This is a genomic window from Curtobacterium sp. PhB191, from assembly GCF_004346515.1.
In the GTDB taxonomy this organism is placed as follows: domain Bacteria; phylum Actinomycetota; class Actinomycetes; order Actinomycetales; family Microbacteriaceae; genus Curtobacterium.
In genome coordinates this window covers 169,941-226,442 of sequence record NZ_SMBV01000002.1, presented here as the reverse complement: position 1 = coordinate 226,442, position 56,502 = coordinate 169,941, and the positions used below count along the sequence as shown (strand labels likewise).

56 protein-coding genes and 1 riboswitch (2 of these 57 running past the window's edge) are annotated in these 56,502 nt (G+C 69.9%); of the genes, 24 read left to right on the top strand and 32 right to left on the bottom strand.

The genetic code is table 11. From position 1 onward, the window contains the following. A protein-coding gene (locus EDF48_RS04290) for a PHP domain-containing protein (RefSeq protein ID WP_131878361.1) crosses the window boundary here: on the bottom strand, window positions 1-821 show its 5' portion. Its footprint begins 52 nt before the window's first position; the window shows 821 of its 873 coding nt (coding positions 1-821); it begins with the start codon at window positions 819-821; its stop codon lies off the left edge, out of view. 69 nt (window positions 822-890) lie between these two features. On the opposite strand from EDF48_RS04290, the gene EDF48_RS04285 reads away from it, so the two are divergent. Next, complete coding sequence (locus EDF48_RS04285; RefSeq protein WP_131878359.1) at window positions 891-2,375, top strand: aminopeptidase P family protein; 1,485 nt, start codon at window positions 891-893, stop codon at window positions 2,373-2,375. 9 nt (window positions 2,376-2,384) lie between these two features. Next, complete coding sequence (locus EDF48_RS04280; protein ID WP_123294095.1) at window positions 2,385-2,873, top strand: GNAT family N-acetyltransferase; 489 nt, start codon at window positions 2,385-2,387, stop codon at window positions 2,871-2,873. A 31-nt stretch (window positions 2,874-2,904) separates the two neighbouring features. Here EDF48_RS04280 and EDF48_RS04275 read toward each other — a convergent pair whose 3' ends face one another. Further along, window positions 2,905-3,822, bottom strand: a complete 918-nt coding sequence (locus EDF48_RS04275; protein ID WP_123938950.1) for a general stress protein — start codon at window positions 3,820-3,822, stop codon at window positions 2,905-2,907. An 83-nt stretch (window positions 3,823-3,905) separates the two neighbouring features. Here EDF48_RS04275 and EDF48_RS04270 point away from each other — a divergent pair, with 83 nt between their 5' ends. From EDF48_RS04270 to EDF48_RS04250, 5 genes are all read left to right on the top strand, one after another. Next, window positions 3,906-5,225 (top strand): CBS domain-containing protein, encoded by a 1,320-nt coding sequence (locus EDF48_RS04270; RefSeq protein ID WP_111084991.1) that lies wholly within the window; start codon window positions 3,906-3,908, stop codon window positions 5,223-5,225. Window positions 5,226-5,277: 52 nt separating this feature from the next. Then, entirely contained in the window at window positions 5,278-5,778 is a 501-nt protein-coding gene (locus tag EDF48_RS04265) for a DUF1003 domain-containing protein (RefSeq protein ID WP_111085044.1), read from the top strand. Then, complete coding sequence (locus EDF48_RS04260; protein ID WP_123294097.1) at window positions 5,771-6,931, top strand: Mrp/NBP35 family ATP-binding protein; 1,161 nt, start codon at window positions 5,771-5,773, stop codon at window positions 6,929-6,931. Before EDF48_RS04265 ends, EDF48_RS04260 begins: the two co-directional genes overlap by 8 nt. 10 nt (window positions 6,932-6,941) lie before the next feature. After that, window positions 6,942-7,790 (top strand): methyltransferase, encoded by an 849-nt coding sequence (locus tag EDF48_RS04255; protein ID WP_131878357.1) that lies wholly within the window; start codon window positions 6,942-6,944, stop codon window positions 7,788-7,790. Window positions 7,791-7,957: 167 nt separating this feature from the next. Next, entirely contained in the window at window positions 7,958-9,244 is a 1,287-nt protein-coding gene (locus EDF48_RS04250) for a carbohydrate-binding protein (RefSeq protein ID WP_165932310.1), read from the top strand. 94 nt (window positions 9,245-9,338) lie between these two features. Here EDF48_RS04250 and EDF48_RS04245 read toward each other — a convergent pair whose 3' ends face one another. Further along, window positions 9,339-9,713: a twin-arginine translocase TatA/TatE family subunit gene (locus tag EDF48_RS04245; protein WP_123340711.1), complete on the bottom strand. Its 375-nt coding sequence runs from the start codon at window positions 9,711-9,713 to the stop codon at window positions 9,339-9,341. A gap of 64 nt (window positions 9,714-9,777) precedes the next feature. Between EDF48_RS04245 and EDF48_RS04240 the strand changes: the two genes are divergently transcribed. After that, complete coding sequence (locus tag EDF48_RS04240; RefSeq protein ID WP_123294100.1) at window positions 9,778-10,410, top strand: class I SAM-dependent methyltransferase; 633 nt, start codon at window positions 9,778-9,780, stop codon at window positions 10,408-10,410. Between the two features lie 2 nt (window positions 10,411-10,412). Here EDF48_RS04240 and EDF48_RS04235 read toward each other — a convergent pair whose 3' ends face one another. The 4 genes from EDF48_RS04235 to EDF48_RS04220 form a co-directional block, all read right to left on the bottom strand. After that, entirely contained in the window at window positions 10,413-10,961 is a 549-nt protein-coding gene (locus EDF48_RS04235) for a PIN domain-containing protein (RefSeq protein ID WP_131878353.1), read from the bottom strand. Between the two features lie 2 nt (window positions 10,962-10,963). Further along, a complete protein-coding gene (locus EDF48_RS04230) occupies window positions 10,964-11,464 on the bottom strand; it encodes a helix-turn-helix domain-containing protein (protein WP_123340709.1) in 501 nt (166 codons plus the stop codon). 42 nt (window positions 11,465-11,506) lie between these two features. Then, a complete protein-coding gene (locus EDF48_RS04225; RefSeq protein ID WP_131878351.1) occupies window positions 11,507-12,235 on the bottom strand; it encodes an AAA family ATPase in 729 nt (242 codons plus the stop codon). A 124-nt stretch (window positions 12,236-12,359) separates the two neighbouring features. Continuing rightward, window positions 12,360-12,533: a DUF3117 domain-containing protein gene (locus tag EDF48_RS04220; protein WP_123673120.1), complete on the bottom strand. Its 174-nt coding sequence runs from the start codon at window positions 12,531-12,533 to the stop codon at window positions 12,360-12,362. Between the two features lie 127 nt (window positions 12,534-12,660). Between EDF48_RS04220 and EDF48_RS04215 the strand changes: the two genes are divergently transcribed. Next, window positions 12,661-13,896 carry an AI-2E family transporter gene (locus tag EDF48_RS04215; protein ID WP_243692372.1) on the top strand — a complete coding sequence of 412 codons (1,236 nt, stop codon included), beginning with the start codon at window positions 12,661-12,663 and terminating at the stop codon, window positions 13,894-13,896. On the opposite strand, the gene EDF48_RS04210 is transcribed toward EDF48_RS04215, so the two are convergent. Both EDF48_RS04210 and dapE read right to left on the bottom strand, forming a co-directional pair. Then, window positions 13,875-15,119, bottom strand: a complete 1,245-nt coding sequence (locus tag EDF48_RS04210; protein ID WP_131878349.1) for a hypothetical protein — start codon at window positions 15,117-15,119, stop codon at window positions 13,875-13,877. The genes EDF48_RS04215 and EDF48_RS04210 overlap by 22 nt on opposite strands. Beyond that, entirely contained in the window at window positions 15,104-16,186 is a 1,083-nt protein-coding gene (dapE, locus tag EDF48_RS04205; protein WP_123294103.1) for a succinyl-diaminopimelate desuccinylase, read from the bottom strand. The genes EDF48_RS04210 and dapE overlap by 16 nt, the downstream gene beginning before the upstream one ends. Before the next feature lie 131 nt (window positions 16,187-16,317). Between dapE and dapD the strand changes: the two genes are divergently transcribed. Then, window positions 16,318-17,304: a 2,3,4,5-tetrahydropyridine-2,6-dicarboxylate N-succinyltransferase gene (gene dapD / locus EDF48_RS04200; protein ID WP_131878347.1), complete on the top strand. Its 987-nt coding sequence runs from the start codon at window positions 16,318-16,320 to the stop codon at window positions 17,302-17,304. Between the two features lie 76 nt (window positions 17,305-17,380). On the opposite strand, the gene EDF48_RS04195 is transcribed toward dapD, so the two are convergent. The 7 genes from EDF48_RS04195 to typA form a co-directional block, all read right to left on the bottom strand. Beyond that, window positions 17,381-18,685: a citrate synthase gene (locus EDF48_RS04195; protein ID WP_131878684.1), complete on the bottom strand. Its 1,305-nt coding sequence runs from the start codon at window positions 18,683-18,685 to the stop codon at window positions 17,381-17,383. Between the two features lie 178 nt (window positions 18,686-18,863). Then, entirely contained in the window at window positions 18,864-19,982 is a 1,119-nt protein-coding gene (gene dapC / locus EDF48_RS04190; RefSeq protein WP_131878345.1) for a succinyldiaminopimelate transaminase, read from the bottom strand. A gap of 13 nt (window positions 19,983-19,995) precedes the next feature. Beyond that, window positions 19,996-20,313, bottom strand: a complete 318-nt coding sequence (fdxA, locus tag EDF48_RS04185) for a ferredoxin (RefSeq protein WP_069711637.1) — start codon at window positions 20,311-20,313, stop codon at window positions 19,996-19,998. Window positions 20,314-20,348: 35 nt separating this feature from the next. After that, window positions 20,349-21,539, bottom strand: coding sequence for a PIG-L family deacetylase (locus EDF48_RS04180; protein ID WP_131878344.1), 1,191 nt, complete (start codon window positions 21,537-21,539; stop codon window positions 20,349-20,351). A gap of 19 nt (window positions 21,540-21,558) precedes the next feature. Further along, complete coding sequence (locus EDF48_RS04175) at window positions 21,559-22,101, bottom strand: hypothetical protein (protein WP_131878342.1); 543 nt, start codon at window positions 22,099-22,101, stop codon at window positions 21,559-21,561. 112 nt (window positions 22,102-22,213) lie between these two features. Beyond that, entirely contained in the window at window positions 22,214-23,407 is a 1,194-nt protein-coding gene (locus EDF48_RS04170) for an amidohydrolase (RefSeq protein WP_165918732.1), read from the bottom strand. A gap of 66 nt (window positions 23,408-23,473) precedes the next feature. Next, window positions 23,474-25,396: a translational GTPase TypA gene (gene typA, locus EDF48_RS04165; protein ID WP_111084979.1), complete on the bottom strand. Its 1,923-nt coding sequence runs from the start codon at window positions 25,394-25,396 to the stop codon at window positions 23,474-23,476. 121 nt (window positions 25,397-25,517) lie between these two features. Here typA and EDF48_RS04160 point away from each other — a divergent pair, with 121 nt between their 5' ends. From EDF48_RS04160 to EDF48_RS04150, 3 genes are all read left to right on the top strand, one after another. Then, complete coding sequence (locus EDF48_RS04160) at window positions 25,518-26,267, top strand: CPBP family intramembrane glutamic endopeptidase (RefSeq protein ID WP_131878338.1); 750 nt, start codon at window positions 25,518-25,520, stop codon at window positions 26,265-26,267. A 9-nt stretch (window positions 26,268-26,276) separates the two neighbouring features. Next, window positions 26,277-26,756, top strand: coding sequence for a peroxiredoxin (locus tag EDF48_RS04155; RefSeq protein ID WP_131878336.1), 480 nt, complete (start codon window positions 26,277-26,279; stop codon window positions 26,754-26,756). Between the two features lie 216 nt (window positions 26,757-26,972). Next, the gene (locus EDF48_RS04150; RefSeq protein ID WP_131878334.1) at window positions 26,973-27,524 is read left to right on the top strand and encodes a PH domain-containing protein; all 552 of its coding nucleotides are present in this window, start codon (window positions 26,973-26,975) and stop codon (window positions 27,522-27,524) included. 72 nt (window positions 27,525-27,596) lie between these two features. Here the strand turns inward: EDF48_RS04150 and EDF48_RS19525 are convergent, their stop codons facing one another. From EDF48_RS19525 to EDF48_RS04130, 5 genes are all read right to left on the bottom strand, one after another. Then, entirely contained in the window at window positions 27,597-27,731 is a 135-nt protein-coding gene (locus EDF48_RS19525; RefSeq protein ID WP_279387357.1) for a hypothetical protein, read from the bottom strand. A gap of 137 nt (window positions 27,732-27,868) precedes the next feature. Next, entirely contained in the window at window positions 27,869-28,303 is a 435-nt protein-coding gene (locus tag EDF48_RS04145) for a S26 family signal peptidase (RefSeq protein WP_131878332.1), read from the bottom strand. Beyond that, window positions 28,300-30,378, bottom strand: a complete 2,079-nt coding sequence (locus EDF48_RS04140) for an ABC transporter ATP-binding protein (protein ID WP_131878330.1) — start codon at window positions 30,376-30,378, stop codon at window positions 28,300-28,302. Before EDF48_RS04140 ends, EDF48_RS04145 begins: the two co-directional genes overlap by 4 nt. A gap of 309 nt (window positions 30,379-30,687) precedes the next feature. After that, the gene (locus EDF48_RS04135) at window positions 30,688-31,233 is read right to left on the bottom strand and encodes a MauE/DoxX family redox-associated membrane protein (protein WP_131878328.1); all 546 of its coding nucleotides are present in this window, start codon (window positions 31,231-31,233) and stop codon (window positions 30,688-30,690) included. 595 nt (window positions 31,234-31,828) lie between these two features. Continuing rightward, complete coding sequence (locus EDF48_RS04130) at window positions 31,829-33,547, bottom strand: ABC transporter family substrate-binding protein (protein ID WP_131878326.1); 1,719 nt, start codon at window positions 33,545-33,547, stop codon at window positions 31,829-31,831. Between the two features lie 256 nt (window positions 33,548-33,803). Between EDF48_RS04130 and EDF48_RS04125 the strand changes: the two genes are divergently transcribed. The 3 genes from EDF48_RS04125 to EDF48_RS04115 are packed head-to-tail and all read left to right on the top strand — an operon-like array spanning window position 33,804 to window position 37,863. Further along, a complete protein-coding gene (locus EDF48_RS04125; protein WP_123938965.1) occupies window positions 33,804-34,784 on the top strand; it encodes an ABC transporter permease in 981 nt (326 codons plus the stop codon). Window positions 34,785-34,787: 3 nt separating this feature from the next. Further along, window positions 34,788-35,726 carry an ABC transporter permease gene (locus EDF48_RS04120; RefSeq protein ID WP_123340697.1) on the top strand — a complete coding sequence of 313 codons (939 nt, stop codon included), beginning with the start codon at window positions 34,788-34,790 and terminating at the stop codon, window positions 35,724-35,726. After that, the gene (locus EDF48_RS04115; protein ID WP_123294114.1) at window positions 35,719-37,863 is read left to right on the top strand and encodes a dipeptide ABC transporter ATP-binding protein; all 2,145 of its coding nucleotides are present in this window, start codon (window positions 35,719-35,721) and stop codon (window positions 37,861-37,863) included. The genes EDF48_RS04120 and EDF48_RS04115 overlap by 8 nt, the downstream gene beginning before the upstream one ends. Before the next feature lie 105 nt (window positions 37,864-37,968). On the opposite strand, the gene EDF48_RS04110 is transcribed toward EDF48_RS04115, so the two are convergent. The 5 genes from EDF48_RS04110 to EDF48_RS04090 form a co-directional block, all read right to left on the bottom strand. After that, window positions 37,969-38,475, bottom strand: a complete 507-nt coding sequence (locus EDF48_RS04110) for a PH domain-containing protein (protein ID WP_131878324.1) — start codon at window positions 38,473-38,475, stop codon at window positions 37,969-37,971. 62 nt (window positions 38,476-38,537) lie between these two features. Continuing rightward, a complete protein-coding gene (locus EDF48_RS04105) occupies window positions 38,538-40,280 on the bottom strand; it encodes an ABC transporter ATP-binding protein (RefSeq protein WP_131878322.1) in 1,743 nt (580 codons plus the stop codon). Continuing rightward, the gene (locus tag EDF48_RS04100; protein ID WP_123938969.1) at window positions 40,277-41,227 is read right to left on the bottom strand and encodes an ABC transporter permease; all 951 of its coding nucleotides are present in this window, start codon (window positions 41,225-41,227) and stop codon (window positions 40,277-40,279) included. The genes EDF48_RS04105 and EDF48_RS04100 overlap by 4 nt, the downstream gene beginning before the upstream one ends. Continuing rightward, window positions 41,217-42,146: an ABC transporter permease gene (locus EDF48_RS04095; protein WP_123938970.1), complete on the bottom strand. Its 930-nt coding sequence runs from the start codon at window positions 42,144-42,146 to the stop codon at window positions 41,217-41,219. Before EDF48_RS04095 ends, EDF48_RS04100 begins: the two co-directional genes overlap by 11 nt. A 228-nt stretch (window positions 42,147-42,374) precedes the next feature. Next, complete coding sequence (locus EDF48_RS04090; RefSeq protein ID WP_123938971.1) at window positions 42,375-44,000, bottom strand: ABC transporter substrate-binding protein; 1,626 nt, start codon at window positions 43,998-44,000, stop codon at window positions 42,375-42,377. A 306-nt stretch (window positions 44,001-44,306) separates the two neighbouring features. Between EDF48_RS04090 and EDF48_RS04085 the strand changes: the two genes are divergently transcribed. Beyond that, on the top strand, window positions 44,307-46,304 hold the full coding sequence (locus EDF48_RS04085) for a S9 family peptidase (RefSeq protein ID WP_131878320.1): 1,998 nt from the start codon (window positions 44,307-44,309) through the stop codon (window positions 46,302-46,304). Here EDF48_RS04085 and gcvP read toward each other — a convergent pair. From gcvP to gcvT, 3 genes are read right to left on the bottom strand one after another with little or no spacing between them, the layout of a single operon-like run. Beyond that, complete coding sequence (gene gcvP / locus EDF48_RS04080) at window positions 46,301-49,240, bottom strand: aminomethyl-transferring glycine dehydrogenase (protein ID WP_131878318.1); 2,940 nt, start codon at window positions 49,238-49,240, stop codon at window positions 46,301-46,303. The two genes, EDF48_RS04085 and gcvP, sit on opposite strands and share 4 nt — an antisense overlap. Then, window positions 49,237-49,614, bottom strand: coding sequence for a glycine cleavage system protein GcvH (gene gcvH, locus EDF48_RS04075; protein WP_123294121.1), 378 nt, complete (start codon window positions 49,612-49,614; stop codon window positions 49,237-49,239). Before gcvH ends, gcvP begins: the two co-directional genes overlap by 4 nt. 4 nt (window positions 49,615-49,618) lie before the next feature. Continuing rightward, entirely contained in the window at window positions 49,619-50,737 is a 1,119-nt protein-coding gene (gene gcvT, locus EDF48_RS04070) for a glycine cleavage system aminomethyltransferase GcvT (RefSeq protein ID WP_131878316.1), read from the bottom strand. Between the two features lie 49 nt (window positions 50,738-50,786). After that, window positions 50,787-50,892, bottom strand: a riboswitch (glycine riboswitch). A gap of 196 nt (window positions 50,893-51,088) precedes the next feature. Between gcvT and EDF48_RS04065 the strand changes: the two genes are divergently transcribed. Genes EDF48_RS04065 through EDF48_RS04050 form a run of 4 tightly spaced genes read left to right on the top strand, consistent with a single transcriptional unit; the run spans window position 51,089 to window position 52,988 of the window. Then, window positions 51,089-51,463 (top strand): BlaI/MecI/CopY family transcriptional regulator, encoded by a 375-nt coding sequence (locus EDF48_RS04065; RefSeq protein WP_111084962.1) that lies wholly within the window; start codon window positions 51,089-51,091, stop codon window positions 51,461-51,463. A 13-nt stretch (window positions 51,464-51,476) separates the two neighbouring features. Beyond that, the gene (locus tag EDF48_RS04060; protein WP_111084961.1) at window positions 51,477-52,214 is read left to right on the top strand and encodes a M48 family metalloprotease; all 738 of its coding nucleotides are present in this window, start codon (window positions 51,477-51,479) and stop codon (window positions 52,212-52,214) included. Between the two features lie 40 nt (window positions 52,215-52,254). Beyond that, on the top strand, window positions 52,255-52,737 hold the full coding sequence (locus EDF48_RS04055) for an FBP domain-containing protein (RefSeq protein ID WP_123673093.1): 483 nt from the start codon (window positions 52,255-52,257) through the stop codon (window positions 52,735-52,737). Then, complete coding sequence (locus tag EDF48_RS04050) at window positions 52,734-52,988, top strand: hypothetical protein (RefSeq protein ID WP_111084959.1); 255 nt, start codon at window positions 52,734-52,736, stop codon at window positions 52,986-52,988. The genes EDF48_RS04055 and EDF48_RS04050 overlap by 4 nt, the downstream gene beginning before the upstream one ends. A gap of 40 nt (window positions 52,989-53,028) precedes the next feature. On the opposite strand, the gene EDF48_RS04045 is transcribed toward EDF48_RS04050, so the two are convergent. Then, the gene (locus EDF48_RS04045) at window positions 53,029-53,913 is read right to left on the bottom strand and encodes a LysR substrate-binding domain-containing protein (RefSeq protein ID WP_131878312.1); all 885 of its coding nucleotides are present in this window, start codon (window positions 53,911-53,913) and stop codon (window positions 53,029-53,031) included. A 68-nt stretch (window positions 53,914-53,981) separates the two neighbouring features. Here EDF48_RS04045 and EDF48_RS04040 point away from each other — a divergent pair, with 68 nt between their 5' ends. Together EDF48_RS04040 and EDF48_RS04035 are read left to right on the top strand one after the other, a co-directional pair. Then, window positions 53,982-54,470, top strand: coding sequence for a GNAT family N-acetyltransferase (locus tag EDF48_RS04040; RefSeq protein WP_131878310.1), 489 nt, complete (start codon window positions 53,982-53,984; stop codon window positions 54,468-54,470). Window positions 54,471-54,553: 83 nt separating this feature from the next. Then, the gene (locus EDF48_RS04035) at window positions 54,554-54,739 is read left to right on the top strand and encodes a hypothetical protein (RefSeq protein WP_131878308.1); all 186 of its coding nucleotides are present in this window, start codon (window positions 54,554-54,556) and stop codon (window positions 54,737-54,739) included. Window positions 54,740-54,744: 5 nt separating this feature from the next. Here EDF48_RS04035 and EDF48_RS04030 read toward each other — a convergent pair whose 3' ends face one another. Then, a complete protein-coding gene (locus EDF48_RS04030) occupies window positions 54,745-55,125 on the bottom strand; it encodes a hypothetical protein (protein WP_131878306.1) in 381 nt (126 codons plus the stop codon). Between the two features lie 405 nt (window positions 55,126-55,530). On the opposite strand from EDF48_RS04030, the gene EDF48_RS04020 reads away from it, so the two are divergent. Then, a complete protein-coding gene (locus tag EDF48_RS04020; protein ID WP_131878304.1) occupies window positions 55,531-56,304 on the top strand; it encodes a methyltransferase domain-containing protein in 774 nt (257 codons plus the stop codon). Window positions 56,305-56,342: 38 nt separating this feature from the next. Here EDF48_RS04020 and EDF48_RS04015 read toward each other — a convergent pair whose 3' ends face one another. Further along, window positions 56,343-56,502, bottom strand: partial view of an aminotransferase class I/II-fold pyridoxal phosphate-dependent enzyme gene (locus EDF48_RS04015; protein WP_243648879.1) — the 3' end only. Its footprint extends 1,028 nt past the window's final position; the window shows 160 of its 1,188 coding nt (coding positions 1,029-1,188); its start codon lies beyond the right edge, outside the window; its stop codon occupies window positions 56,343-56,345.

The window sequence follows — 56,502 nt, the reverse complement described above, 5'->3', positions numbered from 1 at the left end:
GACAGGATGGCGTCGAACGCGACCCGAGCCGTCCGGTGCTCGCCGAGCCGGTTCGGCTTGCCCGTGCCGTGGTAGTCGCTCGAACCGGTGACGAACAGGCCGTAGCGCGACGCCCAGTCGAGCAGGGTGCGCTTGCCGTGCGCGATGTTCTCGCGGTGGTCGACCTCGAGCCCGCCGAGCCCGGCGTCGACGAGGTCGCGGAGCATCGGCTCGTCGATGACGATCCCCCGCGACGAGGCTGCCGGGTGCGCGATGACCGGCACACCACCCGCCTGTCGGATGAGTTCGACGCCGCGCAGGGGCGACGGCGCCTCGTGCGGTTCGTAGTAGCCGGACGCCGGGTGCAGGATGCCGCGGAACGCCGCGCTCCGGTCGGACTCGAGGCCCCGCGCGACGAGCGCGTCGGCGATGTGCGGGCGGCCGATGGTGGCCCCGGGGCTCGCCTGCGCCAGGACGTCGGCCCAGGTGATCGGGTGGTCCTCGCCGATGCGGTCGACCATGCGGTGCGCGCGGGAGAGGCGGCCGGAGCGGATGCGGTCGGTCTCCTCGACGAGGCCCGGGTCGTGTGGATCGACCAGGTAGCCGAGGACGTGCACGCTGCGGAAGCCGATGCGCGTGCTGAGCTCGAGACCCGGCAGGAGCGTCAACGGCAGCTCGTGCGCGGACCCGGACGCGTCGGCCCAGCCGGCGGTCGTGTCGTGGTCGGTCAGCGCGACGGCGTCCAGGCCGGCGGCCGCGGCCGCTCGGACGAGCTCCGCGGGTCGCTCGGTGCCGTCGGAGACACTCGAGTGCGCGTGCAGGTCGATGAACGGGTCGGGCACGTCGACAATGCTATCCACAGGTGAGGGGCCGCACAGGACGCCGGTGCAGCGCGGTGCGATGATGGGGGCATGGCCGACACGACTCCCCGCGCGACGAGCAACCGATCCACGACCCCCGGGTCCTCGACCTTCAAGGACTTCATCGGGTCGCAGTGGGCCGACCGCGAGCAGACGATCCCCGAGCCCCGCGAGCAGGCCGCCTTCGCCGCCGAGCGTCGGGCCCGCATCTCCGAGCTGCACCCGGGCCGCACGATCGTCGTCCCCGCCGGGCAGGCCAAGGTCCGCTCGAACGACTGCGACTACCCCTTCCGCCCGCACTCCACGTTCGCGCACCTGACCGGGTGGGGCACCGACACGGTCGTCGGCTCCGTCCTCGTGATGACGCCGAACGGCTCCGGGCACGACGCCACGCTCTACTTCCGCGCCACGGCCGGTCGTGAGTCGGAAGAGTTCTACGCGAACCCCGAGATCGGCGAGTTCTGGGTCGGCCCGCGTCCCTCGCTCGACGCCGTCGCCGCCGACCTCGGGCTGGCCACGGCCGACCTCGGCTCCTTCTCGGACGTCGCCGACGGGCTCGACGCCTCGGCGCTGCTCGTGCGCGAGGCCGACGACGACCTGACCCGCACCCTCGACGCACGACTCGGCAGCGCCGTCGGCGGCGCGCCGGAGACCGACGACGCACCGGCGACCGACGACGTCCTCGCCCGCGACCTGTCCGAGCAGCGCCTGGTGAAGGACGCGTACGAGGTGGGCGAGCTCCGCAAGGCCGTCGACGCGACGAAGCACGGCTTCGACGACGTGATCGCCGACTTCGACGCCGTCCTGGCACACCAGCGGGGCGAGCGCATCGTCGAGGGCACCTTCAACCGCCGGGCTCGTGCAGACGGCAACACGGTCGGCTACGACACGATCGCCGCCTCGGGCCACCACGCCTGCATCCTGCACTGGACCCGGAACGACGGCGCCGTGCAGCCGGGTGACCTGATCCTCATCGACGCCGGGGTCGAGGTCGACTCGTTCTACACGGCCGACATCACCCGCACGCTGCCGGTCAGCGGCACGTTCTCCCCCGTGCAGCGCATGGTCTACGACGCCGTGCTCGAGGCGGCCGACGCCGCGTTCGCCATCGTCAAGCCGGGCATCACGTTCCGCCAGGTGCACGCCACCGCGATGGAGGTCATCGCCCGCAAGACCGCCGAGTGGGGCTTCCTGCCCGTCTCGGCGGAAGAGTCGCTCGAGCCGGACAACCAGTTCCACCGCCGCTACATGGTGCACGGCACGAGCCACCACCTCGGCCTCGACGTGCACGACTGCGCGAAGGCCCGTCGCGAGATGTACATCGACGGCGTCGTGCAGCCCGGCATGGTGTTCACGATCGAGCCCGGTCTGTACTTCCAGCAGGACGACCTGACGGTGCCCGAGGAGTTCCGCGGCATCGGTGTCCGGATCGAGGACGACATCCTGGTCACCGAGGACGGGGCCGAGAACCTGTCGATCGGCATCCCCCGGACCCCCTCGGAAGTGGAGGGGTGGATCGCCCGCTCCGGCCGCTAGCCTGAGCGGGTGACGACGCCCGACGCCTCCACCGACTCCCGCACGCCGCAGTTCTCGATCGAGGTCGAGCACTTCGACTCCCCCGACGCGCAGCGACTCCGAGCCGCGCAGCGCCTGGAGATCGACCGTGCCTACGGCGGCGACACCGAACCCGGCGAGAAGCCGACGGCAGACTCCATCGCGGTGTTCTTCCTGGCGCGCGACGAGGCCGGCACTCCGCTGGCCTGCGGCGGACTGCGGGTCGTCGACGACGGCATCACCGAGATCAAGCGCATGTACGTCCGGCCGGAGTCCCGCGGCTCGGGTGTGGCGGCCGCGCTGCTGCGTCGGCTCGAAGAGGCCGCGCTGGACCTCGGGTCACCGGCGCTCGTGCTCGAGACGGGGAACGAGCAGAAGCGCGCCGTCGGGTTCTACGAGCGCGAGGGCTTCACGCGCATCGCCAACTTCGGCCCGTACGTCGGCGCCCCGCTGTCGATCTGCTACTCGAAGGTGCTGTAGCCCGAGCACACCGGCCCCGAGCACGCAGGCGTCAGGCGCGCTCGTCGCCCTTCGGGGACGACGGGGTCGACGAAGACGACGGTGCCGGCGGCGTCGCACCGGGCACCCGCTCGCCGTACTGCGGCGGGTCCTGCGGACGACGCTCGGGGATCGCCGGCCCACCCGAGGTGGGTCGGTCGGCGGGGGCGGCAGCGGACGGGTCCGCGTTCTCGCCGTACCGGGGCCCGTCGTTCGTGCCGTACCGCGGCGCGCTCGACGCACCCGGCGCCGTGGGCGCATCCGTCTGCGCGCCGGGAGCCGACGTGCCGGGCTGCTGCGGGCCTCCTGGCTGCTGGTGGGGTGTGGCGTGTCCGCCGTACGGCGACTGCTGCTGCGGCGGGGCGGGACGCCACGGCTGCTGTCCCTGCACCGGTGCGCCGGGAGCGCCCTGCTGGGGCTGCTCGTTCCAGTGCGTGGACGGCGTCGCACCGTGCTCACCCAGGATCCGCTGCGCCTGACCGGTCAGCTGCGGGTTGACGACGATCTGGTAGTTCGTGGCGAGCACCTGGTGGACGCTCGTGAAGTCGCGCTGTCGCTTGGTGATCGCGAACGAGACGATGCCGTAGAGCATGCCGAACGCGGCGCCGATGATCGCGGCGGCGAGGATCAGGCCGCCGGAGCTCGGCGAGAACAGGGTGAGCACGATGCCGAAGAAGATGCCGAGCCAGAGACCGGACAGTGCTCCGGCGATCGCCGCACGGCCGTAGGTCATCTTGCCGGTGACGCGCTCGACGGTCTTCAGGTCGTTGCCCACGATCGAGAGCTGGTTGACCGGGAAGTCGGCGTCGGCGAGCTTCGCCACGACGCGCTGCGCATCGGGGTAGCTGTCGTACGTGCCGAGGACGTCGCCCTTGGGCAGCGTCGGGAAGGCCTGGGCGGTCCTGCCGGCGAAGGGACTCTGATTGCTCACACAGCCATCATTCACCGCGCACCTTGCAATCGCACGTGCACCGCCGGGGAAGCGCCAGCACGCAACCGACTACGCTGGGTCGGGTGAGCGCCACGAAGGTCTTCGTCGCCCGCCTCGCCGGGTGCTCCGTCTTCGACCCCGCGGGCGACCGCGTGGGCAAGGTCCGGGACGTCCTGGTGGTCTACCGCCGGGCCGATCCCCCGCACGTCGTGGGGTTGATCGTCGAGGTGCCGGGCAAGCGCCGCATCTTCGTCAGCGTCGGCCGCATCACCTCGATCGGCGCCGGCCAGGTCATCACCACCGGGCTCGTCAACATGCGCCGCTTCGAGCAGCGCGGCGGCGAGGTCCGGGTGATCGCCGAGATGCTCGGTCGCAAGGTGCTCATCAAGAACCAGCGCATCCGCGCCACCATCGAGGACGTCGCGATCGAGGACCGCGGGCAGGGCGACTGGGAGGTCGCGCAGCTCTTCCTCCGCAAGCCGAAGACCACGCCGTCGCCGTTCGGCAAGGGCCCGACGACGTTTGCGACGTGGAACGAGGTCACCGAGGACGAGCTCCCCGGCGAGGCCCAGTCCGCCGAGCACGTCATCGCGGCGTACTCCGACCTCGTCCCCGCGGACCTGGCGAGCACGCTGCTCGACCTGCCGGAGGAACGCCGGTTCGAGGTCGCCGAGGAACTCCCCGACGACCGGCTGGCCGACGTGCTCGAGGAGATGCCCGACCAGGAGCGCGTCGAGATCTTGTCGCGGCTCGAGGACTCACGCGCGGCCGACGTCCTCGACCAGATGCAACCGGACGACGCCGCCGACGTGCTCGCGCAGTTCTCCGACGAACGGAGCGAAGCGCTCCTGCAGCTCATGGAGCCGGAGGAGGCGCAGGACGTCCGCATGCTCCTGGAGTACGAGCCGGACACCGCCGGTGGTCTGATGACCACCGAGCCCGTCATCGTCTCCGCCGACGCGACCGTCGCCGAGGGGCTCGCACTCGTCCGCCGACACGACCTCGCCCCGGTGCTCGGCGCCGCGGTGTGCGTCACGCTGCCGCCGTACGAGCCGCCGACCGGTCGGTTCCTCGGGCTGGTGCACTTCCAGCGCATGCTCCGCTACCCGCCGAACGAACGGCTCGGCACGCTCATCGACCAGCAGACCGAGCCGGTCCGGGTCGACGCGAGCGCCGCCGAGGTCACCCGCGTGATGGCGACCTACAACCTGCTGTCCGTCCCCGTGGTCGACGACGCCCACCGCCTCGTCGGGGTGGTGACGATCGACGATGTCCTCGACCACGTCCTGCCGGACGACTGGCGAAGTCAGGGCGAGGGGGAACCCTCACCGCTTCCACGCCAACGCCCGCGCAAGACACCCGTGACGACGGGAAGGAGGACCACCCGTGGCCCGAACGGATGAGAACCGTCGTGATCGCGAGCGCTCGGACGTCCGCCTCGACTCCCCCAAGGGCATGCGCACGCGCGTGCTCCCGACCCGCCGTCGTGGCGGACGCGGTGACACGTTCGGTCGCGCGACCGAGGGCATCGCACGGGGCATGGGAACGCCGTGGTTCCTCATCGGCCTCACCCTGTTCTGTGTGGTCTGGATGGGGTACAACACCCTCGCGCCGAAGCCGTGGCAGTTCGACTCCGCCGCGATCGGCTTCACCGCACTGACCCTGGTGCTGTCGCTGCAGGCCTCGTACGCCGCCCCGCTCATCCTGCTCGCGCAGAACCGGCAGGACGACCGCGACCGCGTGCAGTTCGAGCAGGACCGGCAGCGTGCGGAGCGCAACCTGGCGGACACCGAGTACCTGGCGCGCGAGGTCGTCGCGCTCCGGCTGGCGATGCGCGACATGGCGTCGAAGGACTTCATCCGTGCCGAGTTGCGGTCGCTGCTCGAGGAACTCGACCGGCGCGACGCCGACGACGCCGGCTACGCGAACGAGCCCGGCAGCTCCACCCGTGGCTGACGCGGCTCCCGCCGACGAGCAGCTGGGCACGGCGGTCCTCGCTGCGCTCGGCCGCGTGATCGACCCCGAGATCCGTCGGCCCGTCACGGAGCTCGACATGATCCGTGGGGTCGACGTGCAGCCAGGAGGCGCTGTGCGCGTCGACCTGCAGCTCACGATCGTGGGGTGCCCCGCCGCCGACACCATCGAGCGCGACGTGCGCGTCGCCGCCGGTTCCGTGGACGGGGTGTCGTCGGTCGACGTCGACGTGTCGGTGATGGCCCCCGCGACGCGTGCCGCGCTGACCGAACGCCTGCGGGCCGGCCGGCCGAACGGCATCCAGTTCACGGCGGACTCGCTCACCCGGGTGATCGCCGTCACGAGCGGCAAGGGTGGTGTCGGCAAGTCGACGGTCACCGCCAACCTCGCCGTCGCGCTCGCCCGCCGGGGCCTGCGGGTCGGGATCGTCGACGTCGACGTGCACGGCTTCAGCATCCCCGGGCTGATGGGACTGACCGACGAGCACGGCGTCGCGCCGCGGCCGACCCGGGTGGACAGCATGATCCTGCCGCCCGTCGCCCACGACGTGAAGGTCGTGTCGATCGGGATGTTCGTCGACGACGCCTCCACCGCGGTCTCCTGGCGTGGCCCGATGCTGCACCGCACCGTGAACCAGTTCCTGACCGACGTGTTCTTCGGCGACCTGGACGTGCTCCTGCTCGACCTGCCGCCCGGTACCGGCGACGTCGCGATCTCGGTCGGCCAGCTCCTCCCCCACGCCGAGGTCCTGGTCGTCACCACACCCCAGGCCGCTGCGGCCGACGTCGCCGAGCGCAGCGGGATCGTCGCACGCCAGACGGGCCAGCGGGTGATCGGGGTCATCGAGAACATGGCCGGGCTCGTGCAGCCCGACGGCTCGGTCCTGCACCTGTTCGGCGAGGGCGGTGGCGCCGAGACCGCCGCACGGCTCTCCCGCGGCCAGGACGCCCCCGTGCCGGTGCTCGGCAGCGTGCCGCTGTCCGTGCCGCTCCGCGAGGGCGGGGACACCGGCCTGCCGGTCGTGCTCGGCGCGCCGGAGGACCCCGCGGCAGTCGCCCTCGCCGCGATCGCCGACGGCATCACGACGATGGGGCGCGGACTGGCCGGGCGGAAGCTGGGGCTGTCGCTGTCCTAGGCTCGTCAGCATGAGCATGGATCACGTCAGCGTCGACTGGGACCGCGCCCGCGACACGAACCGGGCGAACTGGGACGACCGGGTGCCGATCCACGAGGGCGCCTACGCCGTCGACGAGCTGTCCGACCCGGCGCACCGCTCGGACGTCGTGCGCGACGACCTGCCGGCCCTGACGCCGTGGCTGCCGAACGGCTCGCTCGCCGGCCTCGACGTCTGCCACCTGCAGTGCCACATCGGCACCGACACCGTTTCGCTCGCCCGCGAGGGAGCCCGGCTCACCGGCGTCGACTTCTCCCCCGCGGCGCTCGCCTCCGCCGCCGGCCTCGCGACGCGGCTCGGCCTCGACGTCACCTGGGTGGAGACCGACGTGCTCGACGCCCGCGCTGCCGTCTCCGGCGACTTCGACGTCGTCTACACGAGCATCGGCACGATCTGCTGGCTCCCCGACCTCGACCGCTGGGCCGCACAGGTCGCCGGCTTGCTGCGCCCGGGCGGGGTGTTCTTCATCCGCGACGGCCACCCCGCGCTCTACGGCCTCGACGAGACCGCCGACGAGCTCGTCCCCCGGTACCGGTACTTCCCGGACGGCACCGCGCAGCAGTGGGACGACGCCGGCACCTACGCCGGCGACGGCACCGTGGCGAACACCCGCACGTTCGAATGGCCGCACCCGCTGTCCGAGATCGTGAACGCGCTGCTCGGCGCCGGACTCCGACTCCGCCGCCTGGACGAGGGGCGCACCCTGCCCTGGCGCTTCACTCCCCGCATGGAGGACACCGGCGACGGCTCGTGGGCGTGGCCCGACGCTGACCGCGACCGTGTTCCCCTGACGTACACGATCGTCGCCACCCGCGATTGACGACGGGCGCCTGCCATCCGCTCGGCGCACGCCTGTACGTTCGTTCATGGACAGGTCGTTCCACCCCGGAGCATTATGCAAGGGCATTGCACAATGCCCTTGCGGAATGTGACCGCCTGGGCTCCACCCGCCGGACGACGACGTCCGGCCGAGGACAGGAGAACCGTGTGAACCAGAACACCCGAGTACGGATCGGCCTCGTGGCCACCGTCGCCGCAGTGATCGCCGGCGGATCCCTCGCCGCAGCACCGGCCATCGCCGCGACACCGTCGTGCGCGACCGCGTGGACCGCCGGCACCGCGTACTCCGGCGGTGCCACCGTCAGCGAGAACGGATCGAACTACACCGCGAACTGGTGGACGCAGGGCGATGACCCCGCGACGCACGCCGGGGCAACGGGCAGCGGCCAGCCGTGGACGTCGACCGGCGCCTGCTCCGGCACGGGCGGCGGCACCACTCCTCCCGGTGGGGGGACGACGACCCCCGGCACGGGCGGGAGCGGCGGCACGGCCAGCGGACTGGTGTTCAGCCCGTACAAGGACATCACCGTGAACCTCGACTGGAACACGAACGTCATGAACACCGCGGTCACCGGGACGCGGATCCCGGTGGTCGGCTCGAGCAACAGCCTGGTGTCGACCCGGGAGCCCGGCCTCAAGGCGATCACCCTCGCCTTCGCGACCGGCACGTGCGGCAGCGAGAACTGGGGTGGCGTCGCGGCGGATGCCTTCGCGAACGCCAACATCCCGAAGCTCGACGCCGCCGGGGTGAACTACATCATCAGCACCGGTGGAGCCGCCGGTTCGTTCAAGTGCTCGGGCGCCGCACTGCAGTCGTTCATCGCCCGGTACGCGACCCCGCACATGATCGGCGTCGACTTCGACATCGAGAGCGGTCAGTCGGCCGCCGACGTGCAGAACCTCGTGAGCGCCGCAGCCCTCGCCCAGGCGAAGTACCCGGGCATGCGCTTCTCGTTCACGCTCGCGACCCTGGCCGCCAGCGACGGCTCGTACGGCGGGCTGAACAGCACCGGCGACGCCACCGTGAAGGCGATCAAGGCGTCGACCCTGACGAACTACACGATCAACCTCATGACGATGGACTTCGGCCGCGCGACCACCGCGAACTGCGTGCTCTCCGGCTCCACCTGCCAGATGGGCAAGTCCTCGATCCAGGCCGTCACGAACCTGCAGCACACGTACGGCATCGCGTCGTCGAAGATCGAGGTCACCCCGATGATCGGCGTCAACGACACCACCGACGAGGTCTTCACCCTCGCCGACGTCGACACCCTGTCCGCCTACGCGAAGGCGAACGGCCTCGCCGGGATCCACTACTGGTCGCTCGACCGCGACACGCCCTGCGCCTCGACGACGGCGTCGTCCACCTGCAGCTCCGTCCCGAGCGCAGCGGCACTCGCCTGGACAGATCGTTTCCTCGCCGACCTGAAGTAGTCGACCTGAAGTAGTCGTCACCATACCGACGACGGGAGGCCCGGTGCCAGCTGGCACCGGGCCTCCCGTCCGTCAGGTGGTCACGTGACGGGCGTCAGGTCGCTTCCGCGTCGAACGGTGGCGCTTCTCCCGCGGCCAGCGGCACGACGGGAGCCGTCGCGCGCACCTTGGAGGCGGTCACCTGCGCGGTCTGGACCGCGGCGGCGCTGCTGGCGCCGCCGGAGTCGAGGAGCGCATCGCGGATGATCCGGCGGGGGTCGTACTGTCGCGGGTCGAGCTTCTGCCACTCGATGTCGTCGAACTCGGGGCCCATCTCGTCGCGCATCCGCTCCTTCGCGGTGTCGGCGAACCGGCGGACGGCCTTCACGAACTCGGCCAACTTCTGGGCGTACATCGGCAGGCGCTGCGGCCCGAGCAGGAGCACGGCAATGATCCCGATGATCAGGATCTTGTCGAGCGGGATGTTCACGTGAGCGAGCCTAACCCGTACGGCTCCGATGCACCCCTAGAGTTGTCAACCGAACGGAGTGTGCGTGTCAGAGAAAGAGTCGAACTGGAAGTTCGCCGAGGACATCGTCTCGGAGTCCGAGGCGATCGCCCGCGCTCGTGAGCACTCCCTGGAGCTCGGTGTCGAGGCGATCTCGCCCGCGATCGGCGCGCAGATCGGCGTCATCGCCGCAGCCTCCCGAGCAACGAGCATCATCGAGATCGGGACGGGCCTGGGAGTCTCCGGGCTGTACCTGCTCGGCGGCGCGCCGGACGCGACCCTGACCACGATCGACGTCGAGGTCGACCACCAGCAGTTCGCCCGCGACGCCTACATCAGCGCCGGCACCGCCCCCGCTCGGATCCGGCTCATCCCGGGCCGCGCGAACCAGGTGCTCCCCCGGATGAACGAGGCGTCGTACGACGTCGTCCTGGTCGATGCCGACCCCGAGCACGTCATCGAGTACGTCGAGCACGGGCTGCGGCTCGCACGCCTCGGCGGGACCGTCCTGGTGCCGCACGCCCTGTGGCGCGGACGCGTCGCCGACCCGGTCAAGCGCGACCGGGCGACGACCGACTTCCGGCTGCTGCTCACCGAGGTGTCGACGTCGGGTGCGGTGCGCAGTGCGCTCTCGCCGGCTGGTGACGGGCTGCTGCAGCTGACGAAGGTCACCGCGTAGCGTCAGAGGTACCGTCGGACGTCGTCGGCGAAGCGTGGGACGCCCGCGCGACGGAGGGTGTCCAGGATGTCCTCGACCGACTGCGGCGGGTCCACGTAGTCCTCGGCGAGCTCGCGGAGGACCCGGGTCACGACGCCGGGGAACAGGTCGAGTTGGTCGAGCAGGAAGTCGTCCGGGTGGACCGTCTCGACGTCGAGTACAGCGAGTGATGCCGGCGGGAAGTCCCGCAGGTTGAAGGTCACGAGCACGTCCGCGCCGGCACGCACCGCGGCTGCGAGCACGTGGCGGTCCTTCGGGTCACACGTCAGCCCCTCAGCCAGATCCTCGTGGCCAGTGACGAGCGCATCCGGGAAGTACTTCCGCATCATCGACAACCGTCGGTCGATCCCGCTCGGCGAGACACCCGCCTCGACGGCGTTCCGCCGGACCTCGTCAAGGACCGGCTCAGACCACAGCGGCCGGAAGACCCCGTCATCGGCCAGTCGGAGCAGGAGGTCCGAGAGGGTGATCCCGTAGATCGCGCACGCGTCGAAGAACGCGGGGAACGCCACGGTCAGCGCTCCGCCGGCCCGTCACCGCGCTGCTGACGTTCGAGCGCTTGGCCTTCCCGCGCGGCCTCGCGCAGCGCGCTGCGGCGTCGATTGCGGAAGTGGTCCTGGAACGACACCAGGTCCCGGAGCAGGACGCGCCGGTGCCGCCCGCGCCGCTCGAAGGAGATCGCGCCGTCCTCGAGGTACTTCACGAGCGTCGGACGCGACACCCCGAGGAATTCAGCCGCCTGCTGCGTGGTCATCTGCGTGTCGTTCCGAGCGACCGTGACCCCGCTCCCACTCGCGAGCGCATCGGCGACCTGCTCGAGGACCTCGAAGACCTCGGCAGGGATCGTCCGGACCCGTCCGTCCGGCGCTCGGAGCTCGGCCACGCCACCGGCGAGGGCCTCGCGCTCGATCTCGTGCAGGAGTTTCGCCAGCCCGACGAGGTCGTCGCGGTCATCGCCCGGGAAGTACGTGCGGGATGCCGCGCGGCGGTCAGCGGGCTCGGTCGTGACGGTCATGCGACCAGCCTAAACGAAAGAACCGAAAGAACGCGTAGCCGGTTACTCGAGGTGCCGCAGGTACCGCTCCGGGGACTCGAGGAACGACCGCTGGTTGCGCACCAGGTCGAGGTCCTCCCACTCGGTGCGCCGGAACCCCCAGTCGCCGACCTCGTGGATCGTCGCGCCCGGGAACGCCGCCAGGACCGGTGAGTGCGTCGAGAGCACGACCTGCCCGACCCCGCTGTCGACGATCGACCGCAGCAGCGCGATGAGCGTCAGACAGCCGGAGAAGGACAGCGCCGACTCCGGTTCGTCGAGGATCCAGAGCCCCGGCCACTGCGCGCGGTCGATGACGAAGTCGAGGAACGACTCGCCATGGCTCCGCTCGTGGAACACCGGCTCGGGGCGGGAGTGGTTGGGATTGTCCTCGAGGTAAGTGAAGAAGCCGTGCATGGTCTCGGCACGCAGGAAGAACCCACCGCGGGGCGCACCGAAGTCACGGCGGAGGACGATGTGCTGCCACAGCGACGACTCGGACGGACGCGTCGAGTGGTTCGCCAGGGTGGAGCCGCCCTCGGGTGACATGCCGAACCGGAGCGCGATGGCCTCGATCAGGGTGGACTTGCCCGCACCGTTGTCGCCGACGAACACCGTTACCGGGTCGAGGTCGAGTCCCTCGTCGAGCAGCTGCCGCACCGGGGGCAGCGTCGCCGGCCAGACGTCGCGCGGCATCGGGTCCGGGTCGCGGTACTCCTCGACGCGGCGGATCGGCATGTAGGTCCTCGGCACGAGGCCATCCTGTCGGACGCGACCGACAGCGCGACGGGCGCGCACGCCGACGGCGCGGCGCCCCGGACGCAGACGACGGGCCCGGCGCGTACACGCTCCGGACCCGTCGTTCTGGTGCTTTCGACTACGAGGCCGAGACGACCTCAGCGAGTGCGTCATGGAGTTCCTTGGCCTCGGCATCGTTGACCGAGACGACCAGGCGGCCTCCTCCTTCGAGCGGAACCCGCACGATGATGAGTCGACCCTCCTTAACAGCCTCCATCGGCCCGTCACCGGTCCTCGGCTTCATGGCTGCCATCAGATGTCCCCTTTCGTGCAGTACATGCCCGCTCATTATCTCGTATTGATGGGGCAACTGCGAAACCGCCCAGGTTGGGGGTGTCGGATCGGCGGTTCTTCGCGGGTTCCGTTCGTAACCTTGGCGGATGCCGAACATCCGCTCCATGCGCCGTCAGTCCCCCAGCGGACGACCCGACCGGTCCGAGCCGACCGGCAGGTCCGACGACGCAGTGCCCGCTGGCCTTCGGATCGGCGCGGCGTTCACCTGGCGCATCCTCGTCGTCGGTGCCGGCCTCGCCGTCCTGGTGGCGCTGGTCGTGCTGCTGCAGGACATCGTGGTGCCGTTCCTCATCGCGCTGCTCGTGTGCGCACTGCTCATGCCGATGTCGTCGTTCCTGCAGCGGCACCGGTGGCCGAAGTGGACGGCGGTGCTGTCGAGCCTCGTCGCGCTGGTGCTGGCGCTCGGCGGGCTGGCGCTGCTCGTCACCGAGCAGGTGCGGTCCGACCTGCCGTCGCTCGAACGCCGGCTCCACCACAGCGTGCAGTCCCTGCGGACCCTGCTCGACAGCGAGCCGTTCGGGATCACGGCGAAGGACGTCGACTCGTGGGTGTCGAACGGCTTCGACTACCTGCAGGCGCACGCCGCGACGATCCTGTCCGGGTTCCAGGCCGCCGGCACCGGCGCCGTGCACGTGCTCGAGGGGCTGTTCATCATCGTGTTCACGACGCTGTTCGTGCTCATCGACGGCCCGCGCATCTGGGGGTGGGTCGTCCGGCTCTTCCCGCGCCGGGCACGTGCTCGCATCGACGTCGCGGGGCACGCCGGCTGGAAGACGCTGACGAGCTTCATCCGCGTCCAGCTGGTCGTCGCCGTCACCGATGCCCTCGGCGTGACCATCGGCGCGCTCGCCCTGCAGATCCCGCTGGCGATCCCGATCGGCGTGATCGTCTTCTTCGGCGCGTTCGTCCCCGTCGTCGGGGCGATCGTCGCCGGTGCGGTCGCGGTGCTCATCGCCCTGGTCTTCAACGGCTGGGTGCCGGCGCTCGTGATGCTCGGCATCGTGGTGGTCGTGCAGCAGCTCGAGAGCCACGTCCTGCACCCGTTCCTGACCGGCACGGCCGTCAAGGTCCACCCGCTCGGAGTCGTCCTCGGGGTGACCGCGGGCACGACGATCGCGGGTGTCGTCGGCGCGTTCTTCGCGGTGCCGTTCATCGCCACCGTCAACGCGATGGTCGTGGCGGCGGCGAACTGGCGGCCGGGTGACCCGGAGCCGATGTCAGCGACGGTGCCGAAGCGCGAGCGGAGCGGTCCCGCCGCACGGCTCCTGGCCCGCGCCCAGGCCCGTGAGCGCCGTGCCGATCACGGCGGGGTCCAGTCGTAGCCGTCGATCCACCAGCAGTAGTACAGCCAGACCCACTGCAGCCCGACGAACGCCACCACGACGGCCACCCGGTACACGCGGGACCGCGGCAGCGCCACGATGCCGAGCAGCGGCGCGATCGGCACCAGGATCCGCCAGGTGCTCGACTGCGGGAAGAACACGGCGAGCAGGTACACGACGTAGGCGATGCCCCAGAGGCGCAGCTCGATCCCGATCACCCGGGCTGCGGGCATGCAGACGAACGCCACGAAGCCGACGACCACGACGGCCAGCAGGACCCCGCCGGCGGGCTGGTGGAACCACCACCCGAAGCCCTGGATCCACGGCGCGAACGGCACGAGCTCCTGCCACCCGACGTAGGACGACCGCCAGGCGAGCTCGGTGTCGGTGTACGCCTTGGGCACCCCGGTGACGGCCCAGGCGATCGCCGGCCACGCCAGGCCGACCAGTCCGGACACGACCGCGACCACGGCGGGCGGCACGAGGCGGCGCAGGGTGAGCGGCTCCGACGACCGCACCCACGCTGGCCGGATCGCCCAGGCGCCGACGAACAGCACGACGAGCAGCGCGAACGCGAGCCCGGTCGGCCGGGTCATACCGAGCAGCAGCACGACGGGCAGCATCGTCCACCACCGCCGGTCGACCATGAGCAGCAGCGCGACGAGCAGCAGGAACAGCCCCATCGACTCGGCGTACGCCACCTGGAACATCGCCGACACGGGCGCGACGCAGAACAGCACCGTGGCGAAGGTCGCCCGCGCCGGGTCGAGGAAGCGCCCCATCAGGCGACGGAACACGAGTGCAGCGCCGAGTCCGGCGAGCAGCGAGACCACCACCGCGACGAACTCGAACGACGCTCCGGTGAGCAGCATCAGGCCACGCACCAGGAACGGGTACGCGGGCATGAACGCCCACGCGTTCTCGGTCACGTGCCCTGCCGCGTCCACGGGCAGGGTCGACGGGTAGCCGCCGGTCGCGATCACGCGGTACCAGGCACCGTCCCAGATCGACGCGAACGACAGGTACGCCGGGTGCTGGACGGTGAACGAGTTCGCCGCCTGCACGCTCGCGAAGGCCTGCATCATCAGTCCGGTGACGAACCGGGCGAGCACGTAGACGACCGTGATGCGGACCCACCACGGCACCACCCGGTAGCGGGCGCGCCAACGGGTGCGTGCAGGGGTCGGCCGGGTGGCCCCGGCCGTCGTCAGGCCGTCAGCCACCGACGGAGGCCGGCCTCGACCGCGGTGATCTGCGCGACCGGGACCTGCTCGTCGTCGTGGTGGGCGAAGACGGGTTCGCCGGGTCCGTAGTTGACCGCGGGCACCCCGAGCGCCGAGAAGCGGGCGACGTCGGTCCAGCCGTACTTCGGGCGGGGCTCCGGGCCACCGACCGCCGACACGAAGTCCTGCGCGAGCGGGGCGTCGAGGCCGGGGCGGGCACCGGCGGCGAGGTCGACGATGGTCACGTCGTAGCCGTCGAAGAGTTCGCGGATGTGCGCCACGGCCTCGTCGGCCGAACGCGACGGCGCGAAGCGGTAGTTCACGTGCACCATCGCCTCGTCCGGGATGATGTTGCCCGCGATGCCGCCGCTGATCCCGACGGCGTTGAGGCCCTCGCGGTACTCGAGCCCGTCGACCGTGACGGTGCGGGGCTCGTAGGCGGCCAGCGTGGCGAGGATCGGTGCCGTCTTGTGGATCGCGTTGTCGCCGATCCAGCTGCGGGCGCTGTGCGAACGCTTGCCGAACGTGCGGATCTCGGCGCGGAGGTTGCCGTTGCAGCCACCCTCGATCTGCGCGCCGGACGGCTCCCCCAGGATGGCGAAGTCGGCGGCCAGCAGTTCCGGACGGGTCCGGGCGAGACGACCGAGGCCGTTGAGCAGGTCGCTGACCTCTTCGTGGTCGTACCAGACCCACGTGACGTCGACCGAGGGCTCGACCAGGTCGTACGCGAGCTTGAGCTGCACTGCACAGCCCGCCTTCATGTCGACGGTGCCGCGACCCCACAGGATCTCGGTGCCGTCCTCGGCGGTGCGGAACTCGGTCGGCAGGTTGTCGTTGAGCGGCACGGTGTCGATGTGCCCGGCGATCACGACGCGGCGGTCGCGGCCGAGGTTCGTGCGGGCGACGATCGCGTCGCCGTCCCGGATCACCTCGAGGTGCGGCAGCGGTGCGAGCACCGCCTCGATCGCGTCAGCGAGGGCCTGCTCGTTCCCCGACACCGATTCGATGTCGCAGATGGCACGGGTGATGTCGATGGACGAGGCGGTGAGGTCGAGCTGCTCCGGCATGCGGTCACCTTATCTGCCGTCGCTCCCGTCGCGCTGGCCCACGGCACGGCGGCCGGGAGGCACGGTGCGGTTCCGCAGCGTCCGTCCGGTCGGTCCGGTGCTCCCGTCCAGTGCGTCGGTACCCTGGTGCGGTGACCGACACGACCGCTGCCACCGACCCGACCGCCACCGCCGACCGCCCGACGCACGCCTGGGGCCACGGCCTCGCGGCGATCGCCGCCGACGGCACGACGCTCGACACCTGGTACCCGGAGACCCACCTCGGCCCGCTGCCGACCGACGCGGTGTTCCCGGCAGCACTGCAGGCGCACGTCGGCGACGACCCCCGCCGCGAGGTCCGGATCGAGGCCGTCACCACCGAGGTCACCATCGACGCCGCCCCGACCAGCACCGAGGACGCGTACCTGCGTCTGCACCTGCTGAGCCACCTGCACGTGCGTCCGAACACCATCAACCTCGACGGTGTCTTCGGGTACCTCCCGATCGTCGCGTGGACGAACGCGGGGCCGGTCCACCCGGAGTCCCTGACCCGCCTGCGCCCGTCGCTGCAGCGCGCGGGCATCGCCGTGCACGCCATCGACAAGTTCCCCCGTCTCGTCGACTACGTCGTGCCGGACCGCGTCCGCATCGGTGACGCCAACCGCGTCCGTCTCGGGGCGCACCTGGCACCGGGCACGACCGTCATGCACGAGGGCTTCGTGAACTTCAACGCCGGCACCCTCGGCGACGCCATGATCGAGGGCCGTGTCTCGCAGGGCGTCGTCGTCGGCAACGGCACCGACATCGGCGGCGGGGCGTCCATCATGGGCACGCTCTCCGGCGGCGGCACGCACCGGGTCTCCCTGGGCGAGCGCGCGCTGCTCGGTGCGAACGCGGGTCTCGGCATCTCCCTCGGCGACGACTCCGTCATCGAGGCCGGCCTGTACGTCACGGCGGGAACGAAGGTCGTCCTGGTCGGCGCCGCACCGAACCCGGACGGCACGCCGAAGACCGTCAAGGCCGCCGAGCTGTCCGGCACCCCGAACGTCCTGTTCCGCCGCAACAGCCTGTCCGGCGCCGTCGAGGCGCTGCAGCGCAAGGGCGAGGGCATCCAGCTCAACACCGCGCTCCACGCGTAGGCCTGGCCCCGCGAAAGCGACAGAGTCCTGCGAACTGTTCGCGGGACTCTGTCGCTTTCGCGGGTGAGAACGCGCGTCAGCGCGCGGGGAGGTCCCGCTTCGGCGCACCCACGTAGAGCTGCTGCGGGCGACCGATCTTGTTGAGCGGGTCGTTGTTCAGCTCGCGCCACTGCGCGATCCAGCCGGGCAGGCGGCCGATCGCGAACAGCACCGTGAACATGCGCGGCGGGAAGCCCATCGCCTTGTAGATGATGCCGGTGTAGAAGTCGACGTTCGGGTAGAGCTTGCGGTCGATGAAGTACTGGTCGCTCAGCGCGATCTGCTCGAGCTCCTTCGCGATGTCGAGCAGGTCGTCCTGCACGCCGAGGGACTCGAGGACCTCGTCGGCCGACTCCTTGACGAGCTTCGCGCGGGGGTCGTAGTTCTTGTAGACGCGGTGTCCGAAGCCCATGAGCTTCACGCCGCGCTCCTTGTTCTTCACCCGCTCGACGAAGCGCTGCACCGGCTCGCCGGAGTCCTTGATCTGCTGCAGCATCTCGAGCACGGCCTCGTTCGCGCCGCCGTGCAGCGGCCCGTACAGGGCGTTGATGCCGGCCGAGATCGACGCGAACATGTTCGCCTTCGTCGAGCCGACCAGGCGGACCGTCGCGGTGGAGGCGTTCTGCTCGTGGTCCTCGTGCAGGATGAGGAGCCGGTCGAGGGCCTTCGACAGCACCGGGTTCGGCTGGTAGGTCTCGGCCATGGTGCCGAAGTTCAGGCGCAGGAAGTTGTCGACGAACGACAGCCCGTTGTCCGGGTACAGGAACGCCTGCCCGATGGACTTCTTGTGCGCGTAGGCGGCGATCACCGGCAGCTTGGCGAGCAGCCGCACGGTCTGCAGCTCGACCTTCTCCGGGTCGTCGACGTCCATGTCGTCCTCGTAGTACGTCGACAGGGCACTGACGGCGCTGGACAGCACGGACATCGGGTGCGCGGAGTGCGGGAGCGCGTCGAACAGGCGCCGGAGGTCCTCGTGCAGCAGGGTGTGCCGACGGATGCGGGCGTCGAAGTCGGCGAGTTCGGACTCGTCGGGCAGCTCGCCGTAGATCAGGAGCCACGCGACCTCGAGGAAGGTGCAGTTCGACGCGACCTGGTCGATCGGGTACCCGCGGTACCGCAGGATGCCCTCGTCGCCGTCGATGTAGGTGATCGCGCTCTTGGTCGACCCGGTGTTCACGAACCCGTAGTCGAGCGTGTTCATCCCGGTCTGTTTCTTGAACGTCGAGATGTCCATCGTGGACGCGCCGTCGACGCTCGGCAGGATCGGGAACTCCGCGCTGCCGCCCGGGTACGTCAGCGTCGCGGTCTCGCCCGTCTGTTCGGCGGCGGGACTTACGGGCACGGGCGTCGTGGGCGGTGTGGCCGTCTTCTGAGCGTCGTTGGCAGTGTCAGTCACGTTGACAGCCTAATCGCGGCGTCTGTCGCTCGTGCACACATCGATGGTCACGACTTGGTGGGAACCCCCGGTTGCGCTCCGGGCGGAATGCACGATCCGCCCGGCGGCGGGGTCCGTCCCCGCGCTACGCGGCGCCGAGCCGACGGCTGCTGGCCAGCCGCTGGGCCGCCGCGGCGATGCGCTCGTCGGTCGCGGTGAGGGCCACCCGGACGTGCTCCCCGCCCGCTGTGCCGTAGAACGTGCCCGGTGCGACGAGGATCCCGCGGTCGGCCAACCACGACACCGTGTCGAGCGCCGGCTCACCGCGGGTCGCCCAGAGGTACAGGCCGGCCTCGCTGTGGTCGATGCGGAAGCCGGCGTCCTCGAGTGCCCGTCGGAGCATGTTCCGGCGCGCCCGGTAGCGGGCCTTCTGCTGCTGCACGTGGGTCTGGTCGGCGAGTGCGACGATCATCGCTTCCTGCACCGGCAGCGGCGGCATCAGCCCCGCGTGCTTCCGGACCGCGAGCACGTCGGCGAGGATCCGGGCGTCACCGGCGACGAACGCCGCGCGGTACCCGGCCAGGTTCGACTGCTTCGACAGCGAGTACACGCTGAGCACGCCGTCGACCGAGTCGCCGACGACCCGGGGGTCGAGGATCGTGGGGGTCGGGGTGGTCGCGTACTGCGGGTCCCAGCCGAGCTCGGCGTAGCACTCGTCACCGACGATGACGGCACCGAGTTCGCGGGCGCGGTCGACCGCTGCACGCAGGTCGTCGATCGAGAGCACGCGGCCGTCGGGGTTGCCGGGCGAGTTCAGCCACACCAGCTTCGTCGTCGCCGGCCACGCCGCCGGGTCGTCCGATGCGAGGGCGTCCGCACCGACCAGGGCCGCGCCGAGCTCGTAGGTGGGGTACGCAGCGGCGGGGAACACCACGGTGTCGCCGGCGCCGATGCCGAGCCAGAGCGCCAGGCCGGCGATGAACTCCTTCGACCCGATCGTCGGCAGCGTGTGCGCCTCGGTCATCCGCACCCCGTGGCGTCGGCCGTACCAGTCGGCGATGGCCTGCCGCAGCGCCGGGGTGCCGGCGACCTGCGGGTAGGCGTGCGCGTCCGTGGCGTCAGCGAGGGCGCGTCGGACGACCTCGGGGGTCGGGTCGACGGGCGAACCGACGCTCAGGTCGACGATGCCGCCCTCGTACCCGGCCGCGCGCTGCTTGAACGGGACGAGCTGGTCCCAGGGGAAGTCGGGCAGGTCGAGCGCCACGTGCGTGTCCGGCTCAGCCGCGGGGCGGTTCGGCCATGACGACCGGATGGTCCTTGTGGATCACACCGACCTTCGCGGCGCCACCGGGCGAGCCGACTTCCTGGAAGAACTCGACGTTGGCCTTGTAGTAGTCGGCCCACTCGTCGGGCAGGTCATCCTCGTAGTAGATGGCCTCGACCGGGCACACCGGCTCGCACGCACCGCAGTCGACGCACTCGTCGGGGTGGATGTACAGCGAGCGGTCGCCCTCGTAGATGCAGTCGACGGGGCATTCGTCGATGCAGGCACGGTCCTTGACGTCGACACAGGGCTGGGCGATCACGTAGGTCACGGTTCGGGTGCTCCCTTCGACGAGCGGGTTCGAGTCTACTCGCGGCCCGGGGCCGTCCGGGACCGCAGCCCCGACAGGTCCGGCCACGCGAGCACCAGGGCGGCGATGACGGCGGGCGCGAACGTCCACACGTACCCGGCCGCGTTCGCCAGCACGAGCGGCGAGCCCTGGCCGCCGACGGAGACGAGCACCTGGGTCGCGACGAGGATGCCGATGCCGATCGCGGCGACCATCGCCCGCGACCGGTACAGCAGCCGGATGCCCACGGTCAGCCCGATCACGAGCAGCGTGGTGATCACCATGCCGATCGGGAACGCGGCGGCGCCGACGGTCTGCTGGTGCGTCACGGTGCCCAGTCCGCCGGTGACGAGCCCGAGCACGAGCGCGACGGCGACCGCGGCGACCTTGCCCTGGCCGGACATCTCGGCGTAGGTCTGCGGTGCCGGGGGCTGCGGGTCGGCGTCGTGCCGGAAGGCCTCGACGGCGGGGGCGTGCTCGCGGACGCCGTGCGGCATCACCCACGACAGCGCGGTCGGGTCCGCGGGGTCGACCGGGTCGACGGTGACCTGCGAGCGGTACTGCTCGACGGCGGCACGCACCTTCGCCCGCACCGGCAGGACGTCGACGGTGACGTCGGCGTCCCCGGTGTCCGGGGCGACGATCATCGAGAACGCCACTTCCTCTGCCCGGGCCGCGTACCGAGCAGCGTGGTGCACACGCACGTGGTCGGGGTGGCCGTACCCGCCGTCGTCGGCGTAGCTCACGACCGCGTCCGCACCGGTGGAGCGGATCGCGGCACGGACGTCGTCGACGACCTCGCCCAGGTCGGCGGCGGTCAGCGAGTCGACGGGGGCGTCGTCGGCGGCGGTCGCCCGCCCGTCCGGCCCCCACTGCATGCCGGAGTCGACGTACCGGCGTTCCGGCAGGTCGGTGGGCCGGGCACCGCGCCCGCCGAGCCACAGGCGCGCCGGGCCGCCGAGGGCTGCGAGTGCCGCGTCGATCTCGGTCTCACGGTGCGCGGCGACGCGTTGTGCGTCGCCGGCCAGGGGTGCGAGCCGCTCGGTGAGCATCTCGCCGCGCTCACCGCGGGTCGCCGTCAACACGGTGACCTCGGCGCCGAGCTCGAGCAGGGTCGCGATCGTCCCACCGGACGACAGGGTCTCGTCGTCGGGGTGGGCGTGCACGAACAGGACGCGCTCGGGGCGCGTGACGGAGGCCTTCGACATCGCCCCCAAGGGTACGGGACTAGCGGGCCGTGACGATGTAGGTCGCGGTGACGCCGTCGTCGCCGTCCGAGAACGTGAGCACGACGCGGTACCCGTCGCTGCGGAACATCCCGAACGCACTCGACGAGTCGGCGCGCTTCGCCGACTCGGTGTAACCGGCGTCGGCGAGCTGCTGCGCGGCGGAGGCGAAGTCGTCGACCGACCCGGCGCGCACCTGCACGACCCACCCGGAGCCGTTCGGTCCCGCTCCCCCGCCGAGCACCGTGCCGTCGACGAGCGGCACGTCGGACGACGGGAACCCGTCGGGCACCTTGCCGTCAGAGGTGACGTTCGCACCCTTGAGCGCCGTGTCGAGCGCCCCGTCGATGCCGCCCGCGACCGAGGACATGCCGTCCTGGATCGCCTTGCCGTCGATGCCCGCGACGCCGTGCGCGACCGTCGAGGCCACCGAGGACCCGAGGTCCGTCGCCTGCTTCACGGAGTCGGACGAGCAGCCGGTGAGTCCGGCCAGGGCGATGCCGGCGGCGACGGCGGCGATCAGCGGGGTACGGAGGGAACGCATGCGCCGACGGTAACGGGTGAGCCGGGAGGCACGGCGCGAGTTGGCTGTGAACGTCCTGTCCCCGGGACGGTCACCCGCGCGGCGGGGCCGCCCCGCGCCTCCCGTCCGTCCGTCAGGCGACGTAGGCGCGCGTCGCGGCGACCAAGGCGTCCACGCCGACCGGGATCGCGGTCTCGGCCTGCGGCGCGTAGAACGGCGAGTGGTTGCTCGGGATGTCCTCGCCGCGGCGGAACAGCTCCGGGTCGGTGATCCCCGTGAACCAGTACACGAGCGGGACGCCCGCCGCCGTCGCGAGCTGCCCGACGTCCTCCGACGCCATCGCCAGCCCGATCTCCAGCTCGCGCGCACCCGGTACGGCGGCGCTGACGGCCGCGAGCACCCGGGCAGCGGACTCCGCGTCGTTCACGGTCACCTCGGCACCGGGCGACCGCACGATCGTCGGCTCGGGCAGGCCACCGGCGTCGCTCTCGGCACGGACGATCCGCTCGATCGACGCGATGATGCGCGCACGGGTGTCCTCGTTGCGGGCACGCGTCGAGATCTCGATGACGGCCTGGTCGGGGATGATGTTCGCGCGGGTGCCGGCGTGGAAGCTGCCGACGGTGACCACACCGGCGTCGCTCGGCGAGACCTCGCGCGAGACGACGGTCTGCAGCCGCACGACGGCGGACGCGGCGGTGACGACCGGGTCGAGGGATGCCTGCGGCGCGGACCCGTGTGCCCCGCGACCGTTGAAGGTCACGGTGAGCCGGTCGCTCGACGCCATCACCGGGCCGGAGCCGATCGCGACGATGCCGACCGGGGCCGGAGCCGAGTGCTGGCCGAGCACGACGTCGGGCTTCGGGAACCGGTCGACCAGGCCGTCCTCGACCATGGCGCGGGCGCCGGAGATGACCTCCTCCGCCGGCTGGAAGACGCCGACGACCGTGCCGCTCCACTGGTCCCGGGTGGCGACGAGGCGCTCGAGCGTGCCGAGCAGCCAGGTGACGTGGATGTCGTGGCCGCATGCGTGCATCGTCGGGACGTCGTTGCCGTCCTCGTCGGTGCCGCGGTGCTGGCTGGCGTAGGACAGCCCCGTGCGCTCCTGGACCGGCAGGCCGTCCATGTCGGCGCGGAGCCACACGACCGGGCCCTCGCCGTTCGACAGGACGCCGACGACACCGGTGCCGCCGACGCCGGTGGTCACCTCGATGCCACCGAGTTCGGCGAGCCGGTCGGCCACGATGCCCGCAGTGCGGTGCTCCTGGAAACCGAGCTCGGGGTGGGCGTGCAGGTCCTGGTACAGCGAGAGGAGGTCGAGGGTCACGGCATCCACCGTAACCCCCGACCTCCTCAGGTCGTGCTCTTGCTGACGCGACGCGTCGCTTGGTGCTTACGCGTCCTGACGCTTCAGGCGGGCGTACGAGCGCTGGCGGGCCTGCGCGTCGAGCTCGACCTTGCGGATGCGGACGACGGCCGGGGTGACCTCGACGCACTCGTCCTCGCGCGCGAACTCCAGGCACTCCTCGAGGGAGAGCTGGCGCGACGGCGTCATCGACTCGAAGGAGTCGGCGTTCGCCGAACGCATGTTCGTGAGCTTCTTCTCCTTCGTGATGTTGACGTCCATGTCGTCGGCGCGCGAGTTCTCGCCGATGACCATGCCCTCGTAGACCTCTTCGGTGGGGTTGACGAAGAACGTCATCCGCTCCTGCAGGTTCGTGATGGCGAACGGCGTGACGACACCCGAGCGGTCGGACACGATCGAGCCGTTGATGCGGGTCTGGATCGGGCCGGCCCATTCGTCGTAGCCGTGCGAGATCGCGTTGGCGATGCCGGTGCCGCGGGTCTCGGTCAGGAACGACGTGCGGAAGCCGATCAGGCCGCGCGACGGGACGATGAACTCCATGCGCACCCAGCCGGTGCCGTGGTTCGTCATGTTCTCCATGCGGCCCTTGCGAGCGGCCATGAGCTGGGTGATCGCGCCGAGGTACTCCTCCGGCGTGTCGATCGTCATGTGCTCGTACGGCTCCTGCAGCTTGCCGTTCTCGTCACGCTTCGTGACGACCTGCGGCTTGCCGACGGTGAGCTCGAAGCCCTCACGACGCATCTGCTCGACCAGGATGGCGAGCGCGAGCTCACCACGGCCCTGGACCTCCCACGCATCGGGGCGACCGATGTCGAGGACCTTGAGCGAGACGTTGCCGATGAGCTCGCGGTCGAGGCGCTCCTTGACCATGCGGGCGGTCAGCTTGTGACCCTTGACCTTGCCCACGAGCGGGCTGGTGTTCGTGCCGATCGTCATCGAGATCGCCGGGTCGTCGACCGTGATGGTCGGCAGCGGGCGGACGTCCTCGGGGTCGGTCAGCGTCTCACCGATGGTGATCGTGTCGAAGCCGGCGACGGCGACGATGTCACCGGGGCCAGCCGACTCGGCCGGGTAGCGCTCGAGGGCCTTGGTGATGAGGAGCTCGGTGATGCGGGCGTTCACGACGGTGCCGTCGTGCTTGACCCACGCGACCGTCTGGCCCTTCTTCATCGTGCCGTGGAAGATGCGCAGCAGCGCGAGGCGACCGAGGAACGGCGACGCGTCGAGGTTGGTGACGTGGGCCTGCAGCGGGTGCTGGTCGTCGTACTTCGGCGCGGGGACGTGCTGCAGGATCGCTTCGAACAGCGGCTCGAGGTCGTCGTTGTCGGGCAGCGAGCCGTCGGCCGGCTTGTTGCGCGACGCGGCACCGGCACGACCCGAGGCGTAGACCACGGGAACGTCGAGGATCGCGTCGAGGTCGAGGTCGTCGACCTCGTCCGACAGGTCGGACGCCAGGCCGAGGAGCAGGTCCTGCGACTCGGAGACGACCTCGTCGATGCGGGAGTCGGGGCGGTCCGTCTTGTTGACGAGCAGGATCACCGGGAGCTTGGCGGCGAGCGCCTTGCGGAGCACGAAGCGCGTCTGGGGCAGCGGGCCCTCGGACGCGTCGACGAGCAGGACGACACCGTCGACCATGGAGAGGCCTCGCTCGACCTCACCACCGAAGTCGGCGTGACCCGGGGTGTCGATCACGTTGATGGTGATGGGGCCGTCCGCGCCGAACTCGGTCGCGTGCTTGCCGTTGTAGAGCACCGACGTGTTCTTCGCGAGGATCGTGATGCCCTTCTCGCGCTCGAGGTCGTTCGAGTCCATCATGCGGTCTTCGCCCTCGAAGTGGGCGTCGAACGAGTTGGTCTGCGTGAGCATCGCGTCGACGAGGGTGGTCTTGCCGTGGTCGACGTGTGCCACGATGGCGACGTTGCGCAGGTCGGACCGGGTGGCGAGCGCCATACAGGACATCCTTCAATTTCTGGGAGAGTGTCGGGCCAGTGATTTGTCGGCACCGCACCCGCGGGCAGAACGCCCGACACGCCAGTCTACCGGTAGTTCGCAACCGTCAGGAGTACAGCAGATGAGCCGACGGCGAACGTGGGTCGAGATCACCATCGTGCTGCTGCTCTCACTGGGTGCCAGCGCGCTGTACTCGATCCTCCAGATCATCGACGACCTGTCGCAGACGACCCCGCTCGGCGAGCAGTCCACGGCGCTCAACACCTCGTCGACGACGGTGCAGTACGTCGACCTGGCCCGGCAGCTGCTCGGCATCGCGGTGGACCTGGCACCGGTCGCGCTCGTCTGTTTCCTGCTGTGGAGCACGTCCCGCCCGCACCTGTCCCGGCTCGGCATCGACCGGTTCCGGGTGAAGCCCGACCTGGGCGGTCCGGCGCTCATCGCTCTGTGCATCGGGATCCCGGGGCTCGCCCTGTACTTCGCCGGGCGTGCGCTCGGCATCACGGTGAGCGTGGACCCCGCTGCCCTGAACTCGTACTGGTGGACGGTGCCGGTCCTGCTGCTGTCCGCGATCCGCTCCGGCCTGCAGGAGGAGGTCATCGTGATCGGGTACCTCTACGCCCGGCTCGGCGACCTGGGCTGGGGGCGGTGGCAGGTGATCCTGTCGACGGCACTGCTGCGCGGGAGCTACCACCTGTACCAGGGCTTCGGCGCGTTCGTGGGCAACGCCGTGATGGGCATCGTGTTCGGCTGGATCTACACGAAGTGGGGCCGCCTGATGCCCTTGATCATCACGCACTGCCTGCTCGACGCCGCGGTGTTCGTCGGGTACCCCTGGGTCGCGAGCGCGTTCCCCCGGTTGTTCTCGTAGCGTGAGCACATGAGCATCCCCGAGGTCGGCGAGTCCGCGCCGACGTTCACCCTGCCGGGCATGATCGTCCGCGACGGGGTCCGCACCGACGACGAGTACGACCTGTCGTCGGAGATCGGCCGGACCGTGGTGCTCGCCTTCTACCCCGGCGACGCGACGGCCGTCTGCACCGCGCAGCTCTGCAGCTACCAGGCGGAACTCGACGAGTTCGACGACCTGGGTGCCGTGGTGTGGGGCATCAGCCCGCAGGCCCTCGACTCGCACGAGACGTTCGCGCGCGGCTCCTCGCTGACGTTCCCCCTGCTGAGCGACACCGCCGGCTCGGTGATCCGCGACTACGGCGTGCGCGCGCCGGGGATCGGACTCCGTCGGTCGGTGTTCGTGATCGGTCCCGACGGGGTCGTGCGGTGGCGGCACGTCGGCCTGGTCGGTCTGCGGTTCCCGACGGCCGAGACCATCCGAGAACAGATCGAACTGCTCGTCTCGTGACCGGATCCCGCGACTGACGCCGTTCCCGGCGTGGGGGTTTCCCGAATCCGTCGCCATGGGGTATTGACACCCGAACTGGGGGCGACGACCATTGTCGGCACGAGAGGTCCACGCAGGATCTGCCTCCCCGGGGAATCGGGTCGTCCGGAGATACGCGCTGGTGTGTCACACCCGCTCCCCGGGCGTCTCCGGGGAGGCATCTCGTAACCTCGTCCGGTGCACACCACCATCGTCGCCCCGGGCCTCCGCCGTCTCGCCATCGCCCTCTGGGTCGTCGCGGTGGCGCTCGTCCCCCTGGCACTGCTCGGTGGCAGCAACCCGTGGCTCGTCCCGGTCCCGAGCATCTGCATCGCGTTCGTGGCGTGGGCCGCGCTCTGGCGTCCGCGCATCGAGCTGACGCCCGAGCACCTGCGGATCGTGGACGTCCGCCGCACCAGCACCTACACGTGGTCGCGTGTCACCGAGGTGCGCACGAAGTACGGCATCGAGGTCGTCACGAGCGAGGGCGTCCGCCGCGTCTGGATCGCGACCCGCCCGACCGCGCGGCTCACCGCCCAGGTCCCGGGCCGACCGGGAGGCCCGGATCACCTCGACGTCGACGCTGCGGCCGCGCGGATGCTGGCCCTCGTACCCGCCCCGGCTCCGCAGGACGGCCCGCCGCCCGCGACCGTGACGGCGGCGCCGATCACCCACCGGGTGCACGGCTGGACGGTCCTGGCGTTCGTCGTGCTCGGGATCGCGGCGTCGCTCGCGGCGGCCCGGATGTAGCGTCCGACGCAGCACAGACGACGGAGGGCGGCGCGCCGCCACTGGCGACACCCCGCCCCGGGTCGAGGTCGTTCAGTTCTTCCATTTGAACGGTGCGCCGGCTGACGCATGCGTCGGCGCACCGTCGGCGTGCACCGCTGCTGCGGCGCCGAGCCCGAGCGTCGCCGCGACGAGCAGCGTCGCCGCGAGCGCGAATGACTTCTTCATGGTGTTTGCCTGCATTGTGACTTCCCCTGGTTCTCGAGCACCGTCCGGAGCGTGACGGCGTTCATCATCGACCCACGCATTCACCACAAGAGCGTCGTGCGCCACCCCGGGCTCGATGTCAACGGTAGCAATTGACGTCATTTTTGTGAAGAGGCGCCGTGAAGACCGGTCCGGCCGACGACGACGCCGATCACTCGTTCGAACGAAATCACGCCGAAGTTGCGTGAATCAATGCTCGCCGCACGATTGTCACCCAAGACTTCGAAGACGATTCCACCGTTTTGCACCCTGATGTCCACAACTCGTTTGACAGCTGTGCCGCTGAACTCCTTCGGAAAACACTGAGAGCTGCTTTCGCAATCCACGTAAGGCAATTTATCACCGTCGAAGACGACCAGCTGGCCGACGGCGATTCCCCTCGTCGTCTTCCGGACCAGAACAGTCTGACCATTGCCGAGGGCGGGCAGCATGCTGATTCCGTAGACGCGGTACACCCGGTACCGCGCAAGAGCAAGGACCGCGAACGCGACAGCGGCTGCGCCGAAGCAGCCGACCCCGATGAGCAGCGTCACGCGTTCGCCTGCGACGTCGTGCCGACTGCCGCATCCTGTCGGTAGCCGCGGGATTGTGCTTCGAACAACTCCCAGTAGAGTCCGCGTTCCCGAAGCTGTTCGGCATGGGTACCGGAAGAGATGACTGCACCTTCGTCGAGGACGATGATCTCATCGGCATCCCGGACGGTGTTCAGCCGGTGCGAGATCAGCAAAGATGCCCGTCCACGACGGACTCGGCGCTGTGTCGAGTGCAGTTCCGTCTCGCCGAACGCATCGAGACCCGAGCTCGGCTCATCGAGGATCATGACGTCACGATCTGCGCGCATCATGGCGCGGGCGAAGGCGAGCCGCTGACCTTGACCTCCGGAGAGGATCACCCCCGTCTCCGGGTCGTCCCTGTCTGCCGAGTCCGTGAACATCCGCGTGAGGAAGGTGTCGAGTCCGTACGGCAGCGTCTCGACGATCTTCGTCGCCCCGGCACGATCGACCGCGAGACGAACGCTGGCTTCTGGGTCTGCAGCATCGACATCGCCGAACGCGACGTTGTCACGAACGCTCGCCTCGTACTCCGAGTAGTCCTGGAAGACCGCACCGATCCGCTGCCGGAGCTCATCGACGGGCAGGGACCTGATGTCGACCCCGTCCCACAGGATCTCGCCGTGGTCTGGTTCGTACAGTCGACAGAGCAATCGCACGATCGTCGACTTCCCGGCACCGTTCTGACCGACCAGCGCGACCGCCTTCCCGTGCGGCACCGAGAACGAGACACCTCGGAGGACCCACGGCAGGTCGGCCGCGTACCGGAACCAGACGTCGCGGAACTCGATCCGGTCACGGAGTACGGGGACCCTCGCCCCGCGTTCGGGCGTCGGCAGGTCCGGCTGCACCGTGACGACCGCGACGTACTCGCTGACGGCGTGCAGGGTCTTCGCGAGCGAAGTCCAAACCGAGGACTGAGCAGTGATCGTCGATTGCACACCCCCGACGCCGGCGAGTACGAGCGTGAGCCCTCCGACGGACATACGGCTACTCGCGACCTCGACGGCCGCCCACGCAAGTGCGCACAACGACAGCAGTACCGTGAGGCACGTGGTGGCCAGCCGCATCCGGAGCGTCGTACCGTCCACCTTCGCTTCCGCTCGGGCCGAGTCGCGCAACTCCGCGTCCATTCGCCGCCGCAGGAGGGCGCCGAGTCCGAGGAGTCTGATCTCCTTTCCCGCCTCGGGCGAAAGCAGGAGCATCGAGTAGAAGGTGAGGCGACGCTCCGCACTGTTGACGCGGTGCATGGCTGGACCCCACCGGCGGGTCAACCCCAGCTCGGTCACGACGACGGGCACTGCGGCGAGCAGTGCGAAGACCAGGATCATCGGTGCCACGCCGGCCAACGCGATCCCGAAGCCGGTCAGCAGGATCGCAGCCCGGACCGTGCTGACCATGTCGCGGACCAGTTGGTTCGGGCCGGTGTACACGGCCTGCTGGGCGAGCCGGACCCGGTCCTGGAACGCCGGCGACTCGAGCAATGTGAGTCCCTTGAGTCGCTCGTGCAGCGCCGAGAAGAGTCGGGTCTGCGCCTCGATGCGCACCGCTCGTGAAAGAGCCGAATCGCACGCCGCCGACACAGGAATCAGCACGGCGATCAGGACGGTCCCGATCCCGAACCCGATGGCCGGGGCGGCGAACGACGCCGACGAGACCAGGGCGTCGATGACGCTCTGGAACGAACGCGCTACCCAGACGGGAGCAATGCCCTCGACAAGAGCGATCAGCAACGTGCTCGTGAAGAGGAACGGACCGGCGCGGAGTGCGAGCGCACCGGCCGTCGCTATCAACGAGAGCCGGCCCGCGCGTGTTCCGTGATCAGACACGCGCAGCGCTCGGGACGATCCGATCACGCACGTTGTCGACCACGACGCCGTCCTTGAGCTGCACCACGGCAGGGAAACCCTGAACGTCGAAGGCGGCGGCCATCGTGTGGTACCCCGGCTGCCCGGGGACGACAGAATCCTCCGCGACGACGTCCGCCGATCCCGCGAGCAGGGGGCCGTACGTCTCAGCCGCGCCGTTTCCGACGACGACCGCCACGACCGTCTCACCAACGGCCCGTCGCCGTCGCGCCTCGGCGGCGAAGTCCGGAATGAGTTCTCTGCACGGAGCACAACCCTTCAGGAAGAACCCCACCACGGCGTCTCCACTGATCGTGTCTTGGTCGACGCGCTTCCCGTCCATCGACGTCGCCACGAACTCGTGTGGTTCCCCGCTCGACATGACCAGACTCAGTGGAGTCGATTCGACCGATCCTTCGTGCCCGTGCGCACGCAATCGCCGGATCACCGCCACCAGGAGGACGAAGTTCACGAGGCCGATCGCGAAGACGACGAAGAACATCAACCAGACTGCGAGCATCATTTCCCCCTGTGGTTTCCTGCGACGAACAGTTCTCGGATGGAGGTCATCTCGACCAGCAGGAAGGCCGGTACGACAGCGCCACACAGCAGCACGACGACGGCACCGACCTCCGGCGGCCGCGTCTCGACGCCGGCCAACACCACCAGGGCAGCGGCGATCGCGATCAGCACACCGTTGCGGACGACATCCCAGACGCTCACGTCAGGACCGTCTGCGCCGAAGCACGCGCATTGCGCGTCCTCCGGAGCCAGGATCTCCGCGATCAATCCGGCGGTGAACGAGATGAGCAACAGTGCGGCCAGGACGACGCCAACGACCCACCACGGCGTCACGACGAGTACCAGCACAAGCCATTGCGCCACGAGAGCAGCGCGTCCCAGGTGGTCCATCGTGAAGTCCGAGAGCCCGGGGCGCAGCGCTCCCAACATTGCTCGCGCAGATTCCAGGAGATGTCGCCGATCTTTGCTGCGGATTTTCGTGCTGACCGACGCAGCAAAGACCAGGAAGATGACCGCCCGTCCAACTACCTCAACGTAGATCATGTCCGCCCCCATCATGTGCCCCAACATCACCCAACCACATGCACCAAGTCGTTCGCAAGACATTGACAAGACGGTGTCCGTCGGAGTGGAATGCGCTCAGGGGGAGCGTCGAGTTCTCCTGTTCAATCGAAATCAGGAGGTCGAAGTGCGGACTACTCTCGAACGTGTGGCCACGGCCGGGGACCGTTTCCTCAGCATCTTCGCGCCACCCCCGGTGAAAGCCGCGGGCTGCTCGAAGTGCTCAGCCTTCGCGCGGGTCTGCCCGCTGGGTGCACATCAGGACTGTCATTACCTGTACGCACAAGCAGGATGTGGCTCGTGCGGCTTCACCTGTGGCGCGTGCGTGGTCGGCCCGGTGGGATGAGGGCAAGCGACTGATCGACCCGAATGCGGCTGTGACTCCTCCGAAGGGGCGTCACAGCCGCATTCTCTTTCCCATCTGGGATGGGACACCCATCTGTGAATGCTGACAGCGGCGAGACGGTTCGAATGCAATACGCACCGCTCTCGACGGTCGGGATCACATGAGCAACGCCGGAACGCGGTGCACGAAGGGCTCCACCTCGGGTCGAGGTGGAGCCCTTCGGTGGCGGGACTACTTGGTGTAGCCCACGTCCTGCCACTTGACCGAGTACTGCTGGAACTGCGCGGGGCCGTAGTTCACGAGGTCCTTGCGCACACCCCAGGCGTACGGCTCGGCGAACAGCGGGATGGTGCCGGCGACGGCGACGATCTTCTTGTCGATCGCCTGCGCGTCCTTGATGCGGGCATCGGGGTCGAGCTCGGCGTTCGCCTTGTCCCATGCCGCGCCGAGCGAGTCGTCCGTCACGCCGGTGTAGTTCTGGCCGGCGTCGGCGGGGTAGTAGATCGACTTGAGCGACGAGATCGGGAACGGCGTGCCCTGCCACGCGAAGTACGTGGCGTCGAAGTCACGGCCGTCGGTGGTGATGTACTTCGTGAAGAAGTCGTCCGAGGGCACGGTGTCGATCGTGACCTTGAAGCCGGCGAGCTTCGTCTGCTGCTGCACGAGCTGCGCGACGTTCGCCGAGTTCGGGTTGTCCGACGGGATCACGAAGCGGACGTCGAGTTCCTTGCCGCCCTTGGTCGCGTAGCCGTCCGAACCGACCTTCCAGCCGGCGTCCTCGAGCTTCGACTTCGCCTTGTCGGTGCTGTAGCCGTAGACCGACGAGACGTCGTCCTGGTAGCCCTCCTGACCGGGCAGGTACGTCAGGTTGTTGAGCACGTCACCCGGGCTCTTCACCGGCGACAGGATCGCCTGGGCGAGGACCTTGCGGTTGATGGCCTGGGCGAACGCCTGGCGCACGTCCTGGTCCTTGAAGACGTCCGAGGTGCCGTTCAGCGTGATCTGCCGCTGCGTGGTGCCGAGCGAGCGCTCGATCTTCGAGTCGGAGCGGGAGTTCGCCGTCTTGAGGTTGTCGGCGCTGCCGTTCAGGTTGAACGCGTCGAGTTCCTTGTTCCCGTACGCCTGCGCGACACCGTCACGCGAGACCGTCTTGAAGACGATGGTGTCGAGCTTGCCCTCGTCGCCCCACCACTTCGGGTTCTTCTCGAACGTGAGGACGCCGCCGTTGGCGTCGAAGGACTTCACGATGTACGGGCCACCGGAGACGTAGGTCTTGCCGTCAGCGGCGTACGGACCCTTGGCCCAGGCGGTGTTGAAGTGCTCGGGGGTGTCGACGGCCCAGTACGGGTAGATGGAGCCCAGGACGCTCGCCCAGTCGGCGTTCGTCTTCGAGAACGTCATGATGACGTCGCGCTCGTCCGAGCCCTGCTTGACCGAGTCGACGTCCTCCCACACGTTGGTGGCGAGGGGCGCGAAGGCCTTGTTCGTGCCGTTCAGCGCCTTCCAGTTCGCGATGACGTCCTTCGCGCTGATCGGGGTGCCGTCAGACCACACGGCCTTCGGGTTGATCTTGATCTCGACGGTCTGGGGTGAGTCCTTGGTCAGCTCGACCGAGGTCGCGAAGTCCTTGTTCACCTCCCACTCGCCGTTCTCCTTGAACTGGATGAAGCCCGGCAGGTACGCACCGGAGATCGTCTGGTCGTCGACGGTTCCGGAGTCGAGGTTGTTGATCTGGAAGTTCGCCGGAGCGGTGTCGATCGGCAGGGTGATCGACCCGCCGTCCTTGACGTCCGCGCGGTCCGCGACGGTCCAGCCGGTCGACTTCAGCGACGACTCGGCGACCGCGGAGCTGCTGTTGCCCGCCTGTCCACCGCCGGAGCAGCCCGCCAGCACGACGGCCGCAGCCGCAGCGGTGGCCAGCACGGCGATGCCCTTGATCCTCTTTCGCATGGCGAGGATTCCCTTTCGTTGTGGTTCGCGCAGTTCGCGCTGGAACGCGGCGACCCCCGCCGCCACGCCTGTTGGTTGAGAACCCTAGTCACATCCGAAGGCTCCACAAGGGTTGATGTGGGGAATCGAAACATGCTCGTAACGAATGTTGCATAGCGTCACAACGGAAGTCCCACCCCTCCGTCGCGAGCGGCTAACCTGTCGCCACCGACAACGCCGTCCGGACGGACGGCCGCACCCCACGAGGTCCCAGTACATGCTTGCCTTCATCGCAAAGCGGATCGTCAACTACATCGTCCTGACGATCGTCGCGACGACCCTCGGTTACATCCTCGCCAGCAGCACGCTCAACCCGGCTGCCCGGTTCCTGGGCCGCAACCCGGCCGTGCCGCAGGGCACGATCGACGCGTCCCTGCGGAAGCTCGGTGCCGATCCGGACACCCCGCTCATCGTCCGGACGTGGACCTGGTGGTCGAACCTCGTGACGCACGGTTCGCTCGGCATGAGCACCCGCGGCACCGAGGTCACGGCCGACATCGTCGCCCGCTCCGGTACGAGCCTGCGCTTGCTGGTCATCGGCACCCTGCTCGGCGCGATCCTCGGGGTGCTGCTCGGCGTGTGGAACGCCGTCCGCCAGTACCGCACGTCGGACCAGGTCTCGACGTACCTGTCGTTCGCCGTGCTCGCCACCCCGACCTTCGTCATCGCGGTCGTCCTGATGATCCTCGCGACCGCGATGAACCAGGGGCTCGGCACCCAGGTGATCCGGTTCACGGGTGAGTACACGCCGGGGGTGAACGGGTTCTTCCCGGTGCTCGGCGACCGGCTGATACACCTGCTGTTACCCACAATCTCGCTGACCGTCGGCGCCGTCGCCACGTACTCGCGGTACCAGCGCTCCGCGATGCTCGACGTGCTGTCGAACGACTTCATCCGCACCGCGCGGTCGAAGGGCCGGACGCGTGGATCGGCCATCATGCGCCACGGCGTCCGCGTCGCCCTCATCCCGATGTCGACGTTCTTCGCGTACTCGTTCGGGCTGATCCTGACCGGCGCGAGCATCACCGAGCTGGTCTTCAGCTGGCACGGCATGGGCGAGTACTTCGTCCAGGGCATCACCAACAACGACATCAACGCGGCCTCGGGCACGATCCTCTTCACGGCGATCCTCGTGCTCATCGCAGGAACCCTCGCGGACCTGCTCTACGCCGCGCTCGACCCGCGAGTGAGGGTGTGACCCGTGTCTGTTCTCGACCCCACGACCACGACCACTGCCGGTGACCCCGGTGACGGCAACGCCGGCACCCCGGCGCACGTCATCGAGGTCAAGGGCGGCCGCACGCCGCTCTGGCGCAAGGTGTTCGGCACCTGGCGTGCCCGCATCGGTGGCGGCGCCCTGCTGCTCATCCTGCTGTGGGCCTTCGTCGGCCCGCACCTGTACCACTGGAACGCCGTCGACTCCGACGGTCTGGCGTTCGGCATGCCGCCGAGCGCCGCGCACTGGTTCGGCACGAACGACATCGGCCAGGACATCTACGCGCAGACGCTCGTCGGCCTGCAGAAGTCGCTGCTCATCGGCCTCATCGCCGGTCCGGCCGCCACGCTGATCGCCGGCATCGTCGGTGCGATCGCCGGCTACTTCGGCGGCACCGTGGACCGCGTGCTCGTGTGGGTCATCGACCTGCTGCTCGTGATCCCCTCGTTCTACGCGCTCGTGCTCCTCAGCCCGGTGTTCAAGAACCTGACGTGGGTGGCGCTCATCGTCGGCCTCGCGGTGTTCAGCTGGATGGTGATGGCCCGCGTCATCCGCGGCCAGACGATGTCCCTGCGCGAACGCGACTACGTGAAGGCCGCCCGCTTCATGGGGGTGCCGGCGTTCACGATCATCCGACGGCACATCCTGCCGAACGTGGCGTCCCTGCTCATCATCGACGCGACGCTCGGCGTCGGGGCCGCGATCCTGGCGGAGAGCTCGCTGAGCTTCTTCGGCTTCGGCATCCAGATCCCCGACGTCTCGCTCGGCACCCTGCTCGCCGCCGGCAGCCAGTCCGCCGTCACCCGCCCGTGGCTGTTCGTCCTGCCCGCCGCGACCCTCGTCGCGACCGTGCTCTCGACCAGCCTGCTCGGCGACGCCCTGCGCGACGCCATCGACCCCACCTCCGGAGCCAACCGTGACTGAGCCGCTGCTGACCGTGTCCGACCTGTCGGTCACGTTCAACCCGAAGACCAAGCCCGTCTACGCCGTCCGCGGGGTCGACTACACGGTGGCCCCCGGCGAGTTCCTCGGGATCGTCGGCGAGTCCGGCTCCGGCAAGTCGGTGTCCTCGATGGCCGTGATGGGTCTGCTCCCGTCGTCCGCCCACGTCGAGGGCAGCATCCGCTTCGACGGCCAAGAGCTCTTGGGCAAGAACGACCGCGAGATGTCCCGCCTGCGCGGCGGCGACATCGCGATGGTGTTCCAGGACCCGCTGTCCGCCCTGACGCCCGTGTACACGATCGGCCAGCAGATCATCGAGGGGCTGCGACTGCACGACCGCTCCCTCACCCAGCACGCCGCCCGCACCCGCGCCGAGGAGCTGCTGCGCGTCGTCGGCATCCCGAACCCCGCTCGGCGCCTCGACGCGTTCCCGCACGAGTTCTCCGGCGGCATGCGGCAGCGGGCGATGATCGCCATCGCCATCGCGAACGACCCGAAGCTGATCATCGCCGACGAGCCGACCACCGCGCTCGACGTCACGATCCAGGCGCAGATCCTCGACGTGCTGCAGACGGCGAAGGACATGACCGGCGCCGCCGTGGTCCTGATCACGCACGACCTCGGTGTCGTCGCCGGCAACGCGGACCGCGTCGCCGTGATGTACGCGGGCCGCATCGTCGAGACGGCTCCGGTCGAGCCGCTCTTCCGCGAGCCCGTCATGCCGTACACGATCGGGCTCCTCCGCTCGATGCCGAACATGACCGCGGCCCGCACCGAACGACTCGTCCCGCTCGAGGGCCGCCCGCCCCTGCTCACGCAGAAGCCGACCGGCTGCCCGTTCGCCGACCGCTGCCCGGCGGTCATCGACGCCTGCCGCGACGGCGAGCCCGCGCTGGTCGAGCCGACCGTCCCGCAGAGCGGCGACAACCCGGTCCTGACCGGGACCGTCCCGACGATCGGTAACGGCACGCTGCTCGACGACCACACCGCCGCGTGCATCCGTCGCGACGAGATCGCGGCGGGCACCCTCGAGCGGTCGGAGATCTTCCCCCGCCCCGAGGACATCCCCGAGGCGGCGGTCGACCACGGCGACGACGTCGTGCTCGAGCTCACCGACGTCGTCAAGACGTTCCCGCTCACCAAGGGCGCGCTCTTCCGGCGGCAGATCGGCGAGGTGCACGCGGTCGACGGCATCTCCCTGACGCTGAAGCGCGGGCAGGTGCTCGGGTTGGTCGGTGAGTCCGGCTGCGGTAAGACCACCACGATCATGGAGATCCTCGAGCTCGCCGGCGCCCAGCAGGGCACCATCCGGGTGAACGGCGTCGACACCGCGTCGCTGTCGAAGAAGGACCGCCTGGCGATCCGCCGCGACATCCAGGTCGTGTTCCAGGACCCGATGGCGTCGATCGACCCCCGGCTCGACATCGGTTCGGTGATCGGTGAACCGCTGACGGTGCACGGGGTCGCGAAGGACGAGATCCGCCGCCGGGTCCGCGAGGTCCTCGAGCTCGTCGGGCTCGAGCCGAGCTACATCGACCGGTACCCGCACGAGTTCTCCGGTGGCCAGCGGCAGCGCATCGGCATCGCCCGGGCGCTCATCGTCGAACCGAAGATCCTCGTGCTCGACGAGCCCGTCTCGGCGCTCGACGTCTCGGTGCAGGCCGGCGTGATCAACCTGCTCGAGGACCTGAAGCACCGCCTCGGCCTGTCGTACCTGTTCGTCGCGCACGACCTGTCCGTCGTCCGGCACATCGCCGACGACGTCGCGGTCATGTACCTCGGCCGGATCGTCGAGTACGGCGACGGCGACAAGGTGTTCTCCGACCCGCAGCACCCGTACACGCGGGCCCTGCTGTCGGCCGTGCCGGTGCCGGACCCGTCCGCCGAGGCCGCCCGTGGTCGGATCCTGCTCGACGGGGACCTGCCCTCCCCCACCGAGCGCATCGACGGCTGCCGGTTCCGCACCCGCTGCCCGCTCTACCAGCTCCTCGACGAGGGTCGGCAGGAACAGTGCCGCACCGTCGATCCGCGCCTGCAGGACGTGCACGGCCGCGGCGTCGCGTGCATCCAGACCGACCAGGAGCACCTGCTCACCGAGCGGGTCGGCGCGGTCGTCTGACGACGCGGGTCACGTGGTGGACGTGACCAGAGGACGGACGGGAGGCCCGGCACACGTCGTGCGCCGGGCCTCCCGTCCGTCTCGTGGTCGCGATCGCGAGCCGCGTCAGGCTCCCAGCCACAGGCTGAGCAGCGAGGCGGCGAGCAGCGCCAGCGCCGCTGCGCCGACCGCCAGGGCCGGCACGTCCCAGCCGCGCACGGCATCGCCGTCACCGGCGACGGCACGCTGCTCAGCCCACCGGTCGAGCAGCACGGTCATCTCGTCCGGCTGGCGCAGCACGGCAAGCTCGCCGCGCCGGGCCGGCTTCGGCCGGGGCAGCGACGGACCGCCCCAGCACTGCACGCGACGGCCGGCGACCGTCTCGATGACGATCTGCCAGCGGAGCTTGACGTCGGCGACCGCGTGCCACGGCACCACGGTGCGGCGGAGCGGGTTGACGACGGTGACGGCCGTGTCGTCGATGCGGATGCACGGGCGGTAGGTGAGCACCCACAGGACCCAGACCAGCACGGCGATCGGTCCGACGGCGTCGAGCACCACGATCCAGCTGCCGCGCACCGCCGCGTCGACCAGCAGGAAGAGGCCCAGGACGGCGACGAGGCCGGCCGCCACGGCGCCTCCGCGACCAGCGCGGAGGACGACGGGACGTCCGGCCTCGTTCGTGTCCAGCAGGATCAGCGTCCGAACTCGAACCCGGCGCCGGGGATGGCAGCCAGGAGGTCCTTCGTGTACTGCTCCTTCGGGGCGGCGAAGACCTCGTCGGTCGTCGCCTTCTCGACGATCTTGCCCTGGCGCATGACGCACACGTTGTCCGCGACCAGGCGGACGACCGCCAGGTCGTGCGTGATGAACAGGTAGGTCAGGCCGAGTTCGGTCTGCAACTCCGTCAGCAGGTCGAGGATCTGCCCCTGCACGAGCACGTCGAGCGCGGAGACGGCCTCGTCGAGGACGATGACCTCCGGCTTGAGTGCGAGCGCGCGCGCGACGGCGATACGCTGCCGCTGCCCGCCCGAGAGCTCGTTCGGGTAGCGGTTGACCATCGACTTCGGCAGCGCGACCTGGTCGAGCAGCTCGAGCACGCGGGCTCGACGCGACGCCTTGTCGCCCACCTTGTGCGTGGCGAGCGGCTCGGCGATCGTGTTCCCGACGTTGTACATCGGGTCCAGCGAGCCGTACGGGTCCTGGAACACCGGCTGAACGCGGCGGCGGAAGTCGAAGAGGTCCTTGCCCTTCAGCGCGCCGATGTCGATGCCGTCGAACTGCACGGTGCCGCTCGAGATGCTCTCGAGCTGCAGCACCAGCTTGGCGACGGTCGACTTGCCCGAACCGGACTCGCCGACGAGCGCCGTGGTGGTGCCCTTCGGGATCGCGAACGACACGTCGTCGACGGCCTTGAGCTCGCGGGTGGCGAGGCTCTTGCCGCGCAGCTTGTAGATCTTCTCGAGGTTCTTCACCACGATGAGGTCCTCGGCGGGACGGTGCTCGCGCTCCTGCGCCCGGGCGATGAGCTCGGCGTCGTCGTTGCCGGCGTCGGCGATCTCGATGCGCTCGTGCTGCACCTTCGACTGGATGCGGCGGCTCGCGAGCGAGGGCGCCGCGGCGACCAGGCGCTGCGTGTACGGGTGCTGCGGGTTGGCCAGGATCTCCTTCGAGGGACCGGCCTCGACGACCTGGCCCTTGTACATCACGACGAGCTTCTCGGCCCGCTCGGCGGCGAGGCCGAGGTCGTGCGTGATGAACAGCACCGAGGTGCCGAAGTCGCGGGTCAGGCTCTCGAGGTGGTCGAGGATGACGCGCTGGACCGTGACGTCGAGCGCGCTCGTCGGCTCGTCGGCGATGAGCAGCTGCGGGCGGCTCGACAGACCGATGCCGATGAGCACGCGCTGTCGCATACCGCCGGAGAACTCGTGCGGGTACTGCTTGAGGCGGGTCGAGGCGTCGCCGAGGCCCGCTTCCTTCAGGACCTCGATCGCGCGGTCGCGGACGGCCTTCTTGCCGGTGGCCATGCCGTTCGCACGGATTGCCTCCTCGACCTGGAAACCGATCGACCACAGCGGGTTGAGGTTCGACATCGGGTCCTGCGGGACGTAGCCGATCTCCTTCCCGCGGATCTCGGACATCTCCTTGTCGCTCAGCCCGACGAGCTCGCGCCCGTTGAACTTGATCGACCCGCCGGTGACCTGGCCGGTGCCGGGCAGCAGCTTGATGATCGCCTGGGCGCTCGTCGACTTGCCGGAACCGGACTCGCCGACGATGGCCAGACGCTCGCCCTGCTCGAGGGTGAGGTCGACACTGCGCACGGCCTGCACGAGACCGGACTGCGTCTTGAAGCCGACCTGCAGGTCGCGGATCTCGAGCAGCGGGGCGCCGTCGGCGTTGGTGCGTCGGCCGGTGGGGTTGGTCAGCGTCTCGCTCATCGGCGGGCCCTCGCCTTCGGGTCGAGCGCGTCGCGCACCACGTCACCGAGGAGCAGGAACGCGAGCACGGTGATGGACAGCGCGGCCGACGGCCAGAAGATCGTCGACGGGTTGGTGCGGATCGACGTCTGCGCCGTTCCGATGTCGAGACCCCAGCTGAGGGCCGACGGCGGCAGTCCGATGCCGAGGAACGACAGGGTCGCCTCGGCCACGATGAAGGAGCCGAGCGAGACGGTCGCGACCACGATGACCGGAGCCAGCGAGTTCGGGATGACGTGGCGCAGCAGCGTCTTGAACCGGCTGACGCCGAGGGCGGCCGACGCCATGACGTAGTCGGCCTGCTTGGCGCTCAGGACGGCACCACGCATGATGCGGGCGATCTGCGGCCACGCGAACGCGGCGAGCACGAGCGCGACGGTGATCGCGTTCCGCGCGGGGATGACGGACATGATCACGATCGCACCGAGGACGGTGGGGATCGAGAAGAAGATGTCGCCGATGCGGGACACGATCGTGTCGAGCCAGCCGCCGTAGAAACCGGCCAGTGCGCCGATCACGATGCCGACCAGCGACACCAGGACCGTCGCGACGATGCCGACGATGAGCGAGTTCTGGGCGCCCCAGATCACGCGGGCGTAGACGTCGGAGCCCTGACGCGTGAAGCCCAGGATGTGCCCGGCCTCGGGTCCGCCGTCACTGTTGTCGAGGTTCGACGCCCGCGGGTCGACGTGGGCGAAGAGCCCGGGGAAGACCGCGACGACGATGATCAGCAGGATCAGGATCGAGGAGATCCAGAACGTCGGGCGGGTCCGCATGGACTCCCAGGCGTCGGTCCACAGGGAACGGGTCTTCTCGTCCTCGTTGACCTGGTCGATCGCCTGCAGGGGCGTTTCCTCCAGCGGGGCGACGAAGTGCGTCGCCGAACGGGGTGCGGCGTTACTTGGCATAGCGGATCCTCGGGTCCAGGACGGCGTAGAGCAGGTCCACCAGGAGGTTGGCGAGCATGAAGATGATGACCATCACGGCGACGAAGGAGACCACCGTCGGGCCCTCGCCGAGCTTGACGGCGCGGAACACCGTGCCGCCGACCCCGTTGATGTTGAAGATGCCCTCGGTGACGATCGCGCCGACCATCAGGTTGCCGATGTCCACACCCAGGTAGGTCACCACGGGGATGAGCGAGTTCCGGAAGATGTGCACGCCGACCACACGACGACGGGGCAGGCCCTTCGCGGTCGCGGTGCGCACGAAGTCCGCCGTGGTGTTCTCGGCGACGCTCGCGCGGGTGAGGCGCACGATGTAGGCGAACGACACCGTCGCGAGCACGATGGCGGGCAGGACGAGCTCGGACCAGGGGGCCTCGCCGGACACCGTGACCCGAAACAACCCGAGCTTGATGCCGAACACGTACTGCAGCAGGAACCCGACGACGAAGGTCGGCACCGAGATGAGCAGGAGCGACACGACCAGGGCGGTGGCGTCGAACAGCTTGCCCTTGCGCAGACCCGCGATGACACCGACGACGATGCCGGCGACGGCCTCGAACACGAGCGCGAGGATCGCCAGGCGAGCGGTGATCGGGAACGCCGAGGCGAGCTGCTGGCTGACCGGCAGTCCGGAGTAGGTCACGCCGAGGTCGCCGCGGAACACGCCGCCGATCCAGAGCAGGTACTGGACGATGAACGGCTTGTCCAGGTTGTACTGCTGGCGCAGCGTCTCGATGACCTGCGGCGACGGCTGGCGGTCGCCGAACAGTGCTGCGATCGGGTCGCCGGGCAGCGAGAACACCATGAAGTAGATGAGGAACGTGGCCCCGAAGAACACGGGGATGAGTTGCAGGAGGCGCTTGCCGAGGTACCAGAGCATCAGATCCCTGCCCGGTCCGGAGCGATGTCGATCAGGTTCATTGTGGTGAGGGGTGGACGTTCCGAGGGTCGGCACGGATGTCCGGTTCGGGCGGCGGCGCCCGATGTGGTGGGGGAAGGTGTTGCCGCCGAGGTACGGGGGTTCGGGGACCTGTGCGGTCCCCGAACCCCCGTCCGGTGGTCGCGAGGCAGGATACCTGCCCACGCGGTGCTCTCGAGGAGAGCGGTGTTACTTCGTGACCTCGATGTCGTAGTACAGCGGCACCGAGTTCCAACCGAACTTCACGTTGGACACGTTGTCGGCGTTCCAGACACCGGTGACGTTCGAGTACCAGAGCGGGATCTCCGGGAGGTCCTTGAACAGGAGCTCCTGGGCCTGGTCGAAGGACTTGTTGCCCTCTTCGACCGTGGCGGCCGAACGGCCCTCGGCGAGCAGGTCGTTGTACTCCTTGGAGTCGTACCGCGAGTAGTTGTTCGACGAGCCCTCACCCATGGTCGGGCCGAGGAAGTTGTACAGCGACGGGTAGTCGGCCTGCCAACCGGTGCGGCTGCCGCCCGTGAGCTTGTCGTTCGTCTGGAGGTCAAGGGCCTCCTGGAACGTCGGGATCGCGTTGCCCTCGGCCTTGATGCCGAGCGTGTTCGAGATCGAGTTCGTGACCGCGGTCACCCACGCCTCGTGCCCACCGTCGGCGTTGTACGTGATGGTGAGGGTGTCGTCGTACTTCGAGATCTTGTCGGCCTCGGCCCACAGCTTCTTGGCCTCGGACTCGTTGTAGTCCAGGACGTCGGAGCCGTCGAGGTCGTCGTTCCAGCCCGCGATGACCGGCGACGTGAAGTCCTTCGCCGGGGTGCGCGTGCCGTCGAAGATCTTGTCGGTGATCTGCTTGCGGTTGATGGCCATCGAGACGGCCTCACGACGCAGCGTGCCTTCCTCGCCCTTCCAGTGGTCGAGGTAGTACGGCAGGTAGATCGCCTGGAAGATGGCGGCCGGCTGGTTGACGTTCGAGTCCGGGAAGTCCGACTTGTACGTCGCGAAGGCTGCGTCCGGCACGGCGTCGAGGACGTCGAGGTTGCCGCCCTGCGCGTCGGAGTACGCGGTGTCCTGCGAGGCGTAGAACGTGATCGTCAGACCACCGTTCTTCGGCTTGCGCTTGCCCTCGTAGTCCTTGTTGGTGACGAGCTTGATGGACTGGTTGTGCGTCCAGGCCTTCTTGCCGTCGAGCTTGTACGGACCGTTGCCGATCGGGCTCTCACCGAACGCCTTGGTGTCGTCGTAGAACGAGGACGGCAGCGGCACGAACGCCGAGTAGCCGAGCGACAGCGGGAAGTCCGACTGGGCCGACTTCAGCGTGACGGTGAACTCGTCGTCGTCGACGACCTTGAGGCCCGTGAGCTCCGAGTCCTTGTCGGCGTTGTAGCCCTCGATGTTCTCGAAGAAGTAGCTGGCGCCCTGGGCGTTCGACTTCTGCGCGGCCCAGTTCCAGGCCTTGGTGAAGGACTCCGCGGTGACCTTCTCGCCGTTCGTGAACGTGTAGTTCGTGTTCAGCTTGATGTCGAAGGTCTTCGAGTCATCGGTGTCGATGCTCTTCGCGACCTCGTTGACGGACTTGCCGTCGGCGTCGTAGGACACGAGGCCCTCGAAGAGCGAGTCGATGATCTTGCCGCCACCGGTCTCGGTGGTGTTCGACGGGATCAGCGGGTTCTGCGGCTCGCTGCCGTTGGTCGTGACGATGCCGGAGGCGTTGGACGAGCCCGAGCCACCCCCACTGTTGCTGTTGCTGGAGCAGGCGGTCAGGGCGAGTGCTGTGGCCCCGAGCACGGCGAGGGCTGTGAGCCCGGCGCGCTTCTTGATCAAGGTTCCTCCTGGTGCATGGGACGCGCAAGGGCACAGCGGTGTCACCCGGGCGCGTTTGACATCTGCACTGTAGGCAAGGTGGACAGCAGCCTCCAAACCCTGGAGCGAACGGTTACAAGCCGGTAACCAACTTGCACGATCCTTGCGAGAAGATGCAAGATTCGCGCGCTTGCTGGACGCCCTCGCGCTTTTGTTGCATCTGCATGAAATTCGTTGCACTGCGACACAGTTCTGTGCAAGGAAGACCTGTCCCGAGTCCCCCTCAGGACCCGGGCATCCGCGCCGCACCAGCCGTACCGTGAACACGTGCTCGCGAACGACATCCCCCATCTCCACGTCCCCTCCTCCCCCACCGTCAGCGGTGATCCCGGGGACGGCGGAGCAGCCTTCGTCGCGGTCTCGCGTCCGGACCTCGAACAGGACGCGTACCGCAGCACCATCGAACGCGTGACCGGCGAGGGCGCGGTCCGCTGGACGTCGGGCGACCGCGATTCGTCGCCGACACTGTCACCGGACGGTCGCTGGCTCGCCTTCCTCCGGTCCGTCGACGACGACCACGGCGTCGCCCACCCACAGCTCGCCGTCGCACCGGTGCACGGCGGCGAGGCCCGCGTCGTCACCGCGCTCCCCCTCGGTGCCGGCGACCCCGTCTGGTCGCCCGACTCGACACGTGTCGCGGTGACCGCACGGTTCCCCGAACCCGGGCGCTACGGCTCCGCAGTCCCCGGCGGCGACCGTCGCCCGGCAGCGGCCGCCGAGGCGCCGCGGCTCGTGTCGCGGCTCGACTTCCACGTCGACGGCACGGGGTACCTGCTCGACAAGCCGCAGCAGATCGTGGTCGTCGACGTCACCGACCCGGCAGCGGCACCGGTGGACTCCCCGCTCACGAGCGCGCCCTGCTCGGTCTCCGCACCGGCCTGGTACCCGGACGGCGGCGCGCTCCTCGTCGTCGCCCCGCGAGACCTCGGTGTGCGTGAGACCCACGACGACGACCTGTACCGCGTCGACGCGTCCGACGGCACGATCGCGCTGGCGATCCGGACCGAGGGCTCCGTCAGCTCGATCGCGATCGCCCCGGACCGTACCGTCCACTACGTCGGGGCGTCGCACCGCGACGGGCGACTGGTCGGCGAACCCGAAGGACTGTGGGTCGCGGCCCACGACTCCGAACCGGTCCGACTGACCGCGCGCGAGACGGTCGACGTCTCCGGGACGCCGGTGTTCCACCGCGACGACGTCCTCGTGCAGGTGCTCGACCGCGGCACCGTCACCGTCCGTCGTGTCCCGGCCGGCACGACGGCTCCGCTCCGGCTGGACCAACTGGGGGTCGTCCTCGGCGGCCGTCTGGTCGTCTCGGGCTTCGACGTCGACGGGGACGTCCTGGTCGCCACGGCTGCCACGACGGACTCGCCCGGCGAGGTCCACGTGGTCGACCTGACCGTGACCGACGATGCCCTCCCGACGGTGCTCACCGACTACGCGGCCCCGCTTCGGTCCGAGGCGTCGGCCCCCGGTGTCCGCCGCATCGAGGAGCTCACCGGGAACGCTCCCGACGGCACCCCGGTGCACGGCTGGGTCGTCCTGCCCGAGGGCGAGGGGCCGCACCCCGTCCTCCGGGTGGTGCACGGCGGACCGTTCGGCCAGGACACCTGGGCGTTCTTCGACGAGGCGCAGGTCTACGCCAGTGCCGGGTACGCCGTCGTCATCGGCAACCCGCGCGGTTCCGGCGGGTACGGCCTCGACCACGGCCGCGCGGTCATCGGGGCGATGGGCACCGTCGACGTCGACGACGTGCTCGCCCTGCTCGACGCAGCGCTCGAGCGCCCCGACCTCGACGCGGCACGCGTCGGCATCATGGGCGGCTCGTACGGCGGGTTCATGACGAGCTGGGTCGCCGCGCACCACGGCGAGCGGTTCGTCGCCGCGTGGAGCGAGCGCGCCGTGAACGCGTGGGACTCGTTCGCGGGCAGTTCCGACATCGGTTGGTACTTCGCCGACGCGTACGTCGGTGCCGACCCGGGAGAGCAGCGTCGCCGCAGCCCGCTGACGTACGCCGCGCAGGTCACCATCCCGTTCATGGTCGCGCACTCGGAAGCCGACTGGCGCTGCCCGATCGAGCAGGGGCAGCGCCAGTTCGTGGCCCTCCGGCGCGCGGGAGTCGACGCGTCGTTCCTCGCGTTCCCCGGCGAGGGCCACGAACTCTCCCGCTCCGGCACGCCGTGGCACCGCGTGCAGCGGTTCGAGCACGTCCTCGCGTGGTGGGCGCAGCACCTGCCCGTCACGCCGGTGGACGCGGGTCGCTAGGCGAACGCCTCCACCGGCGGGCACGCGCACACCAGGTTGCGGTCGCCGTACGCCTGGTCGATCCGGCGCACCGGCGGCCAGTACTTGCGGCCGCTGATGCCGGGCAGCGGGTAGACGGCCTGCTCGCGGGTGTAGGCGTGCGCCCACTCCCCCGAGATCACCGACGATGCCGTGTGCGGGGCGTGCACGAGCGGGTTGTCGTCCGCCGGCCACTCCCCGCGCTCCACCGCCGAGGCCTCGGCACGGATGGCGAGCATCGCGTCGACGAACCGGTCGAGCTCGGCCAGGTCCTCGCTCTCGGTCGGCTCCACCATCAGGGTGCCGGCGACCGGGAACGACATGGTCGGGGCGTGGAAGCCGTAGTCGACCAGGCGCTTCGCGACGTCGTCGACGGTGATGCCGGTGGTGTCGCGCAACGGCCGCAGGTCGAGGATGCACTCGTGCGCCACGAGGCCGTCCTCGCCCGTGTAGAGCACCGGGAACGCGTCGCGCAGGCGGGCCGCGATGTAGTTCGCCCCGAGCACGGCTGCTTCGGTCGCACGGGTGAGGCCCTCGAGCCCCATCATCCGGACGTAGGTCCACGTGATGGGCAGGATGCTCGGGCTGCCGTACGGTGCCGCGCTGACCGGGCCGCCGGCGTGCGCCAGGCGGTCGTCGGCCTCGGCCGCGGTCGAACCGGGCCGTCGGTCGGCCTGCTGCGCGAACGGGTGCCCCGGCAGGTACGGCGCCAGGTGCGCCTTCGCCGCGACCGGACCGACACCGGGTCCGCCACCGCCGTGCGGGATGCAGAAGGTCTTGTGCAGGTTGAGGTGCGAGACGTCGCCGCCGAAGTCGCCGAAGCGGGCGTGGCCGAGCAGGGCGTTGAGGTTCGCGCCGTCGACGTAGACCTGCCCGCCGGCGTCGTGCACGGCGTCGCAGATCTCGCGGATGTCGTGCTCGTACACGCCGTGGGTCGATGGGTACGTGATCATCAGCGCCGCGAGGGTGTCGGCGTGCTGTTCCGTCTTCGCGCGGAGGTCAGCGAGGTCGACGTTGCCGTTCTCGTCGCAGGCGACCACGACGACCTTCATGCCGGCGAGCACCGCGGACGCGGCGTTCGTACCGTGCGCGCTCGACGGGATGAGGCAGACGGTGCGCTCGGTGTCGCCGTTCGCCAGGTGGTACCCGCGGATCGCGAGGAGTCCGGCGAGCTCACCCTGGCTGCCGGCGTTCGGCTGCAGGGACACGGTGTCGTACCCGGTGACCTCGGCCAGCCAGGACTCCAGGTCACCGATCATGTCGAGGTAGCCCTCGACGTCGCCGCGCGGCGCGAACGGGTGGATGTTCGCGAACTCCGGCCACGTCACCGCGGCCATCTCGGTCGCCGCGTTGAGCTTCATCGTGCAGCTGCCGAGCGGGATCATGCCCCGGTCGAGCGCGTAGTCCTTGTCCGCCAGGTGCTTCAGGTACCGCATCATGCGGGTCTCGCTGCGGTGTGCGCTGAAGACCGGGTGCGTCAGGTACTCGCCCTCGCGCAGCAGACCGGCCGGGAGGCCCGTGGCCGCGTCCCGCACGGCCGCCTCGGTCGCCGGGACGGTCACGTCCACCGCCCCGAACACGCCCGCTAGTCGGGTGACGTCGTCGGGCGTGGTCGTCTCGTCGACGGAGAGCTGGAACACGTCCTCGTCCACCTGGTGCAGCAGGAAGTCGGCGTCCTGCGCTGCGGCGACGACCGCCCCGGCGCGACCGGTGGCCCGCAGGGTGAGCGTGTCGAAGAACGCGTCGTGCACGACCTCGAGCCCGGCGTCGCGGGCGACCTCGGCGAGCGCCGACGTCGTCCGGGCGACCCGGTTCGCGATGAAGCGCAGCCCCTCGGGCCCGTGGTAGACGGCGTACATCGAGGCCATGACGGCGAGCAGGACCTGCGCGGTGCAGATGTTGCTCGTCGCCTTCTCGCGCCGGATGTGCTGCTCGCGGGTCTGCAGGCTGAGGCGGTAGGCCATCGCACCGTCGGCGTCGAAGGACACCCCGACCAGGCGACCGGGCAGCTGGCGTTCGAGCCCTGCACGCACGGCGAGGTAGCCGGCGTGCGGGCCGCCGAAGCCGAGCGGGACGCCGAAGCGCTGGCTCGTCCCCACGGCGACGTCGGCCCCCAGGTCACCGGGGCTGGCGAGCAGGGTCATGGCGAGCAGGTCGGCCGCGACGACGGCGATTCCGCCGCCGGCGTGGACGCGCTCGATGATCGACGACGGGTCGACGATCCGGCCGGAGGCACCGGGGTACTGCACGATCACGCCGAAGGCGCCGTCGAGCTGCTCGTCGGTCGGCCCGGTGACAGGGTCGAACGCACGCAGCGTGATGCCGACGGCGTCGGCGCGGTGGTCGAGCAGCGCGCGGGTCTGCGGCAGCAGGTCGTCGTCGACCAGGAACGCGTCGCCCTTGACCTTGGACGCGCGGCGAGCGAGGAGCATGCCCTCGACCACGGCGGTGCCCTCGTCGAGCATCGAGGCGCCGGCGGTGGCCATGCCCGTCAGGTCGGAGACCATGGTCTGGAAGTTGATGAGCGCTTCGAGCCGGCCCTGCGAGATCTCCGGCTGGTACGGCGTGTAGGCCGTGTACCAGCTCGGGTTCTCGAGCACGTTCCGCTGGATCACGGCGGGGGTGTGGGTGCCGTGGTAGCCGAGGCCGATCATGGCCCGGCGGACGGTGTTGCGTCCGGCCTTGGTGCGGAGTTCGGCGAGCGCCTCGGTCTCGCCGACGGCGGCGGGGATCACCGATTCGGTGACGGGTGCTGCGTGGATCGACTCCGGGATCGCCGCGCGGACCAGGGCGTCGAGCGACGGCCGGCCGACGGTGTCGAGCATCGTCTGCTGGTCGGCCGGAGTGGTGCCGATGTGGCGGTCGGCGAACGAGGTCTGCAGGTTCTGGAACCCCCGCTGGTCGTCGGGGCCGGTCATGCGATGGACGCCCGGTACGCGTCGTGGTCCATCAGGTCCTCGGGGAACGAGGTGCCGTCGACCTTGATCTTGACGAGCCAGCCGGTGCCGAACGGGTCCTGGTTGACGGTGTCGGGGGCGTCGACCACGGCGTCGTTGACCGCAACGACCTCGCCCTCGATCGGCGCGAAGAGTTCACCGACGCTCTTGGTGGACTCGATCTCGCCGATCTGCTCGCCCGCGGTGGTGGCGGTGCCGACGGCGGGGAGCTCGACGTAGACGACGTCACCGAGCTGCTCGGCGGCGTGGTCGGTGATGCCGACGGTGACGGTGTCGCCCTCGACGAGGAGCCACTCGTGGTCGGCGGTGTACTGGAGTGCGGTCTGGTCGCTCACGGGATCAGCCTTTCTGAGGACGGCGGTAGAAGGGGAACGCGGTGACGGTGCTGGGGATGGCCGTTCCGCGGACGTCGATGTGCAGGACTTGTCCCTCGGTGGCGAGCGCCGGGTCCACGAAGGCCATCGCGACCGGGTGGCCGAGCGTCGGCGAGAGGGCACCCGAGGTGACGGTGCCGACGACCGTGCCGTCGTGCACCACGTCGTAGCCGGCACGCGGGGCGCGGCGCCCCTCGGTGACGAGCCCGACGAGCACGCGGGCGTCGTCCGACGGCGCGACACCGGCAGCGCCGACGAAGTCACCGCTCTTCGCGACCACGCGGCCGAGGCCTGCCTGGGCGGGGCGCACGTCGGTGCCGAGCTCGTGCCCGTACAGGGGCATGCCGGCCTCGAGCCGCAGGGTGTCGCGTGCCGCGAGCCCTGCGGGGACGACACCGCGGTCGGCGCCGGCCTCGAGCAGCGCGTCCCAGATCGCCGGGGCGACCTCGGGTGCGCTGTAGAGCTCGAAGCCGTCCTCGCCGGTGTACCCGGTGCGGGCGACGAGCACCTCGGAGCCGTCGAACACGGCGTGCAGGGCGCGGTAGTAGCCGAGGTCGTCGAGGGGGCTCTCCGGCTGCAGGCGGTCGGCGACGACGAGGGCGTCGAGCGTGCCGGCGGCCGCGGGGCCCTGGATCGCGACGAGTGCGGTGCTGTCCGAGTCGTCCGACACCGCGACGTCGAAGCCGTCGGTGCGCGCGGACAGTGCGGCGACGGCGACCTCGCGGTTCGAGGCATTCGCGACGACGAGGAACACGTCGTCGTCGGTGCGGTACACGACGAGGTCGTCGAGGATCCCGCCGTCCTCGGCGAGCAGCAGCGAGTACTTCGCGCGGCCGAGCGGCATCGCGCCGAAGGAGCCGGCGAGCGCGTGGTCGAGGAACACGACGGCGTCCGGACCGGTGACGCCGATCTCGGCCATGTGCGACAGGTCGAAGACCCCGGCCGACTGACGCACGGCGTGGTGCTCGGCGAGGTCGGACGAGTAGCGCACGGGCATGCGGTACCCGGCGAAGTCGGTGAAGGTCGCACCGGCGGCTTCGTGCGCGGGTTCGAGCGGGGACGAACGCAGTGGCGTCGGACTCATGGCGGAGTTCTCCTGGCATCAGCAGGGCCCGGCGACGATCGCCGGGTGGAACTCCCCCTCTGTCATGGGCCTGAGAGTTTCACCGCGGCCCGTGAGGTCCGGCGGCTTTCACCGTGGGCGAGACGACTGAGCGTCTGCTTTTCAGAGTGGCCTGTCCGCTGCGGTGTGGGACCTGAGAGATTGACGGGGGGATTGCTCCTTCGGTGCCGTGCGTGCGCCCGAGGGCACGTGCAGGGCGTCTCCCGCGACGGATGAGCGGCCGGTGTGTTCAGTTGTCCGCGCCGAGCATACCGAGACCGCGTTACGAACGTGTGTCGCGTACCGGCCTTCGACATCTCGTAGAATGCGGGGATGGCCGGACAGCGATCACGCCCCAGGGGGCAGCTCGAGCAAGCGGTGCTCGACGCGCTCCGCTCCGTGACCGACGGCCTCACCGCACGACAGGTGCTCGATGCCTTCCCGGAGCCCCGGCCGGCGCTGACCACCGTGCTCACCGTCCTCGACCGGCTCGGCCGCAAGGGCCAGGTGGAGCGGCAGGAGCACGACGACGCCCCGCTGAGCTTCCGTGCCGTGCACAGTCGCGACGAACAGACCGCGTCCCTCATGTCGAGTGCGCTCGCCGCCTCGGCCGACCGCGAAGCAGCGTTGCTGCAGTTCACCGGCTCGCTCGCCTCCGACGACCTCGAGGCCCTGCGCCGCGCCCTCGACGCCCGCGCACGTTCCTGACCGGGGTCGCTCCGTGGTCGTCGCCGGCATCGCGCTCATCGTCCTCGCCCTGCTGGTGGTCGTGTTCGCACCGAGGGTGCTGACCCGATCCGCGTGGACCATCGACCGCCCGCGCACCGCCCTGGTCTGCTGGTCGCTCGCGGTGCTGCTCGGCGTCGTCGGGTTCGTCGCCGGCATCGCCCTCGTCGTGCTCGCCGACCGCCCGCTCACCGAGCTCCTCGGCGGTGACGGCTCCCCCACGCACGGCTTCAACGTCGGCGTTGCACTGCTCGCGGTCATCGCGTTCGTCGTCGCCGTCCGCGTCCGGCCCGGGCCCGAGCACGAGGCCGTCCGCCAGGCCATGCGCTCCGGCGTCGCGCCGCACCGCGAGATCGACGGCACCCCGGTGGCCGTCGTCGACGCGGACCACGCCCTGGCCTGCGCCGTGCCCGGGCGGAGCGGCGGTGTGCTGGTCAGCACCGGCTTGGCAGACCGGTTGCGGACGGACGAACTGGAGGCGGTGGTCGCCCACGAGCGCGCCCACCTGACCCAGCACCACGCGGCTGCGGTCGCGGTCGCCGAATCGATCGAACGTGCGGTCCCGTGGGTGCCCGGTGCGCGCGCTATGGCGCGCTCGACGCGCGTCCTCGTGGAGTTCGCCGCCGACGACGCCGCAGCCCGACGTGTCGGACGCGACGCCCTGCGCCGGGCCGTCCTGGTGGCGGACGAGAGCAGCGCGCTCGGGGCAATCCGGGCCTCCCGTCTGTCCTGAGCGAGCACGTGTCGGAGGCGAGGCATATGGTGATCGGACCGTGAAGCCACTGACCGAAGCCGACATCCGATCCTCGTTCGTCAACGCCACCCCCGACGAGCTCGAGCAGCTGCCGATCCCCGGCCTGCACGAGATGCTCTGGGACGAGCGCGAGTTCCTGGGCTGGCGCGACCCGCAGGCCGCCCGCCGCGGGTACATCGTGTCCTGGATCGACGACCGCCCCGTGGGCATCATCGTCCGGTCCGCGGGCGGGTCCCTGCGCGCCGGCATCGCCGCGATGTGCTCGTTCTGCCACTCCCCCCAGCCGGCGACGCAGGTGCGGCTGTTCTCGGCACCCCGTGCGGGCGAGGCCGGGCGCAACGGCAACACGATCGGCACCTACATCTGCGAGGACCTCGGGTGCTCCATGCTCATCCGCACCGCTCCTCCGCACCTCAACCCGCCGGCGACGATCGCGATGCGCGGTGCCTCGCTGCTGCAGCGCGTGCAGAACTTCACCGCGGACATCATGAAGTCGGCGTGAGCCGCTTCGGCACCGCCCGCTGGGCCGTGGTCGAGGAACTCGGCGACGGCCGCTGGCGCCTCACCCTCCGCGACGAGGCCGATGACGAACTCGGTGCGTTCGGCCTCGGGGTCGAAGGGCCGTGGGACCCGGACGTCGAACCCCACGTCGGGTTCGTGCTCGTGCAGCTCGGGCTGACCCTGCGGGGTGCACGGCCGTGGCACGTCGACGAGCTCGGCGACCACCGGGCGCCCGTGCTCGCGCTCGGCTGAGCGAAGCGCTTCCAGCCGGGCGTCGCTCAGTCGGCGTCGCTCAGTCGGCTTCGACGAAGTTCCGCAGGATCTCGCGGTCGTCGTCGGCGCGCATCGCCCACGACAGCTCGCTGCGGTGATCGCTGTCGGTGAGCGGCAGCAGCACGACGGTGTCCGGTGCGGCGAGTGCGGCACTCTCCGGAGCGACGGTCACGCCGAGTCCCGCGCCCACCAGGTGCAGGACGGTGGCCCAGGTCGTGGCCTCCTGCACGACCACGGGCCGTCTGCCACCGGCGGTGACCGGGGCGAGGTTCCGCTCGGTCGCGAGCGAACCGGCCACGGCGGGGAAGAACACGAACGGCTCGTCCACGAGTTCGGTGCCTCGGATCGCCGTCCGGTCGGCGAGCCGGTGTCCGCGTGGGACCGCCGCGACGAACGCCTCGGTCCGGAACGGCAGCAGCCGCACGGCGGGGTCCGGGTCCGGGTCGCGCACGACGGCCAGGTCCAGCTCGCCCCGCACGATCCGGGCGAGGAGCGTCGACGAGTAACCCTCGGTCAGGTCCACACGGACCAGCGGGTACCGCGCACGGAACGCCTGCACGCGCTCGATCGGCCCGAGGGGCAGCGCGGAGACGACGAACCCGACGTCGAGCCGGCCGGCCTCGCCCCGCCCGACCCGCACCGTCTCGTCGAGATCGCGGCGCACCTGCCCGAGCAACGACCGCGCGCGCCCCTGCAGCACCTGGCCGGCGGCGGTGAGGGCGACGCTGCGGCTCGTCCGGACGAACAGGTCGACGCTGAGTTCGCGCTCGGTGCGGCGGATCTGCTGGGACAGCGCGGGCTGCGCGATGCGGAGGCGCTCGGCAGCGCGTCCGAAGTGCAGTTCGTCGGCCACGGCGAGGAACGCGCGGAGCTGACGGAGGTCGACGTCCGGATCCCGATCCATGCACGCAGCCTATCGATCGAAGCGAACGAGTATTGGACGTGACCTCATCCGGGTCGGAGGATGGACACATGCCCGAAGCGACCTCCACCGTCACCATCGCCGACCTCGCCACCCCCGCTGACGCCGAGGCGTTCCGTGTCCTCAACGAGGCCTGGATCACGCAGTTCTTCGCGCTCGAGGACGAGGACCGCAAGTTCCTCGGCGACCCCGTCGGTCACGTCGTCGAGCCCGGCGGCGCCGTCTTCGTCGCGCGACTCGACGACCAGGTGATCGGGTGCATCGGCATCGCGCCGACGACCCCTGGGGTGTTCGAGCTCGTGAAGATGGCCGTCGCGCCCGGTCATCAGGGGCACGGCACCGGTCGGAAGCTCATCGCCGCTGCACTCGACCGCGCCCGGGAGCTCGGCGCGCAGCGGATCGACCTCGAGAGCAACGCACAGCTGGCCAGCGCCGTGCACCTGTACGAGGCGTTCGGCTTCCGGCACCTGCGCGAGGACGAGCTCGTCCCGAGCCCCTACGTCCGCGCCGACGTGCACATGACGCTCGAGCTGCGCTGACGTTCGAGCTGCGCTGACGTTCGATCGGCACTGACGTTCGAGCGGCACTGACGGCGGACCGGAGGCTTCGGTACGCTCGCGGCATGGCGACGTACGAAGTGCAGGCGGTCCGTGAGCGCGGCGTGTGGCAGGTGTTCATCGACGGCTTCATGGTCACCGAGGTCGACCGCTGGCCAGCCGTCGGCTTCGTCGCCCGCGAGATCCTGGCGATGGACCGCACCGACGACCTGCAGATCCGCGTCGTCGGGCGCGATCAGTACATCGACTGACCCTGTCAGCGAGCGGCGGCGACCAACTGCTGTGCTCGCTGGTGCGACACGTGGAGCAGCGGTCCGATCTCACGCACCGTGAGTCCGGACTCGTGCAGGATCAGCGCCGCCGCGGCCGTCTCCTTCGCTGCCTCGATGCGCGCTCGCTCGGATTCTTCGCGGAGCGCCACCGCGCGGTCCAGGTGCGCCTGTGCCGCTTCGGGCATCGCCACCTCGACGACGAGCTCGAAGGACTCCGGATCGCGGTCGTCGTTCATCAACGAGAGCCAGTCGCGGGCCATGAGCTCGATCTCACGCTCGCGCTTCGCCTGGGTCCGGATGACCCCGTCGATCCAGATCACCCAGTACTTCTTGCCGCGCTCAGCTCGCACCGTGTGTCGGCTCATCGTCGCCCATCTCCTTCTCGGTCGCAGTCACGGAGGATGCCGCGCGCCGTCATCTCCTCCACCTCTCGGTGCCTCGGGACGACGATCGTGTTCCGACCGAAGCGGAACAGGTCGTGACTCCCGCCGTGACGGTGGAACACGAACGCGACATCGTTCTCGTCAGCCTTCCGCGCGAGCCGGCGAAGCAACTCCGTGCGCTTCACCGTAGTTCGCCAACCAGGACTAGGCAAGTCTGCCTATCGCGGCTGGACAAGGACGGCTCGTATGTCTGCATCCACCGACCGTGGCGGCCCGCGGAGTGCGATCCGGGAGCGCCGTGGTGATCTGTGGACGGGCTGCAGCCGGGGCATGCTGTGGAGGAACAGCGGTTGGCACTCGCACCGGCGAGACGCCACCATGGACGGCATGCGCACCACGTTCGACGACCTGATCGCGATCGGCGAAGCCGCCGACGTCACCGGCTGGGACTTCTCGTGGCTCGACGGCCGCGCCATCGAGGAACGCCCGCCGTGGGGCTACGCGAAGATGCTCGGCGAGCGACTCGGTCACCTCGCCGGGGTCTCCGGCACCGCGAGTCTCGACGTACAGACCGGCGGTGGTGAGGTCCTCGCCGAGGCGCCGGCGTTCCCGGCCGCCGCGGTCGCGACGGAGTCCTGGGCGCCGAACGTCGCCACCGCCACGCGACTCCTGCACCCACGCGGCGTGGTCGTCGTCGCCGATCCGGACGAGCCGCCGTTGCCCTTCGCCAACGGCGCCTTCGACCTCGTGACGAGCCGGCACCCCGCTGCGATCCACTGGGACGAGATCGCCCGGGTCCTTGCTCCCGGTGGCACGTACTTCGCCCAGCACGTCGGCCCGGCGAGCGTCTTCGAGCTGATCGAGTTCTTCCTCGGCCCGAAGCCCGTCGAGCGGCGCGGCCGGCACCACGACGACGAAGCCGACGCGGCACGTGCCGCCGGACTCGAGGTCGTCGAGCTGCGGACCGCGCGGACCCGGATCGAGATCCACGACGTCGCCGCGGTCGTCTACCTGCTCCGGAAGGTGATCTGGTGGGTGCCCGACTTCACCGTCGAGCGGTACCGCGACCGCCTGCTGGACCTGCACGAGCTGATCCAGCGGGACGGACCGTTCGTGGCGCACTCGACGCGCCACCTCATCGAGGCGCGCCGACCTGCCTGAGCCGAACCGGGCCTCCTGGCCGCATCACCGTCACGCGCTCACGCGACGTGCCAGACCAGCCCCTCCTGCGCACTCGACGGGTACGCCGAGGCGATGCGGAACACGGCTTCGCGCAGCGTCTCCGGTGAGCACGCCAGGTTGAGGCGGACGAACCCACGCCCCTCGCTCCCGAACCCGAGCCCGGAGTTCAGCGCGACG

What these genes read in the sequence shown, in the direction of transcription:
- EDF48_RS04230 (WP_123340709.1), bottom strand. Translation starts at nt 11,464, where the DNA reads ATGACCGTCACGACCGAGCCCGCTGACCGCCGCGCGGCATCCCGCACG.
- EDF48_RS04285 (WP_131878359.1), top strand. Translation starts at nt 891, where the DNA reads ATGGCCGACACGACTCCCCGCGCGACGAGCAACCGATCCACGACCCCC.
- dapE (WP_123294103.1), bottom strand. Translation starts at nt 16,186, where the DNA reads ATGCCGGAGCAGCTCGACCTCACCGCCTCGTCCATCGACATCACCCGT.
- EDF48_RS04220 (WP_123673120.1), bottom strand. Translation starts at nt 12,533, where the DNA reads ATGGCAGCCATGAAGCCGAGGACCGGTGACGGGCCGATGGAGGCTGTT.
- EDF48_RS04105 (WP_131878322.1), bottom strand. Translation starts at nt 40,280, where the DNA reads ATGAGCGAGACGCTGACCAACCCCACCGGCCGACGCACCAACGCCGAC.
- EDF48_RS19525 (WP_279387357.1), bottom strand. Translation starts at nt 27,731, where the DNA reads ATGAAGAAGTCATTCGCGCTCGCGGCGACGCTGCTCGTCGCGGCGACG.
- EDF48_RS04175 (WP_131878342.1), bottom strand. Translation starts at nt 22,101, where the DNA reads ATGCGTTCCCTCCGTACCCCGCTGATCGCCGCCGTCGCCGCCGGCATC.
- EDF48_RS04065 (WP_111084962.1), top strand. Translation starts at nt 51,089, where the DNA reads ATGGCCGGACAGCGATCACGCCCCAGGGGGCAGCTCGAGCAAGCGGTG.
- typA (WP_111084979.1), bottom strand. Translation starts at nt 25,396, where the DNA reads ATGGCGCTCGCCACCCGGTCCGACCTGCGCAACGTCGCCATCGTGGCA.
- EDF48_RS04040 (WP_131878310.1), top strand. Translation starts at nt 53,982, where the DNA reads ATGCCCGAAGCGACCTCCACCGTCACCATCGCCGACCTCGCCACCCCC.
- EDF48_RS04100 (WP_123938969.1), bottom strand. Translation starts at nt 41,227, where the DNA reads ATGCCAAGTAACGCCGCACCCCGTTCGGCGACGCACTTCGTCGCCCCG.
- EDF48_RS04125 (WP_123938965.1), top strand. Translation starts at nt 33,804, where the DNA reads ATGCTTGCCTTCATCGCAAAGCGGATCGTCAACTACATCGTCCTGACG.
- EDF48_RS04035 (WP_131878308.1), top strand. Translation starts at nt 54,554, where the DNA reads ATGGCGACGTACGAAGTGCAGGCGGTCCGTGAGCGCGGCGTGTGGCAG.
- EDF48_RS04255 (WP_131878357.1), top strand. Translation starts at nt 6,942, where the DNA reads ATGAGCATGGATCACGTCAGCGTCGACTGGGACCGCGCCCGCGACACG.
- EDF48_RS04135 (WP_131878328.1), bottom strand. Translation starts at nt 31,233, where the DNA reads ATGATCTACGTTGAGGTAGTTGGACGGGCGGTCATCTTCCTGGTCTTT.
- gcvP (WP_131878318.1), bottom strand. Translation starts at nt 49,240, where the DNA reads ATGACCGGCCCCGACGACCAGCGGGGGTTCCAGAACCTGCAGACCTCG.
- EDF48_RS04030 (WP_131878306.1), bottom strand. Translation starts at nt 55,125, where the DNA reads ATGAGCCGACACACGGTGCGAGCTGAGCGCGGCAAGAAGTACTGGGTG.
- EDF48_RS04180 (WP_131878344.1), bottom strand. Translation starts at nt 21,539, where the DNA reads ATGTCGAAGGCCTCCGTCACGCGCCCCGAGCGCGTCCTGTTCGTGCAC.
- EDF48_RS04160 (WP_131878338.1), top strand. Translation starts at nt 25,518, where the DNA reads ATGAGCCGACGGCGAACGTGGGTCGAGATCACCATCGTGCTGCTGCTC.
- gcvT (WP_131878316.1), bottom strand. Translation starts at nt 50,737, where the DNA reads ATGAGTCCGACGCCACTGCGTTCGTCCCCGCTCGAACCCGCGCACGAA.
- EDF48_RS04095 (WP_123938970.1), bottom strand. Translation starts at nt 42,146, where the DNA reads ATGCTCTGGTACCTCGGCAAGCGCCTCCTGCAACTCATCCCCGTGTTC.
- EDF48_RS04265 (WP_111085044.1), top strand. Translation starts at nt 5,278, where the DNA reads ATGCGCACGCGCGTGCTCCCGACCCGCCGTCGTGGCGGACGCGGTGAC.
- EDF48_RS04155 (WP_131878336.1), top strand. Translation starts at nt 26,277, where the DNA reads ATGAGCATCCCCGAGGTCGGCGAGTCCGCGCCGACGTTCACCCTGCCG.
- EDF48_RS04045 (WP_131878312.1), bottom strand. Translation starts at nt 53,913, where the DNA reads ATGGATCGGGATCCGGACGTCGACCTCCGTCAGCTCCGCGCGTTCCTC.
- EDF48_RS04215 (WP_243692372.1), top strand. Translation starts at nt 12,661, where the DNA reads ATGCCGAACATCCGCTCCATGCGCCGTCAGTCCCCCAGCGGACGACCC.
- EDF48_RS04020 (WP_131878304.1), top strand. Translation starts at nt 55,531, where the DNA reads ATGCGCACCACGTTCGACGACCTGATCGCGATCGGCGAAGCCGCCGAC.
- EDF48_RS04130 (WP_131878326.1), bottom strand. Translation starts at nt 33,547, where the DNA reads ATGCGAAAGAGGATCAAGGGCATCGCCGTGCTGGCCACCGCTGCGGCT.